The sequence below is a fragment of the uncultured Algoriphagus sp. genome (genome assembly GCF_963974365.1).
In the GTDB taxonomy this organism is placed as follows: Bacteria; Bacteroidota; Bacteroidia; order Cytophagales; family Cyclobacteriaceae; genus Algoriphagus.
Map to the genome: position 1 here is coordinate 57,672 of NZ_CAXBBX010000014.1, position 57,671 is coordinate 115,342.

The window sequence follows — 57,671 nt, forward strand, 5'->3', positions numbered from 1 at the left end:
GCACCGGGAAACTCTTCGGGGCCTAATTCACGGTGTGTTGAAAAGTTGCAGTTCTCTGGAAGAATTTACTTCCAGACTCAGGACTAAAGGAATCAAGCCGCTCCTTAGGATCAATGAAGAAGGAAGGATATACGGGGTGACCTATATAGATAACGTAAACCGATGCGTATTTAACGGTTCAGCCTTGGGCAAGGAATTATCTGCCAATGCGCTTTCTGTTAGATTTTCGAAGGACCATCTGCTTGCCAATTCATTGGAAATAGAGCAGGAGGTAAGAATAAGTGGGCAGGAAACTAACCCGGATAAAAGAATTCCCAGCCTGGAGATTTCCTTAAATTCTTACCAACCGGAAGATCCAACTCCTTATGAGCTAAGGCAAAAGAAAAAGAAAAAGCGCAAGAAGCGTATTCAATAAACTGAACCTATGCAAACTGGAGAAAACACCGAGGGGTTAAGAAAGATCATAGATCTGACCAGAAAGGCCAGTATTGGAATGCTGTGTCTGCATTGCTATTACAACTGTTATCAATCGTTCCATCAATGGGGACTTACGCATACTATTTCAGAAAGGCTTCTGGTCAATATTCAGGATACGGGCCTGTTCAATGAATTCTATATTTCCAAAGTATTTGCCCTGGTGCTTTTGCTGATTTCGTTGATCGGAGCAAAAGGCAAGAAGGATGATAAACTCAGAATGGCTCAGATAGGCTGGCCCTTGATCAGTGGATTCTTAATCTATGCGGGCAGCTTTTTTGCCTTTTACCTTCCATTTAATGAGGATACGGTAAGCATTATCTACATAACAGTCACCAGTCTTGGATTCATTCTTATTCTAAGGGGAGGTGCCCTTCTGAGCCGGTTGCTGAAGAACCGGTTTGATCAGGGGGTGTTTAATCATTTGAACGAGACATTTCCCCAGGAAGAGCGCTACCTGGAAAATGGATATTCGGTTAATCTTCCGGCACAATACCGGCTTAAGGACAAAGTCAGAAAATCATGGATCAACATCATCAATCCTTTCCGAGCATTATTGGTGGCCGGTACTCCAGGTTCCGGGAAGAGTTACTTTGTGATCCGACATGTGATTACCCAGCATATCAGTAAAGGCTTTTCCATGTTTGTCTATGACTTTAAGTACGATGACCTCTCCCGCATCGCATACAATACGCTGCTAAAGAATTATTCTGCCTATCCTGTAAAGCCTGAATTCTATACCATCAATTTTGACAGACTTTCCCATACCCATCGGTGCAATCCTCTAGAGCCGGAGACCATGTTGGACATTACCGATGCTTTTGAAGCTGCCCGTACCATTATGCTTGGTCTCAACAGGGAGTGGATCAAAAAGCAGGGAGACTTCTTTGTGGAAAGTCCGATTAATTTCCTGACGGCTATTGTATGGTTTCTCAAGAAGCACAGACATGGTAAATACTGTACTCTGCCCCATGTGATAGAACTGATGCAGGTCGATTACGAGAAACTGTTTACTGTGCTCCGCACAGAGCCGGAAATAGAAGTTTTGGTTAATCCTTTTGTCTCTGCTTTGGTCAAAAAGGCATTTGATCAGTTGGAAGGTCAGGTGGCCAGTGCCAAGATCACCATGGCACGGCTTTCTTCCCCCCAACTGTATTATGTGCTTTCCGAGAGTGAATTCAAGCTGGATCTGAACAATCCCGATGCACCTAAAATCATCTGCATGGGAAACAATCCCCAAAAGCAGCAGGTCTATGGGGCAGTCTTATCGCTCTATATTTCCAGGGTAGTCAAGCTGGTCAACCAGAAGGGCAAGCTCAAATCCAGTCTGGTATTTGATGAATTTCCTACGATCTATTTCAATGGCATTGATAACCTGATTGCCACAGCACGGTCCAACAAGGTAGCCACCTGCTTGGGAGTACAGGATTACAGCCAGCTTCGAAAGGATTATGGGAGGGAGCAGGCCGATGTGATTATGAATACGGTGGGGAACTTTATCAGCGGACAGGTATTGGGGGATACGGCTAAGCAACTTTCAGAACGCTTTGGAAGGATTATCCAGAACCGGGAAAGTGTATCGATCAACAGTTCAGAGACATCAGTTAGCAAATCCACCCAACTGGATCAGGCTGTGCCTCCTTCCACTATAGCTTCACTTTCCTCTGGTGAATTTGTGGGGATGGTAGCGGATACACCTGATCAGAAGATCGAATTGAAAGCGTTTCATTCTGAGATCATCAATGATCATAAATCCTTGAAGCAGGAGGAAGAAAGCTTTCGACCTATCCCCAAAGTACGGGAAATCACCCAGGAGGAGGTGGAGGAAAACTACAGGAGAATCAAGCGTGAAGTGGAGGAGATTATCAGAGTTGAGATGGAACGGGTATTTGATACACCGGAGTTAGGGCATTTGATTATTAGGAGCTAAACTATCCAAGTCAACTCGTTTGAAAATACGTGTTTTATGAGGTGATTTGAGCATAATAACAGGTTTGTTTTGATTCTGTAAAAGAAGTTTAAAATTTACCAAAAGCAAAATGTCACTTGCGTGAAGTGGTATTTTGCTTTATTCCTATGAGTCTAAAATTGCTTTTACTGATTCTGACATTGGTGTTGTTGGACGCCCAATCAGTTTTGATAAAGTTTTATCTTCTGCATATAAATCCCCTTTTGAAGCACTGACATCCCATAAGGCTATACCGTCTGCGATCCTATCAGGTAAGCCGAAAACTTGGAGTGCTTTGCTGTATTCCTGCTCAGAGAGGTTTTGGTAAGGTATGTCTTTGCCAGTTTGCTTAGAGATTTCCGATGCTAAATCCTTTAAAGTAAAAGAATGATCACCTGCCAGTTCATATACTTTACCTTCGTGACCTTCCCCGGTTAATACGATAGCTGCCGCTTCGGCAAAATCAGCCCGGCTGGCCGATGATATTTTACCATCACCTGCACTGCCTATAAATGCACCTGCTGCTAAAGCTCCCTGAATAGATCCTGTGTAGTTTTCTGTATACCATCCGTTTCTTAACAGGGTGAATGGGATATCTGATTCATTCAAGTGTTTTTCTGTAGCTAAGTGCTCCTCAGCAAGACTGAGTGTAGAGGTGTCTGCTCTTAGTAGGCTGGTATAGACTATCCATTTGATCCCAGCTTCTTTTGCTGCATTGATTACATTCTTATGCTGCATGGCTCTTTGACCGATTTCATTCCCGGAAATCAAGAGCAAGGTATGGATGCCTTGTAAAGATTCTTCCATTGACTCAGGGTCGTTGTAATCGAAAGCCCTGGCCTCTATATCCTGTACTTTTTGCGGTGAGCGAACCAGTGCTATGAGGTTTGACGCATTTGTTCTGATTTTCAGTTGCTCTACCACCAATTTTCCGAGTTGACCGGTTGCCCCGGTAATTCCGATTTTCATACCTGTTGTATTTTAAAGTTAAGTGTAATAATTTATGTTACATTAAAAGAAAAAAAATATCAGTGAAAGTTTTCTGCAAAATTTTTCAATGTTTTGCACTGTAATTCTTTGATCACCGATTGATCAATTACTGAATTTAGTCCCTCAAGTTTTTTGTTGATATCCTTGCCGACTGGACATTTTGGATTGGGTAATAAATTCTTTTTCCCTAAAACATCCGTGGTCTTCACTGTAAGATATATGTCTGCAAGGGTAATAGCTACGCTGTTTTTATCCAGTGAATACCCGCCCTCTTTACCTTTTCTGCTCTTTACCAGCCCTGCATGCATCAATACGCCAAGCTCTTTGCGGACAATCACAGGGTTGACGTTGATGCTTCCGGCTATCCAGTCTGAACTTAGCCACTCATGCTCCTTGTACGCAAGAAGGGTTAAAATGTGAAGGGCTGTTGCAAATCTGGTGTTGTTCATAACTGATGCAAATATAAGAGTTACTTTATATGTAACAATAAATATTACAATTATGTTTCATTGGTTTATTCACATTCGAACCTACTTTAGTGGAAAGGGTTATTTACAACCTGATAGGTTCTGTGAGCTTGTTTAAAACAACTTATTTTTTCCATTCCTTCTTCCGCCAATTTAGCCTGATCCCATCACACGAGGCAAGAGACTACGGCATAAAGCCATCACACTTGCCTTAGCTGATTTATTCCGTTTCCTCTTGCACTTAGTGCCGTTATCAGGCTGGTGCAGCTTCATAAGTATTTGTCAAACCAAAACACAAAAGACTATGAAGACACTAGCAAAAACATCAGAAAAAACATCCACTAAGAGAAAAGGGGGTAAAGACTTTGGAAGAAGCAATGGACGCAGTACACAAAGCCCAAAAGGATCATCGGATATCTATCAGAAGGTTACAGATCTGATTATTGGAAAACTGGAATTGGGGGTAATACCCTGGAAGCAACCCTGGCATGAGATGGGAATGCCTTCCAATTACCTGACAATGAAACCCTACGAGGGGATCAATCTTTGGCTCTTGCAATCCTGTGGCCATCAGTATCCCTACTACCTGACCTTTAAACAGGCTAATTCACTGGGAGGTAAGATCAAGAAAGGGGCAAAGGCATTACCGATCTGCTATTGGAACTTTGCCTTTCGGGACAAGAAGACTGGGAAGGTGATTCCGGAAGATAGAATAGGGGAATATGACTTGAAACTGGTGAGTAAATCCGGTTTTCTCAAGGAGTTCAAGGTGTTTCCCATAGAACAGATTGAGGGGATTAACTGGGAGTTTCCGGAAGTCAGCAAAGAAGTGCCACTGCATGATAATAAACGATGCAAAAAGATCTATGAGGAAATGCTCCGGGCTCCTGAGTTGGTCCATACCGGTTCCTCAGCTTACTACCGCGCAGACCTGGATCAGATTACCATGCCGGAGAAAAGGCTCTTTGCATCTGCTGAGCACTATTTTGGGGTATTGTACCATGAGCTAGTCCACAGCACAGGGCACCCATCCAGATTAAACAGAATAGGTGTTTCAGAACCTCAGAAATTTGCGTCAGAATTTTACGGAAAAGAGGAGTTGATCGCCGAGATGGGAGCAGGGTACCTGAACAACCTCACCGGGATATTGGATCAGAGCCTGCTGGAGAACTCGGCAGCATACATCCAAAACTGGCTAAACGAACTCCGAAACGACAAGCACTTACTGATAGAGGCTGCCAGCAAAGCCCAGAAGGCGGTGGATTACATCCTGATGGAACCGCCGTTTTAGAACTAGGGGAGAGATCCCCTTTTTTTGGTCATGCACTGTAGCGTTAACAAAACGTTATTCGTAACCGGTATATAAGTTCATGCATTAATTTCTATCCACTCCACCATGAAAAAGCAAATTTTATTATTGACTATACTGGTATTAGCACTTTACTCCTGTGAAAAGGAGGATAACGTTCCATCGGTTTTTTTGGAAGGAACCTATCAGACTCAGCTAGAATCCTCTGAAGGTAATCCGGTTTATTCCAGTGAAATAACTTTTTCCAGATCAGGCAATGTACTGATTGAACACTTCATTACCCCGGCTAATTCTGAATTGCGATGTTTGAGAGGCTATAGCGAGGGAACATATTCTCTGAAAGGAGAGGACTTTACGTTTTCATTTACTTCTTCTTTGGGGCCAGATCCAGCAACTTTTGATATCTCTGATGGATGCGTACCCAAAGACCAATTGGTAAGTAATCTTAACCCAACAAATCCTACGCAAACAGGAACCTTGGTTTTAAGTGATTCCCATGATTCATTTTTATTGGAATACACCTGTAATGATATGTTGGGGGGCATGAATAATTGTATCGGAGCTCAGGTTTTCACAATGGTGGAGTAAGCATCAGTTGCATCACTTGTATATTAGATTGTAAGCTTATGGTAGAGGGAATATTTGTGCTATTTTAGGGTATGATCAATTCTAAAGCAAGATGTGCTACCATGTAAACCAGTTTTCTCTGGATTTTGATGAGGATTTCAAAGTGATCGTACCTGAGCATTTTGTTAAGGAGGATACAGATCGCTACCATTTGAATGGATTTGCTCACCCCAAACTCTGGGTGATCGCTTCCGATAAGCCGGGGGAACTTCAGCAGATGGAATGGGGACTGGTTCCCTTCTGGGTGAAAAATGCCGAGCAGGCTACTGATATTGCCAATAAAACCCTCAATGCAAAATCTGAGACGGTATTTGAACTGCCTTCTTTCCGGGCAGCCATCAAGCAGCGCAGATGTTTTATCCCTGTTACCGGATTTTACGAATGGAGACATTTTAAGAGTAAGACTTTTCCTTATTTTATCTATTCGGAGAATAACAAGGTATACCTGTTGGCTGGACTCTGGGAAGAGTGGACCGACAAGGAAACTGGAGAAATCAGAAAAACATGCTCTATCATTACGTCTGCAGCCAATGGACTGATGGAACAGATCCACAATACCAAGAAAAGAATGCCATTGATTTTGGATGCTAAAAATGCCAGAATATGGGTGAGCTCAGGACTAGAAAAGGAAGAAATTGAATCTTTAATGAAGCCGATTGAAGCATCAAAGATGAAAGCCCACACGATCAGCAGACTGGTGACTTCACGTACTGAAAACTCCAATGTAAAGGAAGTGGTAGAACAGATGAGGTATGAAGAGCTTCCCGAGTTGGTCAGTTAAGCCAACTCCTCGAAGCTGATTTCAGGCAGGTCTTCCAAAAGATTATGGAGGTAACCGTCTCCTTGGGCGATCAATACTGCGGGTTTGTTTTCTTCCTGCCTGATCCGCACCGGGATTTCATTTTTGCTTGCTAATACAAACAGCTCCCACTGCCCGGATTCGATTCCCTGAATTGCCTCTTTGGTGCTGATTGCCCATCGCTGACCGGTATTGTTTACTCCCCCGATCTTCAGGATCTGGATAGAATCCTTGCTTTTTTTGTCCTTTTCGATAAAATGGACGGTTAATTTTCTCATGCGGCTCTACTTCTCTAATACTGCAAATATGTGAAATAATGGGCACACATTTGAATAAGAATCTTTAGTCAGTTGCTATTTACGGGCTTAGAATTTCCAGGGTTTTTATACCCAAATTAAGCCCTATTAAATTGATGTGTTTATCGGAGGTTGCTGTCCCTAGAATTTAAAGTTTCAAATCCTCCAGTTTCCGGTTGATCTCGGCGATACCCAATCCGATCTGTTGCAGGGTTAGGGTTTCGGTTGGCAATTCCCGTATCATGGAGTATTCAAACTTCCAGATCTCCCTAACTTCTTCTGCCCGTATCCGGAAGGGTTCATAAAGTGGATTGATAGATCGTAAAACAAAACTCCTTTCCTCCTCCAGAAAACTGACCATCTTGAAACTGATCCCCTCATTTTCTGTCACTACCACGCAGGGAGTTTCCTTGCTGAATTTCCAGTCCATCAGATAGGAGCCGATGATGTAGGATCCCCCCGGTACCGGAAGCATACTGTCACCCTCTGTCTGAAACATTCTGTACTTTTTATCCTTGGGTAAATTGGGTAACTGGAACACCGGAAGGGTACTGATAAACTCCGGGTCCCCATATCCTCCCAGGTATCCTGCCTTTGCCTTGATCGGTACCAGCTCTATGTTTTCCTCGTTGTTTCCGGTTACGGTGGTTGCCAATATCCTTACTTTGGATCCACTCAGAAAAACGTCGTTTCCAGCCTCCAGGTCACGGATTTTCAGTTCACTGAGCTTGGAGAGATCTATCCTCAGTAGGGTATCTACACTCATCCGGAAGAAATCAGCGCAGAGCAGCAGGTCATCGATAGGAGGTGATTTACTTCGCCCGTTTTCATGTGCATTCAGTTTTGCACGGGTTACACCCAGCTTTTCAGCGAGCTCATCCTGACTGAATTTCTTCCTCTTTCTAAGGAATCTAAGATTGTTTGCCCAAAAATATTTTTGACTTCTCATTTTTATTCGATACAATTAATGGCGATACAATGTTACTAATTGTATCAAAAATACTATAATTTCTGAGAAATGGAAAGGCATATTGTGCATATGGATCTGGATACCTTCTTTGTATCCGTGGAGCGGTTGAAAAACAGTGCCCTGAAGAATAAACCCGTCATCATCGGAGGAAGCTCAGACAGGGGAGTGGTCTCCTCCTGCAGCTATGAGGCTCGTACTTTCGGGGTGCATTCGGCCATGCCTATGCGCTTGGCAAAAAGACTCTGCCCCAATGCGTTTTACATCAAAGGGGATTACGACGGCTACACCCACTACTCCCGGTTGGTCACTGAGGTAATCCAGGATCAGGTGCCTCTGATGGAGAAAGCCTCCATCGATGAGTTTTACCTGGACCTGACCGGGATGGACCGCTTTTTCGGCTGTGGCAAGTTTACTGCCGAGCTTAAAAACAAAATATACAATGAATCCGGGCTGCCCATTTCCTATGCATTGGCGGTAAACAAACTGGTGTCCAAAGTGGCAACCCATGATGCCAAGCCCAACGGGCAGATGACCGTTCCTTTTGGGAAGGAAAAACCTTATTTGGCTCCGCTCCCTATCCGCAGGATGCCTGGAGTGGGGGAGAAAACCTCGGTGCTGCTGGAGCGCATGGGGGTGGAGAATATCAAACTGCTTTCGGAGATACCGCTTCGTATGATGCAGAATCTATTGGGGAAATCAGGCATTGATCTGTCCAGAAAGGCCAACGGGATTGATGAATCCCCGGTCATCCCCTACACCGAGCAAAAAAGCATCGGGACGGAGACGACCTTTGAATCTGATACGATTGATATGCAGTTTCTGCATGCACAGCTGGTGCGCATGACAGAAAAAGTCGCTTTTGAAATGAGACAGAAGCAGAAACTTTGTGGGTGTATTACTGTGAAACTTCGTTATTCCAACTTTGATACGGTAAGCAGGCAGTGTATGATTGCTTACAACAGTTCCGATGAAGTACTGCTTCAGCGGGCAAAGGAACTATTTACCAGGCTTTACGACCGGAGGATGCTGGTAAGGCTGGTAGGGGTCAAACTGAGCCATCTGGTGCAGGGAAGCCAGCAGATCGACCTGTTTGAGCATACCGAGGAGGAAGTAAGCCTGTACCAGGCCATAGACTGGATCAAGAACCGCTATGGGGCACAGAGCATAACCCGGGCAATCACATTAAGCAGTATCTGATATGTTCCTGAATTGTAAAACCTGGTTCAGTTACCGTTACGGTACTTTCACGACCAAAGAACTGGTGGATACCGCTTCGGAAATTGGATTGTCCTCACTGGGATTGACCAATATCAACAGTACAGCGGATCTCTGGGATTTCGTGGATTTCTGCAGGAATAAGAACATCAAGCCCATTGCGGGTGCGGAGATCAGAAACGGGGATGAACTCTGTTACCTGCTCCTCGCAAAAAGTGATGCTGGTTTGCTTGAAATCAACCGCTTCCTTTCCATGCATCTGCAGGAGGAACTTCCATTTCCCGAAAGACCGGACTGCTTTTCAGAGGTATTTGTAATTTATCCTGTGGGAAAATACGCAGCAGGAGAGCTGAAGAACCATGAGTTCATCGGCGTATTGGCAGGAGAGCTGAACCGTCTTAAAAAGCAGGAACTCCAGGCATTTCCCAAAAAGTGGCTGATCCGCCACCCGGTGACGGTCCAGAATAAAACCTACTTCAATGTACACCGGCTGCTACGTGCAATCGGCAAAAACACCCTGATCACCAAACTGGGAGCAACTGACTTTGCATCCCCGGATGAAATGTTTATGCCAGAGGCAGAGCTGATGGCTGCATTCCGGAATCATCCGGTCATGATTACCAATACGCTCCAGTTGATTGATCGGTGCAACATCCAAACGGAATTGCATACTGACAAGAACAAACGGTGTTTTTCAGCCTCTCCGGAGGACGACAGGATTTTGCTGGAAAAGCTGGCCATGGAAGGGTTGGACTACCGCTATGGAAACAATCCTGTCGCCAAACAGCGGGTGGTCAAGGAGCTCAAAATCATCAACGAGCTGAACTTTAATGCCTATTTTCTGATCGTATGGGATGTGATCCGCTATGCCCAGAACAGGGGGTTTTACCATGTGGGCAGGGGGAGTGGAGCCAATTCCATTGTTGCCTATTGCCTGAAAATCACGGATGTGGATCCCATCAAACTGGATCTGTACTTTGAACGCTTTTTGAATCCCCACCGGACTTCCCCACCGGACTTTGACATTGATTTTTCATGGAAAGACCGGGACGAGGTGATTGATTACATCTTCAAGCGCTACGGCAAAGACCATGTTTCGCTGCTGGGCATGTACAGCACCTTCCAGCGCAGGGCTGTGATCCGGGAACTGGGGAAAGTGTTTGGTCTGCCCAAGGAGGAAATCGACCAGTTGGTCAGGGGTAAGGACCAGCCTATGAATGAGGATAAAATCCAGCGTACTATTCTCAAGTACGGGAAGTTGCTGGAGAATTTCCCAAACCACCACAGCATCCATCCCGGGGGCATGCTGATTTCAGAAAAACCGATCTATCAATACACCGTCAATGAAATGCCTCCCAAGGGATTTTGCACCGCACAGGTGGATATGTTTTTGGCTGAAAAGATCGGTCTTTTTAAACTGGATATCCTCAGCCAGCGCGGCTTGGGTCATATCAAGGAAGCAATCCGGCTGGTGAAGAAGAATAGGGGAATTGATATCGATATCCACCGGGTGGAGCAGTTTATGGCGGATCCCAAGGTGGCAAACCAGATCAAACAGGCAGATACCATTGGATGCTTTTACATAGAAAGCCCGGCCATGCGCCAGCTTCTTACCAAGCTCAAGTGTGAGGATTACCTTACGCTAGTGGCGGCCAGTTCTATTATCCGTCCGGGTGTGTCTCAATCTGGTATGATGAAGCAGTACATCGAGCGCTTCCATGATCCCAAGAAGATTGTTTACCTGCATCCCAAGATGAAGGAGCTGCTGGAAGAAACCTATGGGGTGATGGTGTATCAGGAGGATGTGATCAAGGTCGCCCACCATTTTGGGGGAATGGATATGGGAGAGGCGGATATACTCCGTCGCGCCATGTCCGGTAAATATAGGGGACATGATAAATTTATACAGATCCGGGAAAAGTTCTTTGCCAACTGCAGGGAACTGGGTTATGAGGAAGTGGTAACCGCTGAGGTGTGGAGGCAGATCGAATCCTTTGGCGGCTATTCCTTTTCCAAGGCGCATTCTGCTTCCTTTGCTGTGGAAAGCTACCAAAGCCTGTACTTGAAGACCTATTACCCTAAGGAGTTTATGGTGGCGGTCATCAACAATTTCGGGGGCTTTTACAGCACGGAGTTTTATTTCCATGAGCTGAAACGGACGGGGGCAACCGTGCATCCGCCCTGTGTGAACAGCAGTGATTACCTGACCAATATTTCAGGGGATGAGGTATATGTGGGAATGATCCACATAGAGCAGCTGGAGAAATCACTCTGCGAGCGGATCCTGATGGAGCGGGAACGGTCAGGTCCATACCTGGGGCTGCATGATTTTATCGAGCGTACCCATGCAGGGCCTGAGATGTTGAATATCCTGATCAGTGTTGGGGCATTTGGGTTTACAGGACTGGGGAAAAAGAAACTGCTTTGGCAGGCCAATTTTCTGCAGAAAAGACAGACGGAGCCAATGGATGCTCCCGCCCTGTTTAGGGAAGCGCCAATGGAGTTTGTGCTTCCTGATTTCCCGGACTATCCTTTAGAGGATGCCATAGATGAGATTAACGTGCTGGGTTTTGCGCTGACCGATATGTTCAGGCTGTGTGCAGATGATGGCAGGGGTACGGTAATGGCGGGTGAGATCGGTGGTCTTCTCGGCAAGACAGTAGAGATCCTGGGGCAATTGGTAACTACCAAGGATGTCAGGACAGTAAACAGGGAACACATGGCCTTTGGGACATTTCTGGATCCCAAGGGGGATTGGCTGGACACGGTGCATTTTCCAAATACGATGAAGCGTTTTCCTTTTCAAGGGAAGGGATTTTATAGGCTAAAAGGAAGGGTGGTGCAGGAGTTTGGGGTGTATGCCTTGGAAGTGAATTTCATGAAAAAGATAGGGCTGAAGGATAAGAAGGCGCCGCTTTGAAAGAAGGTAGAAGTATAAGATTAGTTAGTGCTGACTTTCTCGATCTGTGGCATTAAATTCCCTCTAGGAAACAGTTTCCAGAAAATCCTATCACAACTTTCATCCAGGAGATTGACTCTAGGTGTCTAGAAGACTCTTGTCGGTATTTGCACGGGTATTGTATCCTGATAGGCAGAAACTAATCCATCCAAATTATGACCTATGCTAATTCAATTCCTGGAATCCAGTCTCTTGGAAAATTTGTGCAATTAATTTCCGGTCCTTCAGGCTTTCTGACCGTCAGATACAAAAGCGTGGTGGGTTCTGCTTACGCCGAGGAGGATGGGGCAGGATTTCCTTCCAAAGATTTTCCCTTGCCGGATAAGGAGGAAGTAAACCCTAACCCGGAGATTCCAGAGGAGGAAGAGTATCTACCCGATGAAGAAGAAGTGCCAGTTGAAGAACCTCAAAAAGAAATTGAAGATCCTTCTTTTCCTGGCAAAGGGGATGACCTTCCTCCCATTGAAGAGGAAGAATTTCCGAAAACAGATCCTGTTTGATTAGTTTCGCGGGAGATACTTGTAAATTAGCTTATCAACAGATTGCCAGATATTCCATAGTATATAAAACCATTTTGTATTAAAACCCTCCTTAATATCAACATTATGAATAATGGCTCAGATAAAACAAATTCTAGGGAAGACGATGTAGTGGCAAAAGTAATTATCCATATGCCTACCGATCCTGAAGTAAACTTTGAATGTCCTTTGATGTTCAAACTGCCAGAAGTAGGGCAGGTACTTGACCTGGTATACGAGGAGTTTATAACAGACCAGGATGAATGGGAGAGAGCTTTTAGCGCCCTAAATAATGATGTGATGGTAATCGACAGAATAGAAGGCGATCATGTCTATCTTAGGGAGGGTAATCCTGATGAAATAGAATCCGAATAACCGGAATTCTCTCCACTGCTTCTCCGGATTTCCAGCAAAATACAAGATTGTAATTTATAGGATTACTACAACTACATTTTAGAATTAGGTCTATTTTATCTGCTTATAATTGTTTATTACTAGTTAGATAAACTATCTATTCCACCAAGGATCACGAGAATATAGCATTGCGTGAAACATGCCAATGTTTTAAGCCTGATCCATACTTACCTGTGCGGAGTGTTTTAATTACTTTAAGTTAACTCCATGCTAATTTTCACGTACATTATTTGAAATTTATATAACCTATACAGACAACATGAGAGAATTGATTAAAGAAGCTATTGCTGACCTCAGAAAAGGTGATGGCTTTATCTATGTAACAGCAGAAGGGAATAACATTGATTTACAAGAAGCTGCCTCCAAAGGAATAGCAGTTACCCCTGTGAATCCTAAGAAAGAAGTAATTAAGAAATTGGATGCCGCTGGACTTCATCTGAATGATACTAAATTTCTAAATGAATTGAATGAATTGATCTCTCTGATTTCCGGTGGGGCAGTTCCCGCTAAAGCAAGTAAGAGAAGATCATTCAGCGATTCGGAGAAAAGTAAAATCGTAGAAGAGTGGGCTAAAGTTGAAGCCACCGGCAATAAAACCAAAGCAGCATTTGCAAAAGAAATCGGTGTAGGTTACCAGACGTTTATTAATTGGTTGAGAGATTAATGTCTTGACTTATTTTCGGAAAATATTTGTATTTAACTACGCAGCTCCCAGTTAGGAAGAAACTAGCTGGGGGTTTTCTTTTAAGGCTAACTATTCGTTTTATAGGTATAGAGGTACTTCAACAACTTTAATAGAACTGATGTGATAGCGTATCTATCTCCAAGGGACAACGTATCAGTGACTCGCCTTTTCCCGCTATCTATTACTTAACTAATCCGTCTTTAACAAAGTTGTACTTCAAGCTTGCTTTATTTTGTCTTCCTTGATTTGCCTGCACCATACTGGGATTTGAATACATTACTTAGACTTCCTTACATGAATTTTGTCTCAACATTTAAAAATGGATTTATATTTTAAGAAATGTGGGACAGTTAACTGTTGAGCTGTCCCACCAATTTTTCAAGAATATCTTCATTAATCTTAATTCCTGCAGTTTGTAGTTGAGTCCTAACTCTTTCTATGGTATAGTCTTGCTCTTTCAACTCAAGATTGGACTGTAGGCCTCGTTGGATTTTTAAATACCATACAGAATTGTTGTCAATTTCTGCTCCCACACTCCGAAGTCTGTATCCATTATGGTTGTCATGCGAGGTTACAGAATCATCAAGCCTTATATAGGAATTGTTAAAACCTTTAAAAGTACCCAGATTCAAATCCTGAACATTCATCGTGATAAGTTCATCTCGGCCGATGGCAGTAATCCAATCCGCGGAGAATGGAGCCTGTACCTGTAGAAAGTTTTGATTGTCATCCCGGACACTGGCATATATTTTATGCTCGATACAACTACTTGTCGGCGAAATTGAGATTAAATTTTCAGCTTCTCTACTGAATTCCCAAAGAAACGGAGAGCCATCTTGTGGGTCAACGTTTAATGCAGAATATAGCCAGTTACAGGTCACCCGGAGCTTTCCCAATCCGGTAAGAGAGTATAATTCTGCCTGCATAAAGGGCCCGTTCAAGGTGTTGTACATTAAGGATTGTTCGGAGGCAAAAGGATTTTTCATGAGTTTCGTTAGAGGTTCCATAAGTTTTATTAAGGTGCTACCTTGGAGGCGAATGCCGTTGATTCGGTTTTGACATTGTTCCAGCAGATTATAGCCGTTTCTATATCCAAAGCTTCAATGAAAGGAATCGTTACATTGATTTCTTTTGAAACTGTATTGGCCAAATCATTTGAAATAGCTGACCAACTACCTGTAACATTACCAGCTGCAGTTTCCAGTGCGTCAATGATATCACCGAGGGGAGCCCAAAAATCTCCGAGTTTCTCCTTGTTTAGCGCTATTTCTGCATCAACAACTTGATTTTTATTAAGGAAACTCCTCAGATTGGCAGCGGTTACTTCCGTACTGGCAAGGATCGGAGAGGTATTTTCCTGCAAATCCCGAAGGCTATCTTCCACCAGTTTTTTCACATCATCAGGTACAGTCGGTCCGGATATCTTACTGACGGCTGCATTCAAGATCAGGAAATTATTGAGGGCAGTTTCGCAATAGACCGAAATAGTTTTGGATAAGCTTATAAGCCCTGGAAATGTATCTGAATTCCAAAGTTTGCTGGCTTCCAGCAGTGCTGGATAGCCAGGCAAATCCTGGGAAATGATTGCGGAAATTCTTTCTGCACCTAGTACCGAACCTACCCTATTATTAATAGTTGCCCATTGGGAGGAGGGAATGGTAAATATACTTTTAACACCTTCGTTCGCTAATATAGACATGAGATCAGACAGCTGGGTGAAGTTTCGCAAAGCCTAGCGTGGTAGCCCCGATCGCAGTCCCCTCCATGTACATGGTGATCTTACTCACCTTGGAAAGATCCAAATCGGAATTGTTTGATCTAAGCGATATTTTCCATTCACTGAATGGTGTTGGCCTGAAATAGGCGTATGAAACCTCATGGTCCACGGCCCCGTCAATCTGTACCAATCCAAAGGTCCCGTTTTCAAATGCCCAATCCGAATTTTTACTGTCATTGGATACTTTATACTCAAATGTTCTGGTGAGGGGTTTTGAATTAAATTGATAATCCAGAGCCTCATATCTGTCCAGATAATTTCCGCTGTTAGTTACTGTCACGTACACAGAGGTCTTTTTGCCCAGAAACTGAATTCCTTCTATCCAGATTCGCAAGTCGTCTAACCGGATTCTATCCAGTCCCATAAACTCATCTTCGCCTAAGGGGATTACCCAATTGGTTTCTAAATTTTCCTTAAGCTCATCTAAATTGGCCTCATCCTCGATCACAAATGTCATGTTTTTCATGAGTTGAGGGGGAGGATTAAATCTTTTCAATGCTGTGGCTTCATCCATCGCCAATGCAGTAATGTCCTCAATCCCGGAGTTTAGATCTGAAACCGGATCAATAATTTTGGGATTGATGGAAGATGAGTTCAAAGCCCAGTAAAAAAAAGATGCCTGGTATGATTTCAAGGCAGAAAAAAGTGAGCTTTTACTGTCTACATATTTTTGGTATAGCAGCTGCATCATATTCAGATTTGTTTTTCCACCTACTTCAAGCTGCTCTACTAGATTCTTAAGGTTCTTCTCTTTTTCCTGGGCATAATGAAGCTGAAAAATCAGGGAAGCCACTTCCTGACCAGTTCTGATCAAAGCAAGCTGTACAGCTGAAAGAGATTGTCCATACACCACAAGAATATCCATTGCTTCTTTGTAATCCTGAGAATATTCAATTTCCAATTCAATCGGATTGGCCATGATTATATCGGTTTGGATTTTATAAACAGCCCAACCGTCTGCCGCGCTTAAATCAGCACCGTCGGTAGTGTCTTTCATCTCCTGGATGATTTTAGTTTTGCTTTGGGCACTACCAATATTGTCTGCTACATCTTTGACAGACTTGGCCAATTCAAATACCTTTTTCAATACCTCAACCAGTTTTTTTAGCTTTTCCATTGTTTTGGATAGGTCTGTTGCCATTTTTGCAACTTCCGCGCCCGTTTTGGCTGCATTTGCCACGGCTTCCGCCCCTTTTATAGCACCTGCCGCAGCCGCCGGAGCAGCTGCTTCATTTCCTACAGCCATGGATGCGATGGCAGTACCAAATGTGACTACGGCCTTAACCAAGTCCAAAATTCCTTCTAATATTACCTTACGCTGGTATGCTGGAATGCCAACTTCCCGGAAATCAATGGCCACCATTGCTACTGCAGTTTGCTGGGCGTAAAAGTTTTGAAGAGCCTTTTGGGAAGCTTTTTCAGCATTGTTATAGTTTTCATTAGCCTGCTCCAATAAAGCTTTGATATAAGTGATTTCACTCTCTGTATTAGAGACCATCGTTTTGGCCATTGCTATATTCTGCTCGGTAAGTACCTCCTGTGTGCTTAACAGCCTGTAATCATTTTCATATTTTTCAGCACTTTCAGCAAATGCCCCTGCCAACTTGGTATAGACAGCCGAGGTGAGATAGGGTACGAATTGCGCCCCGTTTTTTTGGGAGTTAAGTTGCGAATTTAATAACGTGGCCAAACTCGTGCTTCTATAAAAAAGAGCGTTTAGTTCTGGGCTTTGCGCAGCCCAGCCTTTAACCCAAAGGAATAATGCAACTGCCAGCTCGGGGTTTTGATCATAGAGTAAAGAGCCAAATATGAAGGAGTTGTTGAGGTATAGCTCCATATCATAAGGTGGATTGAAGGCAATCCCATTTTCTAAGCTAAGTGTATCTAGAGAAGCCACTTTGTTTTTGGCCTTTATCAAAATACCCGGAGAAATAGTGTCTTGTCCGATTAAAAAAAGCTGAGGAGGAGAAGTAGGGGAGAAAGCCGCTTTGGCAGTAAGTATTCCCTGGATTTCATTGCCGAAAAGTATAAGTTTGGCGGTACTGTCCTTCTGATAGTCCAGAATGATGGTTGCTCCTTCACCCATAATGATTAGTCGGGCATAAATAAGTAACCCTTGTGATTGAAGTGCCCAATTTATGCCTGAAGGAATCATCAACACATCCGCATACACTGTTATCAGAATGGGAGAAATTCCTTTCTCTGAAATTTCATTTTTGATATCAGAAAGATTTAAGGCCATTCCACGGAAAATACTGGCATTTGCTTCTATTACGCTACAGCTTGCGTCGGGTATATTTCCTTTTTTTTCCAGATTGTCATAGTAGGATGCCCAGTCCACACCTGGTGCGGACTGAGCATTTTTCATTAATGAAGGGCTCATGTTTAAGCTGCTTTCTGAGATACAGTTACATAGGCATTCACCCGGTACGCCTGAGCTTCCTCTCCAACTGCTGTCCATGCTTTGATGGCTGATTCTACTCCAAGATCCATTATAATAGGAAGGGCTTCTGCGATGTTGGTTTCAATCAATTTGGAGATATTTCCCAAGTCGTCAGAAATTGCTGCCCAAACACCCTGAATTTTTTGGATCACAGGCAATGCAGCAGAAATAGAATTGATATTACCTGAAAGTCCCATTTGTGTAGTGTGCAAAGAGGCCATTAAGTTGGCATCGGCTTGCTTCTCTTCATTGAGCTCTTTGATTTTTGCTCTGGCAGCATGAGCTCTGTCTAGTGCATCAGTTGCTCTCTTTCCATAAACCCCTGCTACTACTGCAGCCGCAATAGTTCCAAAGGGCCAAACCCAAGCATAAGTAGGTGAGGTAGCAGCCACCACCACATCATGCTCGTATTCTTTATTGGCCGCATCCAAGATAGTCTGCTGGTCAGCTAGCTCTTTGGTTAATCGCTGGACTTCTACACTTTTTTCGCCATATTCAGTATCATATTTTTTAAATAACCCTGATTTGCCATCTGGACCTACCAAGATATCCTTATCTGCCTGTGTTTGATCAGCAAAAGTTTTTATTTTAGTAGCCACAGCTTCTGCCTTTGATTGATAGCCAGAGGCACTTTTAGCCAAGGTGTCAAGTATAGCTTTTAGCTTGTCCTTTGCACTCTGGTCATTAGGATTATCAACTAGTTTTTGGGCAAGTGGAAGAATTGGTGCGTAGTAGGTTGGTGCCTGCTGTGCATAGGATACCACATCTGAGGCCAATGAAACACTGGCCGGGAACGTGTCATCATTCCATGTGGTGACATGATCAAAAATCCCCTTATATGCATTAATCAGGGGTGTGAACGGCGACATGTCCCCAGGTGCGCCGCTTCCAAGGAAAGCTTTAAAGTCGGCTTCTGTATGAGGCATGATTTCTTTGCTCTGGGCAGCAATCACGTAGGTTTGGATTGCATACCATTCTGCTGCCGAGAGTGCGAATCCAGGACCTCCGGATTCGGATGGAGTGGCAATAGCGCCTGGTCCGATGTTGATTTTTTTGAGTACTGCTGTCATAGTGATATTGTTTAAAAATGAATAAAAGAGAATTACTGGTTACTTGACAAAGAAATAGGCGTGCTCAGCCTTAGTCTAAAGAATTTCATTTAGCGGAAGTCTTTCGTTTAAAAAAGAGATTTTGAATTTCAACCGCTTTCTGTTGACAATACAAAGTTTCGGGATTTAAAGGAAAAATCAATACCCTATACAGGGTATTTTTTGCCTAATAATCAGATAGTTATGTCACTATTTTTGAAAAATTATTACTTTTCCAATCCGACAATCGAATGTTTCAAAATCAAAAACAGCAAAAATAAGGTCTTTCAAACAGGTATTTAAAAGTAGTTAATTGGGGATTGCCCATTTTCTGATTATTTTACACAAGGAAGCTTTTGCTATGGCTTGCATTCGATATTTTGGAAAATCTTTATAAGTGCGCTCACCGTGGAGAGTCACCGCAGAAATCTGCTTCAGAAGTTCAAAGTAACCAACTCCGCTTCTCAGATCCACCGAGCGACAGATGAATTAATCCTTGATCAAATCTTATCGCACGGAAAAGCAGGCGCTGCAAATGGGGTCATGAAATTGCAGATCGGAAAGCAGTATGCCTTTTCAGACTTTTATGTGTTTCAGGGAGCAAAAGGAATCAAAGTGAAATCTGTAACTTCCTATTGCATAGAAATATAAACTATGAAATCAATTTTCGACCAAAATACCAGAGCTGAGCTGATCCGAAGAATTGCTCAAATCAGCGAGGCGAATAAAGCCGAATGGGGAAAAATGGATGTTTATCAAATGCTGAAGCATAACACCTTCTGGAATGGCTGGATACTTGGCACAGCTGATCACACCTTTAATCAAGTGATTCTGGGCGAGCTATTTGGCAAAATAGCTTTGAAAAGAATGATAAAGGACGATAAACCTTTTGACAGAAATATCCCTACATCATCCCAGTTCAAAGTAACAAAGTCTGAAATTGATTTGGAAGCCGAAAAGTCTAACTGGATTCGTTTGATCAACGCGTATGAAACCTATAACAATCCCGGATTCATTCATGATTTTTTTGGGAAAATGACCAAGGAACAAATTGGGGTTTTAGTTTACAAACACACAGATCATCATTTGAGGCAATTTGGATTGTAAAGGTTAGTGTAATTTGGCCATGCTGATCGTAGAATAAATAAACAGGAATGATGAAAGATTTAAAACCTATAAAAGTCGAAGAGTTTATTGAAAAGTCACCATTAGAATCTCAGGAGGTAATGTTAAAGCTTAAAAACCTGATTGAAACTACAGAGCCCGGAGCTGAAGGTGGTATCAGTTGGAATGTGCCTATTTACAAATACCACGGAATTCTCGCAGGCTTTTCTCTGGCCAAGAAGCACGTCAGTTTTGGGATCGATTCGTTAACCGAGGATGTTCGTAGAGTACTTGAAGAGAAAGGCTACAAAACGGGTAAGAAAACAATTCAGATAAAGTTTGGCCAGAAGGTTCCGACAGCAGAAATAGTACTACTTATTAAAGAGCAAGCTAAACTGAATGAGGTTTAACCAGGCAATAAAAAAAATGGAAATAAAATTGCATCTCCAGAATGATACTAAACTGGCCGGAGATATGATTTTAGGTAGTTTTCCATTCATCAGAGTCTTTAAAATCACGCATCCCGAGATTGAATTTCCAAAACAGGAGCTGTTGTTTTTCAAACCGTGCAAATAGTTGTTTGTCTTCAGGATTGAGGTAAAATCCGCTTCCTTCATGGTCCGCCTGGGTGACTTTTGCACCGAATAACTCTTGTCGAATTTCTGGGTGGGAAGTTAAAGAATGATGATGGAGACAGGGCTAGGTAAAAGGCAGGCTTGGATTTTTAATAAACAGAATAAAACAGCATCAACTCATTTATTTCCAACTTCGGTATTGTTGTTGGATTACTACTGACCTAAGGAATTTGATGGTTCCGGCATATTTGCGTAAGGTTCCTTTCTGCAGAAGCGGAGCGCTTTTCTAAATGTTTAACACAGCAAAGTCCATTTAGCTGACCTACAAAAGGTGTACGATGTTGTTAACGGATTGTACGCTGACGAACTGTAAGTGAATAGGCTGGCTAGCTAATGACAACAAAAAAATATAAAATGATGAAAAGAATTGCAGTGATTATTTTAATGCTCGCCATTGGAACAGAAGCTTCATTTGCCCAGCATAATAAAGAACTTCAGGAAATGGCCGATCAGGATCAACAAGCCCGTTTCTCGCAAAATATCGACTGGATTAAACTGAACAGAGAGGACAGTCTGAGAAGGGAGAGGGTTCTCAACCTTATGAAATCGGATTCGCTCATTACAGGCAAGGATTACTTTAACGCAGGCATTATTTTTCAGCACGGGACAGATACCATTGAGTCTTCCCTGGCAGTAAAAAGTTTTGAGAAGGCCATAAAAATGGATTCCACACTGAACAAATGGTGGTATGCAGCCGCAGTAGACAGGGACTTGATGCGAAAGGGGGAACCACAGATTTACGGAACTCAGTATATCCAAAATGAGTCAACAGGAGGAAAATTGAAGCAGTACTTAATTGACACCACACAGGTGACAGATGAAGATAGAATAAACTATGGGGTGGAAACTTTGGCTCAACAGCGGGAAAAAGAAAAGCTGATGAACCTCAAATCCCCAGGATTCTATTATGCATCTTCCGGCTCAATTGATGAAACCATCCAACTAATAAAGGATGAGTTTGAAGAGGGGGCAGATTCCGAATATAATGTGAGCGAAGGAAGTATTAATTCCTTCGGTTATCAACTGTTAAGCAGACAATTGCTTAATGAAGCTTTGGAAGTGCTTGAATTGAATACCGTACTTTATTCTAGCAGTGCGAACACATATGACAGTTTGGGTGAAGCGCTTCGCAGGGATGGCCAAATAATGGAAAGTATCAAAGCATACAAGAAGTCACTGGAGCTTGACCCAAAAAATGAGAATGCGAAAATTGCCGTACAGGAAATGTCAGAATCCAAGAGTCAAGAAAATTAACTGAGGAGAGTGTCTTAAAATACAATCACTTGTGTTTTGCTGTTGACATAGGGCTGTCACAAGCCCCATTTAAGTTTGCCGTATATTAAATTTTAAAGCGGCAATAACATGACAAGCACAACAAGAAAAGGTGTAAATCCTATTCAGTTTCCAAAACCAAAAATGATTGCAGTGAATGGGGTAGAACTGGAAGTATTTGAAGCAGGTACACGAAATGCGGGGAAACCTATCGTTCTCTGCCATGGCTTTCCTGAACATGCCTTTTCCTGGCGTTATCAGATACCAGTACTAGCCGAAGAGGGATACCATGTTATTGTACCCAATCAGCGGGGTTACGGAAATTCATCCTGTCCAAGCGAAGTCATTGAGTATGATATTAAGCATTTAACCGCTGACCTTATCGGGGTGCTCGACCATTATGGATATCAGGATGCCACCTTTGTAGGTCACGACTGGGGTGCAAATGTCATTTGGAACCTTGCGCTATTGTATCCTGAGCGGGTAAATAAAGTGATCAATCTTGCTTTGCCTTATCAGGAGAGAGGTGAAAAACCCTAGATTGAGTTTATGGAAGAGCTAGTTGGAGAAGACTTTTATTTTGTCCACTTCAATAGGAAGCCTGGCGTAGCAGATGCTATTATGGAGGAAAACTCCTCCCGGTTTCTTCGTAATCTATTTCGTAAAAATATGCTTCAATTAACATCAGAACCAGGAATGCTTATGATCAATTTGGCAGAAGCAGCCAAACCATATGGTGAGCCTCTTATGAGCAATAAAGAACTGTCGGTTTTTATCTCCTCCTTTGAATCTTCAGGGTTTACAGGATGTATCAACTGGTATAGAAATCTGGATCGCAACTGGCATCTAATGGCAGATCTGGAACCTAGGATTAATCAACCCACCTTGATGATTTACGGGAAAAGGGATCAGATTCCGAAATCTCCCAACCTAAAGGATTTTGCTCCAAATTTAGAAGTGATTAGCTTGGATTGTGGCCATTGCATCCAGCAGGAGCTCCCTCAAGAGACTAATCAGGCGATTTTGAATTGGTTAAGGAAACAAAAAACTTAACTGGTTCAACTGATTGGAGGAAGCAGGAATATTAGTTATGCCGATAAAGCAGTTTGAGCAGGGTGCCAGTTCTTTATCAATTGGTTGATCCATTTCTTGTAATTCCTTATTCTGGAGTCATGTTTTATAACTTAAAATTCTGATTAGATTAATATCTTATTGGGGAACTTTCTGTTTTGGTGTCTTTTACTATTGGTCTATAGAAAATCCGATTGGAAAGCTTTTCCCGTTGGCTGTATCCAATGAAATTGTACCGTTTTCGGATGTGAAATAAACAATACTATTTATTGTTCGGGTGTATGGCTAATAGATACCTGTTTTTACCTAGGTGGGATTGCGCTATTTTCCTCAATTATGTTACATCAACCCCTGTTTCGGTTACATCCATCATTTTCCTGATCCACACCTTTGTACGGCACATTAAACATAAAAGCGATGACAGTACAACAAAAAAGGAAACCTAAAGTCTGGTTTATTACCGGTACTTCCAGGGGATTTGGGCGGGTGTGGACAGAAGCTGCACTAAAACGAGGCGATCAGGTGGCAGCCACCGCAAGGAACTTGGAAAGCATTGCCGACTTTAAGGAGAACTATGGGGATAAGGTATTGCTTCTGGAGTTGGATGTAACAAATCCCGATCAGGTAAGATTAGCACTGGACCAGGCAGTTGAATATTTTGGAAGGTTGGATATTGTTTTTAACAATGCCGGTTATTCCTTGGTAGGTACTATTGAAGAATCTGATCCTGAAGAGGTTCGTGCACTGTATGAAACCAATATATTTGGTCCACTTGCTGTGATCAAGGCCGCATTGCCGATTTTGAGAAAACAGGGCTATGGGCATATTCTGGGCACATCGAGTAACTTGGGACATATCACCTTACCGGTCATTGGTTACTACTGCTCCTCTAAATGGGCTTTTGAATCCCTACATGAAAGTTTGGCTGCTGAAGTTGCCCAATTCAATATCCAAGTGACCATCGTGGAACCTGGGGCCTATGCTACTGAATTTGGAAGCAAACAATCCTTGAAATTTGCTGATGGGATGGATATCTATCACGGCTTCAAAGAAAAGTTTTTTGGAAACCTAAGTAGTATGGAACGTGGAAACCCAGAAGCTACCGCTCAAGCGCTTTTCACCATGGTAGATTCAGAGAATCCACCTCTTAGGTTTAACTTGGGTAGCCACAATTTAGTCGGAATTAAGGCCGCCTATAATGAGCGGCTGAAAACCTGGGAAGAGTGGGACGAAGTATCCCAGTCAGCGCAGGGATAAATGGAAAAAGCTTAATTTAAAAGAGGATGATCGGATAATGAGCTCTGAACCGGTCATCCCTATTATAGCATGTGATTATGAAAAAAGAAAGGACCTTGCCTAAGTTTGATTCTATTGCTGATGCCCATAAGGCCTTTGGCCTTCCTCAACCTAAACATCCGCTGATCAGCCTGATAACAGGGGATATGGGAGGAAATATTAACACACACGGAGGAACACATGTGTTGAGTTTCTATAAAATCTCATTTAACCCCAGGCTAAGTTCCAAGGTGAAATATGGTCAAGGGTATTATGATTTTAACGAAGGGGGAATGCTTTTTGCCTCCCCAAACCAGGTAATTGGAAGTGATGAGGATATTCCTGAATTACCGGAATGTTCATTGTTGTCTCTGATAATCCATCCAGATTTTCTGATGGGCTTTCCACTTGCTCAGGATATTAAACAATACGGTTTTTTTTCCTACGCCACCCGGGAGGCATTGCACCTTTCTCAGGAGGAAAAGGAGACCATTATTTCTCTGTTCAATATGATTAAGAAGGAGCTGGAGAGTCGTATAGACGACTTCAGTCAGGATGTGGTGATTTCTCAAATAGCACTTCTACTTAATTTTTGTAACCGTTTTTACAAACGTCAGTTCATTACCCGCAAAGCAGTCAATCATGATATCCTATTACAGGTGGAAACGTATTTGGATGAGTACTTAAATGAGGAAAAAGCCCTAACCGATGGTATACCCTCAGTTCAGTCTCTGGCAGAACATGTTAATCTTTCCCCAAATTACTTAAGTGACTTACTTCGCTCACTTTCCGGGAGGAATACCCAGCAGCTTATTCAGGATAAGCTCATAGAAAAAGCCAAGGATTTGCTGTCCACTACAAATTTATCTGTAAGCGAGATTGCCTATCAGCTGGGGTTTGATTACTCCCAATCATTCAGTAGGTTTTTCAAGACTAAGACTGAGATGTCCCCGGTATTATTTAGGAGATCTTTTAATTGATTTTTTTGGGTGGAGTTAGCATACTCTTTAATTACTGCTTAAGAGCGAATTTAATTTCAGAATCATCCCTCTGAGCACAACTTAAGGTTGACAGAAGAAGTAGCTGAAATGATCCCATTATTCACATGACTTTTAATTTACCAGCCAATCTATTTTAATGAACAGATTTTTATGAAATGCTGTTTGTCCACTTAATTATTGAACCGTTTTAAAAAGTGGCCGCTAACCAGGCAGGGTCATATTTAAATAAAATAGGAAATGAAAAAAATTGGGTTTTTATCGTTTGGACATTGGGCAAATCATCCTTCTTATCAGGCGAATACAGCCAGCGACACCTTGCTTCAGTCCATTGATTTGGCTGTTGCCGCTGAGGAAATAGGGATGGATGGGGCGTATTTTCGGGTGCATCATTTTGCACAGCAATTGGCTTCCCCATTTCCCTTGCTGGCAGCAATCGGAGCTAAAACTGAAAAAATTGAAATAGGAACTGGCGTCATTGATATGCGCTATGAAAACCCTTTGTATATGGTGGAAAATGCCGGAGCAGCTGATTTGATTTCAGAAGGCCGCCTGCAGTTGGGAGTAAGCAGAGGTTCACCCGAGCAGGTAATTGACGGATGGAAATACTTTGGCCATGGTTTGGAAGATGCAGAAACAGATGTGGAGATGGGAAGAAGAAATGCATTGGAGTTTTACAACAAACTCGATGGAGTGGGTTTTGCCCAGCCAAATCCCAATCCCATGTTTCCAAATCCTCCGGGATTACTGAGATTGGAGCCATATTCCGAAGGATTGCGTGAACGTATCTGGTGGGGCTCTGCCTCGGATGCTACCGCTGTTTGGGCAGCAGAGGTAGGTATGAACCTTCAAAGTTCTACCTTGAAATTCGACGAGAGTGGAAAACCCTTTCATATTCAGCAGGCAGAACAAATCAGGGGGTATAGGGAAGCCTGGAAAAAAGCAGGCCATCAGCGGGAACCGCGGGTTTCAGTCAGCAGATCCATCTTTGCCTTGGTAAACGATCAGGATAAGTATTATTTCGGAGGGGAAGCCAACAGGAAAGACAAGGTTGGAATGATAGAAGCAGACAAGAGAGCCATTTTCGGAAGAAGTTATGCTGCCGAACCGGAACAACTGATTAAGGAGCTGGCGCAGGATGAAGCTATTAAGGAAGCTGATACGCTCTTATTGACCATCCCCAATACCTTGGGTGTGGATTATAATGTGCATGTATTGGAATCTATTTTGAAGTATGTAGCGCCTGAATTGGGTTGGCGTTAAGCGAAGGGTTTTCATGGCGGTAAAAATCCGATATAAATCAAAAATTGCTATTATAGGTGCAGGTCAGGCCGGACTTTCAGCAGCATACCATCTGAAAAATATGGGGTTGAAAGTTGGGCCTGATTTCATCATCTTGGATAGCGCGCCCCATGCAGGCGGTGCCTGGCAATCCCGGTGGGATTCCCTGACCTTGAGTACAGTGAACCGGATTCACGATTTGCCGGGAATGTCCTTTGAAGAAACCTTGGCTACTCATAATACCGAAGTACAGGCGAATTCAGCTGTTCCTCATTACTTTGATTTGTATGAAAAGGAATTCGGGCTTCAGGTGTACCGTCCGGTAAAAGTTGAGAAAGTTTACCTGCAGGGAGACCGCTTTTTTATTGATACAACATCCACTGCTTTCTCGGTATTGGGTATAATCAATGCAACAGGTACCTGGGAAAGCCCCTTCATCCCCGAATATCCCGGTGCCTCTCTTTTTGAAGGTGAGCAGTTACATACCCGGGACTATACGGATGCAGCTTATTTCAAAGGAAAACATGTCATCGTCGTGGGCGGTGGGATATCTGCCATTCAATTGATGGATCAGATCTCAAAAGTTACTTCTACTACCTGGGTGACGCGCAGACCACCGGAATTCAGAAAAGTACCTTTTGATGATATGGCGGGAAGTAGGGCTGTGGCTAGGGTAGAAGAGCGAGTAAGACAGGGCTTGTTACCTCAGTCTGTGGTTTCTGTGACAGGATTACCCTATACTCCGGAAATCGAAGCGATGGAGAAAAGAGGGGTGCTTCAGCGCTTTCCTATGTTTAGTGAAATCACCAAGACTGGTGTGAAATGGGCGGATGGAACAGAAAGAAAGGCTGATGTAATCTTTTGGAATACGGGGTTTAGATGGCCAATGGCTCATTTGGATCTGGTGGTGCCTCGGGAAGAAGGTGGTGGAATAAAGATGTCAGGTAGACTGGCCACTCAGGTAGCTAAAGAACCTAGAATTCACTTGGTAGGATACGGTCCTTCAGCATCCACCATCGGTGCGAATAGGGCTGGCGCCGCCGCCGCTAGGGAATTGGTTAAGAAGTTGGGAATTCAGGAGTTATTAGCGAATAACTGAGTATCTGGTTATCTACGAAATAAACTATGTGTTTTTAAATTTTTAGTGACTTCGGTAATATATTAATCAATAGGCCATGAATTATTCTGGTTAACCGATTAAAGCAATGGGGGGCTGCAATGGGTTTGTTTTAATAGTTCGTGAAGGAGGTAAGTGGATTGTTTTTTTAGAATGTGATGATTTTACTTGCTTTGAATTGAGTTTGTTTACTAGCAGGTAGTTTACATTTTCTTGTCAAATTGTTGAATTTCAGTTAATAATAGGAATTATCAATTCGATTTAGTTTGACTAATGATTATTTTTTCTGATATTAAAACGCTCGTTACTTCTTTTTATGACGATGGATAAACAGGTAATCACTTTTCAGGATATTATCAGACTCAATGAACATGACTGGGATCGGGCATATGAAGTGCTGAACTACCATTTGGTTAGAGGCCATATCGTCAAAGAAGTAATCATAGGAGGGGAGGTGATTTACCACAACACTTCAGGTTTACAGCAAGATGAATTATTTCTCGAGCAAATAATCCCGGCTGATACTATTGCAGCTGAACCAGTAATTCGTCCTAAGCGAAAGCGAATAAATCAGCGTTGAAACCTAAGAGGAAACTGAAGTTATACGCAAATAAAAGATAGCATTAATAGAAGTAGTAGTGTTTACCTATTTAACCAGTATGGACATGAAGAAATCAATCGCAAATTTAGTAGTAGCAGGCTTCCTAATTTCCTGTTCCTCAGGGCCTGAAGTAGCCGTTAAAAATTTTACTGAAAACTTAACCAAGGGCAAAGTTGAAGAAGCTAAGAAGTATGCAACTGAGTCCACAGGCACTATGCTGGATATGGCCAGTAGTATGGGGATTGTTCCGGTAGATCCTGATTTTAAGTTTGAGATGCTAAATGATTCTATAGTAGGAAATAAAGCCTGGATTACGATTGCCAACCCAAATGGCAGATCGGAGGTGATGGAAGTTGTTAAAATAGACGGGGACTGGTTGGTGAATATGAAAGCTAAATTTTAGTCGCTCTTTAGAACATTTCCGAAGACTTGTTTACAATGAAATATTCATGACCAACCTTCTTTTGTAGTACTACTAGGTTTTTTGTGTTATCCTGTGGTATGTTTTTAAAACTGGTATTTTAGTAATTTACTACTTCTTATATGATCTATGAAAACTTTTCCTGAGACTCCTGAAAAATTTGAAAGATTAATGCGTTTTATACGCTACTTTTTACTTGGGACACCTTTCGTTTGGTTATTTTTTCTTTACATCTTTTTTGTATCTGAGTATTCGGAAGCAATTTCACCTGCATTTTTGATCCTATTCCCAATATTGTATGTTTTACTTCTGAGAAGGTATTTAAAATTCAAGAACTTAGAGTAAGTTATTTTTTAAGACCATTTTTTTTTAAAAAATTACTCATTTCTTTTTTTTCAGGTTTATGAAGTTCAGGTCCTCTTTCTCGCTCCCGATGGCTGCTGGTCTTATTTGGTAGAGCCTTCCAAGCAGGAGTCAAGTCACATACATTCGATTTATGTCTGTAAAAGGGTACATAGAGATACATATAATTCTGCACATCGACTGAAAACCGCATCACTTCCTTCACATTTCCTATCATTTACACAAAAAATACCCTGTACAGGGTATTTTTTTTGGGTTAAAAAAACACTTTCTTGTACGTAAGATTTTGAAAATTAATGCTTTTTAGAATTGAGGCAAATACAGATATAAACCAGGATGGTTACAGGTTATCAAAATTTGGAGCAAGAAATAATTAGTATTAAAATCAGATAAATCACATAAATGGAAATGCTTTTCCAATTTTTAATTAGCTCAGGGTAGTCAATTGGAGTGCAGTGTGAACTCAGAAGTAAGCTTAATATAACTTAAATCAAATGGGGAAATTCTTCATACATAGTTCAAAACATAACGTCGGAAACTTTTTAAAAAGAAAATTATGGCAACTTCAGTCAAATATGTGAGCAAGGATAAAACGCCACTTTACTTAAATAGTGATGGGGAAAAGGTAGCTACCCATCTACTTTGGGGAGACAAGGTTACCATCAAATCCTATGATCCAACTAACCCTAACCCATTGATTAAGGTCAGAGCAAGGGGGAGGAATGGTTTTGTTAATTGGGATCATTTATGCGATGAGTCGTTATTGGAACTTTATTTTATTGATGTAGGACAAGGAGATGGAATATTGATAAAGACTCCCGAAGGAAAGCATATTATGATAGATGGGGGGTACAAACGAGCGGCACAACAAAGTGGGAAAAATGCAGCAGATTTCGTCGATTGGAAGTTCTTTAAGGACTATGGAATGAATTCAATTGAATTAGACGCCATGATTTCATCTCATAATGATGCCGATCATTACGGAGGGTTATGGGATTTGATTAATCCCTCCGAACAGGATGAGCTTAACATAGAAACTTCAAATGTAAATATTACCAAATTTTATCATGCAGGAGTTGGATGGTTTAAGAAAGATGGTTCAAGGAGCTTAGGTCCAATAGAGGATGATAAAATCACGTTGCTCTCTGAAGACCTGGCTGAGATTTCCCAACTTTATCATAGTGGAAGGGATGGGTATAAATTACAAGGTGAATGGGCATCCTTTATCAAGTGTCTTATAGACAAACAAATTCCAACTGAAAGAATATCAAGTAGAACAGGATTTTTGGAACAGTTTGAATCTGAAAACTTTAGAATTAAAGTATTGTCGCCAATAGAATCTGAATATAATGATAAACCGGCCTATGAATCTTTAGGTAGTAATTCTCAGAACACAAATGGACATAGCATTACTTTGAGGTTAGAATATAATTCAGTACGGATTTTACTTACTGGAGATTTGAATTCAGAAAGTCAACACAGATTAATGTCTTTTTATGAAGATAATATGTCAGAATTTGCCTGTGATATTACAAAATCCTGCCATCATGGAAGTGATGATTGTTCCTTTGAATTTTTATCTCATTTATCAGCAGGTGCAACAATTATCTCCTCAGGTGATGCAGAAGGGCATTCTCATCCTAGACCCTCAATTGTTGCGGCTTCTGGCATAACCGGGCATAAAGTGATATCCAAAGATAAAATCATTACCCCTTTAGTTTATTCAACAGAAATTTCACGAAGTTATAAAATCGGGAAAATTCAAAGCTTGAAAATAAAAGAAACGGGAGATGTATTAGATGAGAATACCCAGATCGATGTCACATATAAAGAAACAAATGCAGGAGATTTGAGACCATCTACAAAAACGAAGTCCTTCTGGGATAAAAAAATTGTAGGTGGGATAATTTATGGCTTAGTGAATGTTCGAACAGATGGAAATAAAATACTCTGTGCAACCCTGAGCGAGAAAAATAATGATTGGGATATAAAAATCTTTAATTCAAGATTTGTTTAAATTTTAAAGAATAAAACTTAGTTAGTTTTCGAAGTGTTTTTCAAATAGGGGGCTTTAAAGTTTTTTTCTTATGCAGACTTCGATATATGTGCAATTTTATTAATATAACTTCTATGAAAAAAATATTTATTTTATTTCTGCTATTTACATTGTTTTATAATTTCTCATATGCTCAGGATTCTTATAAAAAAAGATATTATGTGAAGGATAAAGTAGAATATGGAGAGAAGTTTTATAAAAATGATAAATTGGATTCAAAATCAAATGGATCTACTTTGACTTTGAATAAAGTCAAAGGGACAATTGACCCAGCGGTGTTGAAAATTGCTAAAAATGGAAAGGGATTATTGTCAAATGTAGCGTTTGGTGAAAAAGATAGTGTTAATTACCTTTTTATTAATCCTTGGTTAGTAAATACAGGCAGCGGTTATATTGATCGCAATAGTATTTACTATTATAAATTAGAAAACAGGCAGTCAGTTAAGATTAAGTTTAAGCAATGGTCTTTTAATGCGCTGACAATTCCCCTGAAAGTAAGGTTTGGAAAAGGTAAAACAGAGTTTTCAACTGGGGCTAACCTAGGAGCACTTTTGGGCTATACATTGGGGAAAACAAAATTCGTCCATCGTACTAAAATCGGGAATAAACAATACGACACAAAATCGACCTTTGGAATGTTTTTAGGCACAGATAAACTTGAATTTTCCTATGAGGATGATAATGAAAATGAGGTGAAAATTAAGACAGCAGTATTCTCCTCAGGTTTTGGATACATGTTTGCTTATCAAAACTTTAGTTTTGGTGTTCTAGGAGGATTGGATTTTGGATTGGGAGAAAATAGTTCAAAGTGGGACTTCCAAGGAAGACCTTGGTTGGGGGCCTCAATAGGGTACTCCTTATTTACATTTTAATTTTGTCTGAATTGGCATTTGGAAAATCGGTTGTTTCCGATTGTGTCAGACTCTTTAAACTGGCCTATGTTAGTTGATTTTTCGCTTTTAAAGAATGGCTAAGAAGAATTTTAAAAACTTAGCCCGAATACAAGATCAGAAGAGGTGTTTTATGGTTGTGAAGCCAAAATGATCTGTCATCAAACTTTTGGGTATATGGAAACTTAGAATTACTCACTCTATGAATCAAACTGAACTACACTACGTGACTACTAGATTTTTCAGATTAAATTTCTAATTTGAATCACCAAACAGCAAGGATTTTTTTTAAATGACAGTAATTCCCAACCAAAACCCCGAGCAGCTTGCCAGAGATCTGATTGATGCACAGTTGCAGCATGCCGGATGGCTGGTTCAGTCTAAAAACGAGGTCAATCTTTCTGCGGGTAAGGGAATTGCTATCCGAGAATACCAGACGTCATCCGGGCCTGCCGATTATGTGTTGTTTGTGGACCGTAAACCGGTTGGAGTCATTGAGGCAAAGCGTGACGAGGAAGGAGAGCGATTGACAGTGGTGGAGGATCAGTCTAAGGAGTATGCCAACAGCAAACTGAAGTACCTGAAACATGATAATTTGCCTTTTGTGTACGAAAGCACAGGGGCAATTACACGTTTTATAGATTATAACGACCCAAAGCCCCGATCACGTCCCGTCTTTCATTTCCATAAGCCGGAATCTTTGGCTGAATGGAGAAGCCAGTCTCGAACCTTACGGGCAAAATTGGCGGATTTTCCTCCTTTGGATGAATCTGGCTTGAGACCAGCCCAGAAAGCTGCCATTAGAAATCTGGAAAAGTCTTTTAAAGACAACAGACCGAAAGCACTGATCCAAATGGCTACAGGTGCGGGCAAAACATTTACTGCCTGTACTTTCGTCTATCGGTTACTGAAATTTGCCAAAGCAAAAAGGATTCTGTTTTTGGTGGATACCAAGAATCTGGGTGAGCAGGCTGAACAGGAATTTCTCAAGTATCAGCCTACGGATGATAATAGGAAATTCACTGAATTGTATAATGTGCAGCGCTTGACTTCAAGCTATATCGCATCCGACAGTCAGGTTTGTATTTCCACTATTCAGCGTTTGTATTCAATCTTGCAAGGCAAGGAACTGGAAGAATCAGCTGAAGAAGTTAATCCAAATGAATCAGGGTGGAACTGGCAGAAGAAGGATCCTTTGCCAGTAGCCTACACCCAGAAAAATCCGATCGAGCAGTTTGACTTTATCATCATCGATGAATGTCATCGATCCATATACAATCTATGGAAACAGGTGTTGGATTATTACGACGCCTTTTTGGTAGGGCTTACTGCCACACCCGACAAGCGAACCTTTGCGTTTTTTAATCAAAATGTAGTCTCTGAGTACACCTATGAGGAATCTGTCGCAGACGGAGTGAATGTGCCTTACGATGTGTTTACTATAGAAACAGAGATCACCAAAGCCGGCTCGATTATCAAGGCGAAAGAGTTTGTAGATAAGCGGGAGAAGCTGACCCGGCGCAAGCGCTGGGAGCAGCTGGACGATGATTTGGCCTATACACCAAACAAGCTGGATAAAGAGGTGGTGAACCCCAGCCAGATCAGAACCATCATCCGTGCATTTAAAGAAGCTTTGCCAAATATCTTCCCGGATAGATTCGATGAAGATGGGGAATTTGAAGTGCCAAAGACCTTGATCTTTGCCAAGACAGACAGCCATGCGGATGACATTATTCAGATCGTACGGGAGGAATTCAATGAAGGCAATGATTTCTGTAAAAAGATCACCTATAAGATCGAAGAAGATCCCAAGTCTGTTCTTACCCGCTTCCGCAATTCCTGGGCTCCACGGATTGCAGTCACCGTGGATATGATCGCCACAGGGACAGATGTCAAGCCTTTGGAAGTTTTGCTCTTTATGCGTGATGTGAAAAGCAGCAATTACTTTGAGCAAATGAAAGGTAGGGGAACACGTACAATCAACTTTGATGATTTGCAGAAAGTAACCCGAACCGCCAAACATACCAAAACACATTTTGTCATAGTCGATGCCATCGGGGCGATCAAGTCGAAGAAAACAGATAGCCGTCCTCTGGAGCGTAAGCCTACCATTCTACTAAAGGACTTATTGGGAGCTGTAAAAATGGGAGCACAGGATGAGGATTTGTTCCTTTCCCTTGCCAACCGATTGTTACGTCTGGAAAAAGAACTGAATCCTACGGAAAAAGACAGATTCGCTGAACTGGCTCAGGGAAAAAGCATGCAGACTGTCATCAAAGATTTGCTCAATGCCTACAACCCGGATGTGATCGAAGGCATTGAATCCAAGGTAGCACAAGAGAAGTTAGGCGAGGCTCCTGATGAAATTTCGAAGACCATCGAGCTTGAAGTAGATCGGTTGAGAACAACTGCAGCCCAAGTCTTCACAGGGGAACTAACAGAGTATGTTGAGAAAGTCCGTAAAGCGCATGATCAGGTGATTGATGGGGTCAACTTGGACAAGGTGACCAAAGCCGAATGGGATACCTTCACCACAGAGAAAGCAGAGCAGGTTATTCAGGATTTTACAGAATACATCCAAACGCATAAAGAGGAAATCATCGCTTTGGAGATTTTCTATGATCAGCCTTATAGGAGAAGGGAACTGACCTTGAAAATGGTCAAAGACCTGCTGGAACTAATCAAGCTGGATAGGCCTCAACTTGCACCCAATTACATCTGGGAAGCTTATAAGCAACTAGATCAGGTAAAGGAAAACTCTCCCAAGAGCGAATTGGTTGCTTTGGTATCGCTGATTAGGAAAGTTGCTGGTATAGACGGGCAACTGACTCCCTATGATGCTACAGTTCAGGAGAATTTCCGGAAGTGGATTTTTCAGCAGAATGCCGGACAGCATAACAAGTTCACCGAAGAGCAGCTGGCATGGCTTCGGATGATCAAAGGCCATATCGCTTCTAGTTTCCATATAGACGTGGAGGATCTGGATTACACACCTTTTGATGGTCAGGGCGGAAGAGGAACTATGTGGAAAATGTTTGGGACAGATACAGTCGCCTTACTAGAGGAATTAAATAAGGAGCTTTCAGCATAAGAAGAAGTAAGGGCTACCTTTGCAAAAATTATGATGTATTACAGAAGGAAAATAGTATTGGCGATTTTGGAGGCCTTTGGGGGCGAGCTGGAAAAACTTCAGTTGCAAAAGTTGCTGATGCTTTTTACTACCTACCAGCAGGAAAAAAGCTTTCATTTTGTGCCTTACAAGTTCGGGTGCTTTTCTTTTCAGGCAAATGCTGATCTCTCCACGATGAAGAAGTATGAGCAAGTAGCCGAAAGTGAGAAGACCTGGAAGAAGCTGGATCAGACTGCCTATTGGGGAAATCTGAAGCCAGAGGATAGAATGGCAGTGACCAAACTGAAAACGAAATTTGAGGGAAAGACTTCCGGAGAATTGATACGCTATACGTATGTCAATTTCCCCTATTATGCCATTAACAGTACGGTGGCAGAGCGACATCTGAATACAGAGGAAAAGGCAATAGTAAAAGCCAAAAAACCAAAATCTTCCAAAAAAGCCCTCTTTACCATCGGATATGAAGGTCTTAGTCTGGAAGAATACATAAACAAGCTCTTGGATGCTGATGTGAAGGTGCTCTGTGATGTGCGAAAGAATTCCTTCAGTATGAAGTACGGGTTTAACAAATCCCAATTGCAGATGGCTTGTGATGGGGTGGGGATACGGTTTATCCATATTCCTGAAGTGGGAATAGTGGCTGATAAAAGAAAAGAACTGAATACCCAGAAAGATTACGATGTGCTTTTTGAGGACTACAAAAAGACAGTCTTACCCCAGACGATATCCCAACAAGAAGAAATACTGGAGCTGATCCGAACCCATGAACGAGTGGCAATTACCTGCTTTGAAGCTAATATATGTCAGTGTCACCGCAAGCATTTGGCTGAGGCTATCTGTGAACTTCCTGCCTTTGATTATGAACTAATACACCTGTAAGCTATGCCCAGAGAGAAAATTCTTTTGACCGTCACTACCTATCCTTTGCCTTCAAGAAGTTATGACGAATTGGTCTGTACCGCAGGAATGAGGGAAGACGGCACTTGGATAAGGATTTACCCTATGCCTTTAAGTTATCTCAATGGGCTGAAATCTACAGGGAAAGTTAAAACTAGAAAATACACCTGGATAGAATTGGATCTGGTAAAGCGAACAGATGATTTCCGTCCTGAGAGTTACTCTCCTCAGGATTATGAATTTAAAGACATTGCCATAGGTGATACGATAGACACCAAAAACAACTGGCAAGCTAGGAAATCCATCTGTCTTCAAAATGTATATACCAATTTGAACAAGCTTATCGAAGACTCCAAAGATCCTCAGAACGTCTCTTTGGCTACTTTTAAACCTACAAAGATCAATCGCTTGATCATTCAGAAGGATGATGCCGATTGGAAACCTGTCTGGAAAGCTCTGCAAGATCAGATGGACATGTTTAATGAGCCCAAAGAAGAGGCTAAAGAAGTATTCCCGAAGGTTCCCTGGAAATTCAAGTATGAATTTGAAGATGATGAAAGTAGGGTTTCCAGGCTTATGATTGAGGATTGGGAGATTGGGCAGCTGTACTGGAAATGTCTTAAAGGTGCGCAAGGAGATCAGGATATCGCTTTGGAAAAAGTACGGGAACAGTACGAAAAGAACTTTTTGGAAAACAAGGATCTTTTCTTTTTCCTGGGTACTACCAAAGAATGGCATATGCGGAGAGCCAATAATCCATTTGTAATTATTGGGGTATTTTATCCTATGCTTCCCCCTAAGCCAGAAGCTACACCTTTGTTTGGGTAATTATGTCAGATTCCCCAATTGAAAAAATACATATTGATGAATTTCTTACGCTGGTTGAAGGATTGGAAGTTTATAAATCAGATCGACAAAGTCCTCCTGAACCCGATTTCTGTGCCCAAACCAATCTGGGGATGATTGGAATTGAACATACCCGTCTATTTAAGAAGTTAGATACTAATAGTATTGATCCTGTAGCGGAAGACCGTCTGGCAGATGATGTGCTGAATAAGGCTAATGAAATATTTCAGAAAATGTCAGATTATAAAGTCCATGTTACTGTTTCTTTTCGCTCTGATTATGGTGTTGGAAGAATAATACCAAACCCTCAATCTCTTCAAAAAGTCAATAAAACAGAACTGGCAAATCAAATAGCCCAATTTGTACTTGAAAATATTCCAGATGAAGAGACCTATGTGGATATTCAGAATCCCGATTCCTGGTCTAGAGAATACGTACTCCCAGAAATTGTTAAGTCAGTAAACATAGGATTATACTCAAAAATGTCTCATTCAGCTTTCGGGGCAATGGCTTTTCATTGGGCTCCTACATTGGAGAATGGCTCTACTTTTTTTGATACGCTTAAAAGGAAAAATGGGAAACCTAGAAATTATCAGATTGACTATTTTCAAATTTGGCTAGTCATGGTAACCAGTCCGTTTAATTTGACCATGGATTTTGATTTTAATCGAAGTGAATTGCCAATAGTAGAATCTCCTTTCGATAAAGTCTTTATTTACCGACATGGGGATAAGAAGTATCACGAATTACCTAAAATGGCGAAATGAAAAAGGACTGGATTGAAGTTGAACTCGGAAATGTCTTAGTTCAATCTAAAGAAAGATATAAGCCAGATGGAGAACAGGAGCATTTTTATGTAGGGTTAGAACATATTGCTAAAGAGATAGGGACCCTCACTGATTCAAACAGGATAGAAAAGATAACTACTTTAAAAAACAAGTTTGAGTCGGGTCAAATCCTTTACGGAAAACTTCGTCCCTATTTAAACAAGGTGTATTTAGCAAAAGAATCTGGTGTTTGTTCAACAGATATACTTGTATTTCATCCAACTGATCTGGTCTTTTCAAAGTTTGCTCACCTCTACATGCTTTCTAGGAAATTTGTAAACCACATGTCAGAGAATACGAGTGGGGTCAATTTGCCAAGAGTTTCGACTTCATATATTAATTCTTATCCTTTTCCCCTTCCATCCCTCCCTGAGCAGCGAGCCATTGTCGCCCGGATTGAGGAACTGTTTAGTGACTTGGATCATGCCATAGCCAATCTCAAATCCGCCCAATCCAAACTCGAAATCTACCGCCAAGCTGTGCTGAAAAAGGCTTTTGAGGGGGGATACTCAAATGGAAAAGATTGGGAATGGAAAAAATTCAAGGATTGCGGATCTTGGAAAGGAGGAGGTACACCATCAAAGGCAAATCATTCTTTCTGGCAAAATGGATCAGTATTGTGGGTGTCTCCAAAAGACATGAAGGAGAAAATAATTTCTGACACCATTGATAAGATCACCAAAGAGGCAATTGATAATTCTTCTGCAAAATGGATTAAAAGTGGTTCCATCTTATTTGTTGTTAGAAGTGGGATACTCAGAAGAACTTTGCCAATTGCAATTTCCAAGTTCAATCTTACAGTAAACCAAGATTTGCAAGCATTCACACCTAATTTAGATTTAGATCCTGTTTTTGTTTATTGGTTTTGCAAATCCAGAGAAAGAGATATCAGGGAAACTTGTGCTAAAGATGGAACTACTGTAGAGAGCGTAGACTCAATGTCTCTAAAAAATTATCTTATTCCGATTAGTCCCCAATTGGAACAACTTGAAATCGTCCAAGAAATAGAATCCCGGCTTTCCGTAGCAGATAAATTAGCAGAAACCATACAGACTAATCTGCAGAAATCAGAATCCCTTCGCCAAAGTATCTTGAAAAAAGCCTTTGAGGGGAAGCTGCTTACTGAAGCGGAACTGGATACCTGTCGCAAAGAATCGGGCTGGGAGCCAGCGGAGAAGATGTTGGAGAGGATAAAGAAGAATAGAAAAATAAACAAGTAAAATATGGCTAAGAAAGAAATCACTGCTCGTTTGATGCGTTTAACGTGGAATAGATTCAACTGGGAAAGACCTCAGGGCCATGTTTGGTCAAAGACCAAGCAAAGAGATACTGCATATGCTTATGAACATCAATATGGCTTTGGCCATGAGGAGTGGCTTTTTAATCAGGATTTTAATTTCGATGGCTATCAGTATGGATATATAAGGGGAGTAGAAGATATGCCTGTTGCTGATAAAATAATTGAGAAAGTGATACTATTCACTATTAATGAGGAGACTAAATCACGATACCTTGTGGGGGAACTTAAACAGGTTGAGATTCTAGACGAGAATGAGGATTTTCAGGATCATTTTGAAAAAGAGCTAAGTGTTATAATCGATCAGTTAAGGGAAGTAAATGCTGATTATAAAAGTGCTAAAAAAGATGGTCTTTGGGTTAATGTTAGATTTAAAATGGAAAACGCGTTCCTATACTCTGACTTAATTCACAGTCCGTATTTGGATATAAATGAGAAGAAATTCAGGAGATTTAAACCGTTTAAATTAACCTTCGAAGAAGAATCTAAATTGGGGTTGGAAGAGATTAAAAACCCCTTTTTCAAGTTCAATTCTGGAGAGGTGATTTTTAAAGGCGGTCATTCACGAAATATAAAAAAGTCGACAAAGAGCATAACTCGTTCTCATTCAGCTTTAACCCAAGATTTGTATAAATACCATTTGAATGTTTTAAAAATCAGCTCCGATTTTTTGTCGGCTGAAAAATCAACTGTTGGGGACTGTCTAGTTGATTTTGCAATTAATGAAGGGGGATTGTTTAGTATTTATGAAGCAAAAACCTGTAGTACTGGATTGTTGAATTTTCGGCAAGCATTAGGTCAGTTATTTGAATATGCATTTCTTGATTCTACAATATGTATCAAAAAACTAGTAATTGTCGGCCCAGTTAAATTGAAAGAATTTGAAGTATCGTACCTCAATCAAATTAGGTCAGCTATAAATGTGAAAATTGAATATTGGGCTTACCAAAAAAGTGAGAAAGATCTCAAAAATAGGTTTTTAATCTATTAATAATTAAGAAATGACAGAATCAGCATTAATATCAAAAGTCTGGAATTTTGCCAATGTGCTCCGTGATGATGGAGTAGGCTATGGGGATTACCTTGAGCAGATTACCTACCTGCTTTTCCTCAAGATGGCGGACGAAATGTCCAAGCCTCCCTATTCCAAAAGCATTGACTTTCCGCGGATCAAGGATACGGAAGGAAAGGAAATCGAAGATGGGGAGTATTGCGATTGGGAAACCCTTTCCAAGAAAAGAGGGGCAGAACTCGAAGCCTATTATTCCCAAATGCTTCGCTCGCTGGCAACGGAGAAAGGAATTCTTGGTCAAATCTTTACCAAGTCTCAAAACAAAATCCAGGATCCTGCAAAGCTGCTCCGTGTGATCGATATGATCGGCAAGGAGCAATGGACCATGGTGGGGGCAGATATAAAAGGGGATATTTACGAAGGACTGTTGGAGAAAAACGCTTCTGATACCAAATCCGGTGCAGGTCAGTATTTCACGCCAAGGGCGTTAATCCAAGCCATGGTGGAGTGTCTGGCTCCACAGCCTGGTAAGAAAATCCATGACCCAAGTTGCGGGACAGGAGGATTTTTCCTTGCTGCCTATGATTACATCATCAAGCACAATTCCCTAGACCGGGATCAAAAGCATTTTCTTAAAAACAGCACCTTTTCGGGAAATGAGATTGTAGCCGGTACACGAAGGCTCTGCCTGATGAATATGTTCTTGCATAACATCGGCGAGATCGACGGAGACACCTTTATCTCTCCTAACGATGCATTGATCGCTGACGAAGGAATCAGGGTGGACTACGTGCTTGCAAATCCTCCCTTTGGGAAGAAGAGCAGTATGACCATCACCAACGAGGAAGGTGAACAGGAGAAACAGGATCTTAGCTACAACAGGCAGGATTTCTGGGCTTCCACTTCCAACAAGCAACTGAACTTCCTCCAGCACATCCGTTCATTGCTGAAGATCAATGGAGAGGCGGCGGTGGTACTGCCTGACAATGTATTATTTGAAGGAGGAGCGGGAGAAACGGTCCGTAAGGAACTGCTGAAAACAACCGAGCTGCATACCATTCTTCGACTTCCTACGGGCATCTTCTATGCCAACGGAGTGAAAGCAAATGTGCTGTTCTTTGATAATAAACCTGCGTCCAAAGAGGCTTGGACCAAGGAAGTGTGGATATACGATTACAGAACCAATATCCACCACACCCTGAAGAAGGGAACCATGCAGTTGGAGGACTTGCGGGAATTTATCACACTATACAATCCATCCAACCGTCACAAGCGGAAAGAAACCTACACAGATGCTACTCCTGATGGACGCTGGAGGAAATTCATCTATCAAGAGATCATCGCCAGAGACAAAACCAACCTGGATATCTTCTGGCTTAAGGACAAGAGCCTGGCAGACCTAGAAAACCTTCCCGATCCTGATGTATTGGCATTGGAGATCCTAGAGGATGTAGAGGCTGCTTTGGAAGGGTTTAGAGGTATTGTGGGGGTGTTGGAAAAGTAATTTATATGAAAGCATTTCATTATACATCAGGACAAGCCTTGTTTAAAATTTTAGAAACTCAGAAACTGCAGTGTTCTAATTTGAGGTTTATGAATGATCCTTCGGAGGAATTCTATTTCGATAAACTACTTCAGGAATTATTTGACTCAGAGGGGCAAGAATTTGAATTTATCTATAAAACTCTTTATAACAAATCATATGACACAGCAGTATTAAATCCTACTGATAAATTCATTGCTTCGTTCAGTAAGAACAGCGATTCATTATCTATGTGGAATTATTACTCTAAAGGTAATGGGTATAACTTCGAAGTAGATCTACAAAAAATTATAGATAAGAATAATACTAAGGACTTGTCTGTTTGTCTAATTGAACTTGATTATGATAAAGCGAATCATTTTAAGCTTTTAATGGATTTGATGTCACAGCATAAGGGTAATGCTGAGATTTATTCACAATTAATGGAAGAGTATGACAGTGGAAATACTAAGAACAGGGAGGGTTATATTTTAAATCAAACTCTAGGTATTGAGGCGCGATTTAATGAGGAATTAGATCAACTTAAAATCAAATTTAAACATCCAGCTTATGCTAGAGAGGAAGAGGTTAGGTTGGTAATCTCGGAATATCAAGGGCCAAAAGAAGGACAAAGAGTTGAATTTAAACCCTCTGCTTCAGGGGTTTTTGTTAGCTATATTACGCTTGAAATTTCAGGTTGTATAACTAGTGTAACTACACATCCTCTAAATAGAGACTTACATAAATTAGGAGTCAAAGAATTCTTAAAAAGTGATTTGAGATTTAAAAATATTGAGGTTAAAGCTTCGGAAATCCCATTTAGAGAAGTATGAAAAGTAAATTGATATAAAATGACTGAGGACTTTGATCTTTTTGATAAAGATTTTGAAAATGAAAGTAAAGAACAAAAGGAACGTGAAAAACATCAGGAAAAACAGTATGAAAAATTTAAAGGACTTGGAGTAGAAGGGATTCAGAATATTAATCCAGTTTGGGCTACTGGTAAATTTATGGATCAAAACATGATGAATAGACTTGAACCAAATGGTAGCTATGCACATATCCAAGTCAGTACCATAGGTCTTATAGAAGAGGTTGATTTTGGAGAGTTAAACCCAAAAATACTATTTAGTGGTGATATGGCAAGTGATATGAGATTTGTGACGACTTTGGATAGATGGGAAGGAGGTCTTCCAGTTGATCCCCCTGAATTGGGAATAGATATAAATAATGGAAAAATAAACTTCAAGGTTTCGGATGGAAGACATAGAGCTATTTTAGCTTTCCATCTGGGCGAAGATTGCATTCCGGTTTATGTCCATAAAAGTAATATTGAACATATTAAAATTCTTGTAAAAACCTGTTAAGAATAATTAAACTTCGCTATCTGAACCGTTTTTCTTAGGTTATGTAGCCTCAAATGAATGCACTCAAACCTGTAAATACAATTATTACTTATGACAGTTCTCTTTTTGATCGATGCCTCAATTCCTGATTGGATTCAGGCGATTGGTGCAGTAGTTGCTGCAATTGGATTGGTTTGGACCCTAATTCTGCAACGCAAGACACTTAAAGAACAACAAGTCATAACTCAGTTGGACCGTCAGCGATATCTCGATAGCTTTCGTCCAGCTTTTGATTTCGAAAATTTGCAATATTCGAAGGATGGACAAAATCGAAAAGTGACCTTCATTGTACGGATTATTGAAAATTCGATTCAGAATCTGAAAATCACACATAACTTCCCTGATGTTGACAAAATCGTGATACCGAACTACATTGAGGATGTTATTCTGCCGAAGGGATATTCGTTTCCTTTCGAGATGCACTTCACTTTCTCGGAAGTGTTTCTTGAAATTGAGGTGTATTCTGGAAACTCAATAATTTTTGAATTTGAAGACATATTTGGGAATAAGTATCTGCAAGCATTAGTTTATAAGGGTAGTGAGAACCTTTTCATGCATCCGGCTCACCGCATTTAGACACCCCCCCAACAACTAAGCGTTCGTTGCATGAGTAGCACAGCTTATCACTACTTCACAAATAGGAAATAGAGCCAATCCAATAACCCGCACCAAAAATCTGAAATAGGATCCTGTGACCCACTTTCTATTTTAATTTGTAAAATGGCACAGATGGATGCAAATAATTCTGTGGGCCAACCAAAAAACACCGCATTTACCTCACATTTCCTCCCATTTCCCCAAAAAAAATACCCTGTACAGGGTATGTGCTGGTATCATTTTATTGCTTTTCTTGCATACAGCATTTTAGTTTTTGAAATCTAAGATCCCGAGAAGCGAAGCGATTCGGGAACAACCAACCTACTTCTTATTCTTAGCACCATTTGGAGCAGAGCCGATCACCCTCTCTCTTCAGGAGAGGGCGGGGGGTGAGGTAGAGCAGCCAACTTTTATCACACTCATCCGGGCTTAAATCCGGGAACCAACTTTAAGTTAAGTTCTCGACCAAAATCGAGATATCATCGATAGGGAACTGTTACATTTTCATCCTTGAATGTAAATAATATACAGGTAATGGCTAAGCAGAAAGAAGATTTCAATTCTAGAAAATATATGGAAATGGCTATAGAAGTCATGAATAAATCCATACAAGAACCTAGGAATGATAAGGTTAGTCCAAAAGTAGGTGCGTTACTGATTAAAACCAACGGAGAGATTGAATCCGCCTTTCGAGGTGAATTGCGACATGGAGACCATGCTGAATTTACATTGTTGGAGCGAAAAAACCGTGCTGTTTCCTTAGATGATTCTCTTCTATTCGCTACACTTGAACCCTGTGCTCCTGGTGCTCGAAAGCATCCTAAATTAGGCTGTGCAGAAAGAATCGTGAATGCAAGAATCAAAAAAGTTTGGATAGGCATTGAAGACCCTGACCCTTCAGTAGATCGAAAAGGTATAAAGTATTTAATTGACAATGGTGTTGAGGTAGAAATGTTTGATGCTGACTTGCAGGAAGAAATAAGAAAAGCAAATAAACAATTTATTCAGGAAGCAGAGGAAAGAGCAAAGCAGGCAAAGTCAGAAAAGGAACCTGTTGTTCTATCTGAAAAGGAAAAAGTGGAGACCAAATCTCATTTAGATGATTTGTCTGAAAAACAATTAATCTCTTTTATCAATAAAGCAAAACTTGATGTAGAAATAGATTCCACCAACTTTCACCGGGTATTTACCCAGTTGGGTTTACTCGAGTTGGTAGAAGGAAAATATCTTCCTACTGGTCTAGGTTTATTGCTATTTGGTGAGCGTCCTCAGTTAGTGTATCCTAATGCATTGATTAGGGCTACTTATAAAACAGAGGGTAGAAGAGAGGAAATAGAAACAGTAGAAGGTTCGCTTATATCGCAAGCCGATAGAATACAGAACTGGTACGAAACTCATATCGGCAGCCAAATAGATAGATCAAGAGCTGAGCGTCAAACAATCTATGATTATCCGTTGGTTGTTTTTCGCGAAGCGATTATTAATGCAATTGTTCACCGGGATTATGATCTGCATGGAGCACCTATCTATTTTGAGATTAATGACGAGGCTATCATTATTAAAAGCCCGGGAGAGCCAGTTCGTCCTTTGAAAATTGAGCAAATTAAAGCCTTTAATGCCCCCTCCCTAAGTAGAAATCCTAAAATCATGTATGTCTTCGATCAAATGAAATTGGTCGAGCAGAGAGGGTTAGGCTTTCAGACGATTAAAGATTTACCTGTTAAGTTTGGTTTACCACTTCCCTTGGTTTCATATGAAGAACCCTATATGGTTTTCACCTTCCCTAGAAGTGGTGAAGCCTTAAAGTCCATTTCCGGGAGTGCACAATTGAATCAATTGAACTCAGATGAATTAAAAGGATATGATTTCATAAGAGTCAAGGAGAGGATTACTAGAAAAGAATATGAGGATTATTTTGCCTTCGATAAAAAGAAAGCAGAAAGACATCTGACCCATATGACAGATCTAGAGTTGATAGTGCGCAAAGGATCAGGCAGAGGCACCTATTATGAAATGATCGCGACATAATTAAGTTTTGTCTGTCGCAAATTGTTAAATAAGAATGATTTCAAAAGCTTATCGCGACAATATAGATGTCGCGATGTCGCGGAAAAAGTATTGGTAAAAATTGCTTTCAATTATTAGATACAACTTTTAGGAAACTAAATATACTAACATGTTAAACTGGTTATTTGGGAAAAAACCTGCAGGACAAGGTAAAACAGGCATTTATAAGGTGGATAATGGGGTTATAGTCGACCTGGAGGAAAGTCCTGGGAATGGATCTATTAATGCTATAATAGAATATTTAGGATTTGATACAAGTCAGGTTCATACGATTTTCACTTTTGATTCACCAGTGATTGAGATCATTGGGTTTAAGATTTTTACTCAAGAACCGGTTTTTACTTTGGCAAAGAATAAAGCAACGAGAGTGGATTTCAGAAGCTTGATTAAGGAGATAAAAGGTATTGATTGGGAATACGAGTATTCCAGTCACACAGTTGAGGATGCTTTATCTGAAGGTATTGAGAGGGAATCATTCACATTTGACTTTTTAAACTCAGTGCTTTTACTTAAGCGGGAAGGGGATGATCTTTATCAAGCTCCGAAATTTGGGCTGTACCTTAAGTTTGAAAATGGATTATTAAAAAGCTTTACTTCGTCTGATTGGTCAAACTCTGCATCCAAATGGTTGAAAGGTATCAATAACACCATGTTTGAAGGCATGCTATCCGAGGCAATGCAATACCATAGAAATGAAATAGAAGCCATGGAAGAAGTCAATTTACAGTGTGAAGCATTAAGAGGGATTCCTCAGGCTATACAAAATGAGTTTATATACCTTCATGAAAAGCTCAACGGTAATATCAATTTTTTCAATCTGTTGGCAGCGCACTATAATCTACTTGCTGGTGAAAGGATAAAAATAGATGATTTCAAAACTGTCAATAAAGGCAGATATGTCGCCATTGATGAAACCACGCTCAAAGCAGGTCAATTTGTTTTTCAATTTGATTCAAATGGATTTCTTTCCCAATCTCAGGATTCCTAACTCAGAAAGGAATTTGAACCAAAAGTTATTAAAAGTAAATGTAGTTTTGGAATCAAATCCTACCCTTTTTAAAGTCGATCACTCTTAAGTGAAAAAAATACTGATATGGATATTATTAATTTTGATGAATTTTCAAGGATTATAAATGCAGGAGGTGATATATCAAATAAGAAATTATTTGAACCAGCTTCTTTTTCATCCCGAGGTATTGGAAAAGATTTAACTTTTAAAAATTGTGTTTTTGAAAAAGGCTTGAGATTTAACACATTTAGTGTTAGTAGGAAAATTCGTTTCGAAAAATGCATTTTTAAGGACTATGTTTATTTTATTGATACTACCTTTCGTCGAACTCCTGAGATCATTGATTGCGATTTTGAAAATGAAGTTATATTAAACAATTGTATATTACCTGGTTTACATTTTTCTGGAGGAAGTATTAAGAAGCTGACTTTTAGCAATTCATTAAGAAATGTTGGAGTTCATTATGGAGAGGTTAAATTTCTAAATAGTATACAAATTGAAAAATTAGAGTTTCGGAAGTTAATAACTGACAAGGCTATAAAGTTGATTCAGGTTAATATAGAGACTTTAAGTATAGGAAAATCAACCTTTGAGGAGAGCTTTTGTTTTGCAGATGTTGATGACAAAGGTTTTTACAAAGGCAGGGAAATATTTATAACATCTTCTAAATTTTTTGGAAGAGTTGATTTTCACAAAGGTGAAATTGAAGAGAATATTTATATCCAAAAAGTAGAGTTCAATGAACAATTTGTTTTTAGAAAAAAATTTCGATCAAGAGAAATTAGTATGGATCAAGTTAGATCTGGATACAGTGTTTCTATTGATTATAGAAATAATCTGGAAACTTTGAATTTGTCAAATTTAGTTTTTGATTTAGGGATGTCTGTTTTCAGTGGGTCAAGCTTGTGTGCTCATAAATTAGATGATTTGGCTACTGAGGGGAAATTAGATATTAATTTTTCAGGGTTGTTTTATGGGAATTTTCTTGTAGAGAATATAGATATTAATACTATTAATATGCATGGTAGTAATTTTGGTAATATTGTTTTTAATAACATCTCTACTAATTGGATTTGGATAACAGATTTTATCAATAATCAAAAAGTTCATTTCAAAGGTTTAAAGCTAAATGAAAGTTTTAACGTTTTGGTTATTCATGATGCTACCATGGGAAATATCGAGTTTGAAAACACGAATTTCATGAAGTTTAATGAGTTGGTAATTTCAAAAAGTGAAATTTCTAATTTAGCTCTCACTAACTGTATTCCTCCACGAAGAATTCAAATAAGAACAAAGAATCCCAAAATTGGAGTAGGCGCCGAGATCTCACTTGATAGCAAAATTAGTAGCAACGTTTATTTCAGAGATAGTTATAGACAATTAAAACAATCCATGGAGAAGGCTGGAAATCGCTATTACTCACTCCATTATAAGTCGTTGGAGATGCACTACCACTGGAAAGAACTTAGATTCGGATGGGATAAGGTATTATTAACTTTTAATTGGCTATCCAACAACCATGGTGTTAGTTGGGTAAGAGGGATTGTATTTACTTTGACTTGTACATTTATTACCTTTTCATTGCTTGTAGCACAAGTGGAAACGCCATTTTTTGTATGGAATTTTAATGCCACAACAGGCGAAATCATTAAAGGATTCAAGGCTGGGTTACCAGAATTTGTAAAATATCTCTCGTCTTTCCCCTCGTTAATAATTTCGGGACTCAATGAGAACGACTATAAAGTAAGTGGTATAGTTCTCTTCTCTAGAATACTTATAGGTATTGGCATTTTTCAAACTATCTCAGCATTTAGAAAATATGGTGGGAAATCTTAGATTTCAAAATGTGGGAGTATTAGCTGTTTATTATTTGTTATTCACTATCAATTTATGTCTTTAAAAAGGCACAATAGGATGCCGATAATTCCGCAGACGCACCGAAAAACACCTCAATTCCCTCACGTTTCCTCTCATTTTCCTGAAAAATACCCTATACATGGTATGTTTTCCTATCATTTTATTCCTTTTCTTGCGTAAAGCCTTTTAGTTATTGAAATCGAAGATCCCGAGATGCGAAGCGATTCGGGAACGATCAACCTACTTCTTATCCTTAATCTCCATCTGGAGCAGAGCCGATCGCCTTCTCCTAACGGAGAAGGAAGGGATGAGGTAGAACAGCCAACTTTTATAGCACCCATCCGCGCTTAAATCCGGAACCCATCAAACACCTATTGACTCTGGTATCTTGGATGATAATTTTAAACAATCGCCTTCTCCTAAAGGAGAAGGATGGGGTGAGATAGAACAGCCAATTACAAATTGGTAAGGATATTAGGGTAGGACAGGGCTCATGAAATCTTCCTGTTGAAGATTTTGGCCTTTAGCTGGGAAGCAGAGAAGGTAAATTCCACTGGTTACATCATTGCGATAGTTTAATAGTTACTAATTTTAATTCAAACTTTTGTTTATCACAATTTACATTCATGTTTATAAATAGCATACATATCGAGGGGTTTCGCAATTTTAAGGATAGTCAAATCGACTTTAATGAGGGAGTTAACGTCATTATTGGTCACAACAATGCAGGCAAAACCAACCTGCTTAGAGCGCTCTCGCTTGTACTAGATAATAAAACACCTCGAAAACTTGAGATTGATGATTTTTACAAAAATATTCCCTTGGCCGATCTTCTTGCTCAACCCCCAAAAGTCACAGTCTCCCTTTCGATCACTGAAAGTAAGAACGAAGACTTAATGGGTGATGATTTGGTAACAGTATCCCCATGGCTAACCAAATTAGAATCACCCTATGAAGCACAATTAACTTATGTATTCTTCCTGCCAGAATCAGAACATAAGGCGTACACAGATGCTTTGGCTGGTGAAACAGAACAAAAAAAAGCATGGCTTAAAATCAAACATGATTTTCTAAGAAAATACGTTCATAAAATTTATGGGGGAAACCCTGTCCTTCAGAGCCAAGCTGATTCAGAGAATCTACACAAATTCGACTACCAGTTTTTACATGCGATTCGTGATGTAGAACGGGATATGTTGACTGGTCGGACTTCTTTACTGCGAGAGGTTATAGACTTCTTTATGGACTTTCAAATTAAAAGTGATACCACCAAAGACAAGGCGGCTAAAAATACTGAAATTTCTACGCACAAACAGACATTCTCGACTGATGCCCTTGCGCTTATTTCGCAATTGCAAACAAGGATGAAAGAGGGTCGCGACCATATCATGAAATATGCCGACGAAACAGGGGCAGCGTTCGACGGAGCAAAGCCAGGGTTCGACGGCCAGATATCAGAAATTGAATTGTATTCAGCCTTAAAGCTAATTATCACTCATACAACTGGGATAGAAATTCCAGCTACACATAACGGACTCGGTTACAATAACTTAATTTATATGTCTTTATTACTTGCCAAAATGCAAGTTGATACTGATGGAGAATACCTCGGAAGTAATGCTAAAGTATTTCCAGTTTTGGTTATTGAAGAACCTGAAGCTCATCTGCACCCTTCATTACAATACAAACTTTTAAAATTCCTGCATTCGAAGGACACACAAAATGCACGACAAATTTTCATTACAAGCCATTCAACTAATATTACGGCGGCTGTATCGCTCGACCAGATTATTTGCTTGAGCGGTGATAATAGTGGGAAAGTAAACATCGGATATCCAGGAAAAGTGTTCTCCGATGACGTAGCTGGCCGCAAATCCAAAGCTTATGTTCAAAGGTTTCTAGATGCTACGCGCTCCGATATGCTTTTTGCGAGAAACATCATTTTGGTAGAAGGCATTTCAGAACAAATCCTCGTTCCAACCCTCGGCCGCTACACGGGAAAGAATATAGAAGATACCCATACCGTAGTTGTAAATGTCGGTGGCCGATATTTTGACCATTTTCTAAAACTGTTTGATTCCAACAATCCTCATACAATTCACAAAAAGGTTGCGTGTATAACGGATCGTGACCCGTCAAGAAAAAAAACCGGAACTGGTAATAAGCACAAAAAATGTTACCCGTTTGAATTGCACCAAGACGCTACGTATGAGTTTAATATTTCTGGTAGTTCCAATATTGCACAATACTTGAGACATCCGAATATTCGGTTTTTCTCTCAAGACCCCGCCTTTGGTAAGACTTTAGAGTATGAGTTAATGCTAAATAATCCGTTTTGCGATTTGTTAATCACGGATAGTGTTTCCAATCAGGCAGAGTTGGCCACATTGACAACGCACCTAATCAAAGGTGAAACAGTTTCAGACGTAGTCGCAGCCGAAACAATGCATGACAGTGATGAAAATGACCGCATTCAAAACTCGCTCACCAATTGTATAGGCACAGGATGGGATGATCATACGAAAATGACAGCCTTAGTCGCTTCGAGGTATTTAAATAGTCTTTCAAAAGGCGGAAATGCGTTGGAAATCGCAGCTAATCTAGAAGCAAATCTTCAAAAGCCGATTTGTGAACATTTTTCCGTACCGTCGTATTTGAGCGACGCAATTACCTTTGCATGCCAATAATTATAGATTCCGACCATATTCTGCCCAATATTGAACAACACTTTAAAGTGCTTGCTGGGCCAGGTGCGGGAAAGACGCGCTTCCTTGTGAATCATATTAAAAACATTCTATACAACAGTCAAAGACTAAAGATCTTGGGTAAGATAGCCTGTATCACCTACACGAATGTTGCTACTGAAACAATCCTAAAACGGGTTGGAGACCATGGCGGTAGATTAGAGATAAGCACTATTCATAGTTTCCTATATGCGCATATAGTCAAACCATATGTCCATATGATCGCCAAAGATTATGAACTAGATGCGACTAATTTAAGCGGGCATGATGATATTATTTTAAGTGGTTATCAAACTATTCAGGATTGGAAAGTTAAAACCGGCCAACATCGATTAAGAGATGATGCAAAAATTGTTGAAACTTGGCAAAGCTTGAAATGGAAATTTGATTCATCCAATCCAGAGCAACTCTTCATCCGTCCGCCCTATCCAGTTCAATATTTTAGTAATGACGGTTATGTTGAGTATAAAAAGATGCTTTGGGCGAAAGGTCTACTGCATCATGACGATGTTTTGTTTTTTAGTTACGAATTAGCAAGAAAGAAACCATTCGTTCTTACTGTATTAAGAGCGAAGTTTCCTTATTTCCTCGTGGATGAATTTCAGGATACAAGCCCAATTCAAATCGCTTTACTAAAACTAATTGGAGCGAAAGAAACAGTAGTAGGTGTAGTTGGTGATGAAATTCAGTCGATATATTCATTTCTTGGTGCGATTCCAGGTCAGTTGAACAGTTTTTCGCTGCAGAATATAGCAGACTATGAGATTCAAGGAAATTGGCGCAGCACTAACGAAATTGTGGATTTACTAAACCGCCTAAGGCCTGGCCTTACTCAAACGCCGCGACGAAAGGTATCTGGCACAAGACCTACCATTATTATTGGAGAAAAACTTGCAGCTATTTCGTGGGTTAAAACTCAACATATAGGCAAGGAAATATTTTCATTGTGTCGGGAAAATTCGACTGCTAACGCCCTTCAGAAAGGACTTGGGATAAATATTCATAAAGACCTTCTGCAAACCCTTAAGGAGACAGATAAAAATAGCGATAGGCGGCGGGCGGTTTCCGATTCAATTAAGTCTGTTGAATACGCGAGGTTAGGATATTTTAAGGATGCGTTAAAGACCTTGGGCAAACTTTTCAACCGTAATAAAACTATAGGCGATCAAAAAGAAACTTTAGCAAAATTAAGAAAGCTTCTCGATAATTACGATGTCTTTACGACTGGCAACCTTATTGATCTCGTAAATTTTATACGAACGAATATCAAACCAGTTCCTGCGTTACGAGGTGGTGCAGCAAACACATTTTACACATCTACACCCTACAGTCATATATCAACATCTGTAAAAAATCTTTATGAGACTGGGAGTTGTAGAACCATACACAAGTCAAAAGGAGATGAGTTCGAATGCGTACTAGTTGTTTTAGAATCTAGACGTGGAAATGCATTCAATGAAAATACTGGCCTTTCTTTCCTTCTGGCTCCAAACTTAAAGGCAAATGAGGAACATCGGGTTAATTATGTCGCGTTAAGTAGAGCACAGGACCATTTATATATTTCCACTCCCTCTCTATCATTATCAAATGAAGTAAAAATCAAGAGTATGGGTATTCAAGTAAAACGTTTACCAACCCATTCTTGAAATGTGGGGATAACCTAGGTTATAAAACCGATTGAAATTGGCAAGGATATTTGGCTGCAATTTCAAATCTGAGCCAGTCTAAACGACAGTTTGACTACTCCCAGAGGGGGAGCGTTAGTCTGAATTCTAAACAACCACATCATGAAACATCGGAAAATAATTCAAGCATTGCAAAATGCAGATTTAAAAAATACTCCAATTGAAGAAATTCGAGCTCAATTAAAGTTATTGGAAAGGTTTGGGGTAATGGTTACTACATTACATCCTGGAAAAAGAATTGTGAGAGCTAGATTATCAGAAAAAAAATCTTTTGAAAATGTATCTCAACTATCATATAAACCACAAGAATTTAATTCAACTTTTCAAAGAGCAAGTACACCTCACAAAACAATGTTCTACGGTTCAATTGTTCCTGAAGTACAAGGAACAAGCGAGCCTTCAACAGCTAGAATAACTGTTTTATTTGAAATTGCAAATTTTTTGAAAGATCCTAATTCAATTGGTGAATTGGACGTAACCTTCAGTGCGTGGGATGTAATTGAAGATATTGATTTAATTTCTATTGTTCATCATAAAGATTTTCAAAGACCAACTCAATTATCAAGCTATTTACAGGGACAATTTCAAAATCTCGTTAAAGGAAATCCTGATTTAGAAACTCAGTCTCTCGAGATTAGTGAATTTCTTGGGAATGAATTTGCAAAATCTCCTATATCACATCATACCGACTATACTATTTCTGCAATTTATTCCGAAATAATATCTGACTCATATGATGGAATACTTTATCCAAGCGTAAGATTAGCTGGAGAAGGAATTAATATTGCTCTCACACCAGAAACTGTTAATCAGAAACTTAGATTTGTTGCTGCCTCTGAATGCCGAGTTTACAAGAATAAATTAGAAACTTTTGTTGACAATTTAACTAAAACTAAAACTACAGATGGAGTTTCTTTAAAATTTACACCTTTGGAAGCTCCATATTTTTTTGGTAAAGAAAATTCTAGAAAAAAAGTAGGCCTAAGTTAAGAACTACCTATAAATCAGCTAAGCCACAGGCGGGGATAAAGAAATTTTATGTTAGAAAGAAATAAATACTAAATTATGCGAAAAGAGTTTCTACAAATTGTGGAAGAAATCACGACAAATGATAAAGAGATTTTACTAACTCCTAGGAAATTATTGGGTTATTTTCATCTTGAAAAGAGAACTAAAGGAAATATTTCTAGAGTCTCTAAATTCTTGAATGATAAACGGTTAGAAACAATTCCTGATTTTACTTCTGTCTGGATTGATTCACAAATTACGTTGAAACATAAAAAGAAAGCAAAAAGCAGCAAGAATGTTGATCCAATACAGAGAATTAAGCTTTTAGACGCTTCGAATAAAGCATTGATTACAGTTAATAGGGATTCCAAATTAAAAGAGGCAATTACATTGATGATGCTTCACAATTACTCGCAATTGCCGGTAATGAATGGTCCTAAATCAGTAGTGGGTTATATTTCTTGGGAAACCATTGGATATGGCTTGTCAAATGGATGCAAATCAGAAGATGTCAGAGATTTCATGCTCACCGATTTTGTCATCTTAGATTACGAAACCCCTCTGTTAGAAGCTATATCTATTATCATTAAGAAAGAGTTCATTATTGTTCAAAAGCAGGATAGATCAGTTTGTGGAATAATTACTATAGCAGACATTAGTGCTCAGTTCTTAACCGTGAGTGAACCATTCATATTGTTAGAACAAATTGAAAATCATTTACGACAAATCTTAGATGGAAAATTTTTGATTCAAGAGCTGAAAGATTTTTGTAGGGTACTTGAAATTGACCGCGAAATAGAAAATATTGATAACCTTAACTTTGGTGATTACATTAGGATTTTGGAGAAACCTGATCACTGGGAAAGATTTAAACTAACGATTGACCGGGTTCATTTTATTAAACAATTAGATAAGGTCCGTGAAATTCGAAATGATATTATGCATTTTGATCCAGAGGGAATCACAGACGTACAAAGAGATGACCTCTATAAAATGGCAAAATTTTTAAAAGAAATTCGAAAATTTTCTTAGGTAATATATATGTAGAAGACGGTATTATTTTTTGCAGATGGAAAGTTAGCTGAACAGTGGTTATTCCGGAGCATATTGACCCCCTAATTTTGGAGGGTTTTCAGTTTCAAAAAGTGCCTTCAGGCGCTTAAATCGACTGACATTCCGGCTGATGTTGCCCCCCACACAAGCGGGATTTTCTTCTGGATTCAGTAGCATGTTACCCCCCCCCCCTTGGGTTCTAATTCCAGTGCATATTGCCCCACTTTTTTATGGTTTTGTTTTCTTAATCGCTCACCAAGCACTAAGCGGAATACGATGGCCGGATCACCAAAAGTCCTGATTCATGTCAAACAACATCTCATTTTAATTATCATTCATCTTTGGCCCTCAATTTTTTGTAGTGATCAAGAGCCTCATTAGCTGAAATATTATCAAACTCCTCTGCAAAATTTGGGAAAGTCATATCTAATGCTATCAAACACTTTAAAATTGTCGACAGTTTTGCTGATGTTTTGCATTGAATGATATCGGAAATAGTTGCCCTTCTGACCTCTGAGTTGTAAGCTAGTTCCTTGTATTCAAAATTTAATCCTGCTGGTATATCTTTTCCTTCTTTTATTATTCGCTTTTTGGTTTCATTATCAGCTTCAATTTTTCCGGTCAGGAAAAGGGAGATTTTACCCTTAGTTATTCTATCGTCATATTTTTCCATGACTTGAAGGAAGAAAAATCAACTTTTTTACAGTTACGGATTAGCGTAACTGTAATAATTTATCTATATTTCAATTGTGTTAGAGCTTGATAAGGAGTTCTGTAGAATAAATTATCCCTAACATTCTATTATAGCGTTTCACGAGCCTCGTAACAAAATCTGACAATTTTCTGAGCGAGGGGTAAGTGAGACGAGCCTCAGCCTTATATTTGTACATAGGGTGGGCTCTCTCCTTATTTCTATTGTTCAGGCCTTTGCGGAAGCAAGGGTGGCTTTGTCAGAGCCTTGTTACATTAGAATTTGGAGTTTTGCTCACCCTTACTTTTAGTAAGTGTTGCTCTCCTTTTCTATAAGACTCGTTTTACCTTTTTTCATTATTAATGAAAACGAGCATGTGTAATTTACTTCCTTTTCTGTTGCAGACAGTAGCCTGTAGGATCCACAGGCTGGAAGGGTATGCTCTGTTGGTAAGCGGGTCAGTTATCTCTATTCCGATAACTATCGGAACCTATTGTATCCTTCCAGAGGTTCATGGCATCGCCGCGGTAGATCGCCTGTATCCCCTGAAGCCCAAGAATCCGATTTAAGGAACTAGGCACTTTTTCTCTCTGATTGCTTTTGATGGGCTTTGTTTGTTCGTCGAGACTATCCTCACAGGTCAGGGAGTGACGTTATACGATGATGGAGATCATCTGCTGCAGCAGGTCAACAGCTCCATTACTTCAATTATTTCTTCTTCATTATTGCTGGTTCTGCATGCTCACTACAAGTGGGTTGAAAGACTGGGGTGGGAGAGGTATGTCTTTATTTGAGCACAAAGTATCAAATAGTTATACATATGTATCAAGAGGTTAGCACTTCCTAGATCGAGATTGCCGCAACTCGTACCTCGCCTCCCAATGACGGACTACATACCGGTCATCGGACACCCGTCATCCAGCAACAAACAAAAACAAGGCATGAAAAAACAAATACTTACATGCTTCCTGGGACTGCTATGTCTTGTTGGAAGTACACTCACAGCACAAGTTGCTGATTCACCTCCGGGAGTTGATTTGGTTGATAAACCCGGTTTCTATGGACAGGAGGGCCCTCGCTCTCCTGCTCCTTTGGAGGAAAGTGTTGCGCTGATTTATGGTGAACTGATTAATCCGGATTCTCTAAGTCCGCTTTTAGTTGAGGTTAGGCCTTATTATCTGGACGCAAAATCGGATTTTATGGTACAGGTTATGGAGCCGGGTTTTGGAGTGGGGGAGACTTTTGACGGAGTGATGAATCCGCTGGTCAGGAAGTTTTCTTCCAGTCTTAGTTTGGGAGATCGTCCGGGCTACTTTTCCATTATTTTGGGAGGTAGGGCTTTGTTGGAGGATTTTATTGTTTTTCCCGGGGATAGCCTTAAAGTGGAACTGGATCTTCGGCAAATGGATGTCCTCTTTGCTGGGGAGGATGCGGCTTTTTATGAAGCACAGTATGCGATAGGTCGAGAGGCGAGACGTCTGGCTTTTGAAGCACCCCGCCAGTTGATCGCCAAAGCGGACAGCAGGATATTGAGTACTCCGGGAAATCTGGAGAAACTGGAGCATTTTCAGGGGCAGTTTGGAAGTCGGTTGATTGTGATGAGCCCAGGTAAAGAAAGCCTCGATCACCTTCTTTTGGGCTTGCGAGAGGATAATCCTCAGGTGATCGCCCAGATGGATGTGCTGGAATCCTTTAGTGACAAACTCGATGTGCAGGAGTTCGAATTGCTGGAGGCTCAGATTCTGGGAGGTATTCACTATTCGGTACTGACCACCTTCCGCAAGTTTCATTACCCTGATTTTCTTGCCCGGTTTAGTGAATCGGAACAGGCTCATTACAAAAGCCTGATTTTGGATTCATTTCAGGATTTTCCTGAAGGGGATTTTGGGGAGGAAACACGTTTGGTCTCCAAGGATTACCTGAATTATGCCCTGGAAAAGAGCATGGTGACTGCCTTGTT

The 57,671-nt window shown here is 40.5% G+C and carries 52 protein-coding genes (2 of these 52 cut by a window edge); 43 read left to right on the forward strand and 9 right to left on the reverse strand.

The features are described from left to right. Both AACZ87_RS18320 and mobC read left to right on the forward strand, forming a co-directional pair. Nucleotides 1-415, forward strand: the 3' portion of a protein-coding gene (locus tag AACZ87_RS18320; RefSeq protein WP_339869305.1) for a relaxase/mobilization nuclease domain-containing protein. 803 nt of this gene lie to the left of the window's left edge; the window shows 415 of its 1,218 coding nt (coding positions 804-1,218); the start codon falls outside the window, past its left edge; it ends in the stop codon at nt 413-415. A gap of 9 nt (nt 416-424) precedes the next feature. After that, nucleotides 425-2,404 carry a conjugal transfer protein MobC gene (mobC, locus tag AACZ87_RS18325; protein WP_339869307.1) on the forward strand — a complete coding sequence of 660 codons (1,980 nt, stop codon included), beginning with the start codon at nt 425-427 and terminating at the stop codon, nt 2,402-2,404. Nucleotides 2,405-2,548: 144 nt separating this feature from the next. Here the strand turns inward: mobC and AACZ87_RS18330 are convergent, their stop codons facing one another. Both AACZ87_RS18330 and AACZ87_RS18335 read right to left on the reverse strand, forming a co-directional pair. Continuing rightward, entirely contained in the window at nt 2,549-3,391 is an 843-nt protein-coding gene (locus AACZ87_RS18330; protein WP_339869309.1) for an SDR family oxidoreductase, read from the reverse strand. Between the two features lie 59 nt (nt 3,392-3,450). Beyond that, the gene (locus AACZ87_RS18335; RefSeq protein WP_339869311.1) at nt 3,451-3,861 is read right to left on the reverse strand and encodes an Rrf2 family transcriptional regulator; all 411 of its coding nucleotides are present in this window, start codon (nt 3,859-3,861) and stop codon (nt 3,451-3,453) included. A 322-nt stretch (nt 3,862-4,183) separates the two neighbouring features. Between AACZ87_RS18335 and AACZ87_RS18340 the strand changes: the two genes are divergently transcribed. From AACZ87_RS18340 to AACZ87_RS18350, 3 genes are all read left to right on the forward strand, one after another. Continuing rightward, on the forward strand, nt 4,184-5,170 hold the full coding sequence (locus tag AACZ87_RS18340; RefSeq protein WP_339869313.1) for a zincin-like metallopeptidase domain-containing protein: 987 nt from the start codon (nt 4,184-4,186) through the stop codon (nt 5,168-5,170). 105 nt (nt 5,171-5,275) lie between these two features. Then, nucleotides 5,276-5,776 (forward strand): hypothetical protein, encoded by a 501-nt coding sequence (locus AACZ87_RS18345; protein WP_339869314.1) that lies wholly within the window; start codon nt 5,276-5,278, stop codon nt 5,774-5,776. Between the two features lie 91 nt (nt 5,777-5,867). Further along, on the forward strand, nt 5,868-6,596 hold the full coding sequence (locus AACZ87_RS18350) for an SOS response-associated peptidase (RefSeq protein ID WP_339869316.1): 729 nt from the start codon (nt 5,868-5,870) through the stop codon (nt 6,594-6,596). On the opposite strand, the gene AACZ87_RS18355 is transcribed toward AACZ87_RS18350, so the two are convergent. After that, nucleotides 6,593-6,892 carry a DUF3892 domain-containing protein gene (locus AACZ87_RS18355; protein ID WP_339869318.1) on the reverse strand — a complete coding sequence of 100 codons (300 nt, stop codon included), beginning with the start codon at nt 6,890-6,892 and terminating at the stop codon, nt 6,593-6,595. The genes AACZ87_RS18350 and AACZ87_RS18355 overlap by 4 nt on opposite strands. Nucleotides 6,893-7,058: 166 nt before the next feature. Beyond that, nucleotides 7,059-7,859, reverse strand: a complete 801-nt coding sequence (locus AACZ87_RS18360) for a LexA family transcriptional regulator (RefSeq protein WP_339869320.1) — start codon at nt 7,857-7,859, stop codon at nt 7,059-7,061. A 69-nt stretch (nt 7,860-7,928) separates the two neighbouring features. Between AACZ87_RS18360 and dinB the strand changes: the two genes are divergently transcribed. From dinB to AACZ87_RS18385, 5 genes are all read left to right on the forward strand, one after another. Further along, complete coding sequence (gene dinB, locus AACZ87_RS18365; protein ID WP_339869322.1) at nt 7,929-9,077, forward strand: DNA polymerase IV; 1,149 nt, start codon at nt 7,929-7,931, stop codon at nt 9,075-9,077. 1 nt (nt 9,078) lies between these two features. Further along, the gene (gene dnaE, locus AACZ87_RS18370) at nt 9,079-12,015 is read left to right on the forward strand and encodes a DNA polymerase III subunit alpha (RefSeq protein WP_339869323.1); all 2,937 of its coding nucleotides are present in this window, start codon (nt 9,079-9,081) and stop codon (nt 12,013-12,015) included. A 194-nt stretch (nt 12,016-12,209) separates the two neighbouring features. Beyond that, nucleotides 12,210-12,554 (forward strand): hypothetical protein, encoded by a 345-nt coding sequence (locus AACZ87_RS18375; RefSeq protein ID WP_339869325.1) that lies wholly within the window; start codon nt 12,210-12,212, stop codon nt 12,552-12,554. A gap of 105 nt (nt 12,555-12,659) precedes the next feature. Next, nucleotides 12,660-12,947, forward strand: coding sequence for a hypothetical protein (locus AACZ87_RS18380; RefSeq protein ID WP_339869327.1), 288 nt, complete (start codon nt 12,660-12,662; stop codon nt 12,945-12,947). Between the two features lie 298 nt (nt 12,948-13,245). Continuing rightward, nucleotides 13,246-13,650: a hypothetical protein gene (locus AACZ87_RS18385; protein WP_339869329.1), complete on the forward strand. Its 405-nt coding sequence runs from the start codon at nt 13,246-13,248 to the stop codon at nt 13,648-13,650. Nucleotides 13,651-14,021: 371 nt separating this feature from the next. On the opposite strand, the gene AACZ87_RS18390 is transcribed toward AACZ87_RS18385, so the two are convergent. Genes AACZ87_RS18390 through AACZ87_RS18405 form a run of 4 tightly spaced genes read right to left on the reverse strand, consistent with a single transcriptional unit; the run spans nt 14,022 to nt 18,961 of the window. Next, entirely contained in the window at nt 14,022-14,657 is a 636-nt protein-coding gene (locus AACZ87_RS18390) for a hypothetical protein (protein ID WP_339869331.1), read from the reverse strand. A gap of 29 nt (nt 14,658-14,686) precedes the next feature. Beyond that, the gene (locus AACZ87_RS18395; protein WP_339869333.1) at nt 14,687-15,370 is read right to left on the reverse strand and encodes a hypothetical protein; all 684 of its coding nucleotides are present in this window, start codon (nt 15,368-15,370) and stop codon (nt 14,687-14,689) included. Between the two features lie 4 nt (nt 15,371-15,374). Continuing rightward, complete coding sequence (locus AACZ87_RS18400; protein WP_339869335.1) at nt 15,375-17,831, reverse strand: hypothetical protein; 2,457 nt, start codon at nt 17,829-17,831, stop codon at nt 15,375-15,377. 2 nt (nt 17,832-17,833) lie between these two features. After that, nucleotides 17,834-18,961 carry an alpha-xenorhabdolysin family binary toxin subunit A gene (locus tag AACZ87_RS18405; RefSeq protein ID WP_339869337.1) on the reverse strand — a complete coding sequence of 376 codons (1,128 nt, stop codon included), beginning with the start codon at nt 18,959-18,961 and terminating at the stop codon, nt 17,834-17,836. Nucleotides 18,962-19,345: 384 nt separating this feature from the next. On the opposite strand from AACZ87_RS18405, the gene AACZ87_RS18410 reads away from it, so the two are divergent. The 31 genes from AACZ87_RS18410 to AACZ87_RS18560 all read left to right on the forward strand — a co-directional run bounded on the left by AACZ87_RS18410 (nt 19,346) and on the right by AACZ87_RS18560 (nt 54,999). Beyond that, complete coding sequence (locus AACZ87_RS18410) at nt 19,346-19,630, forward strand: LuxR C-terminal-related transcriptional regulator (RefSeq protein WP_339869339.1); 285 nt, start codon at nt 19,346-19,348, stop codon at nt 19,628-19,630. Between the two features lie 3 nt (nt 19,631-19,633). Continuing rightward, on the forward strand, nt 19,634-20,086 hold the full coding sequence (locus AACZ87_RS18415; protein WP_339869340.1) for a DUF1569 domain-containing protein: 453 nt from the start codon (nt 19,634-19,636) through the stop codon (nt 20,084-20,086). Nucleotides 20,087-20,133: 47 nt separating this feature from the next. Further along, the gene (locus AACZ87_RS18420) at nt 20,134-20,493 is read left to right on the forward strand and encodes a DUF1801 domain-containing protein (protein WP_339869342.1); all 360 of its coding nucleotides are present in this window, start codon (nt 20,134-20,136) and stop codon (nt 20,491-20,493) included. A 579-nt stretch (nt 20,494-21,072) separates the two neighbouring features. Then, complete coding sequence (locus AACZ87_RS18425; protein ID WP_339869344.1) at nt 21,073-21,972, forward strand: tetratricopeptide repeat protein; 900 nt, start codon at nt 21,073-21,075, stop codon at nt 21,970-21,972. A 108-nt stretch (nt 21,973-22,080) separates the two neighbouring features. After that, nucleotides 22,081-22,530 (forward strand): alpha/beta hydrolase, encoded by a 450-nt coding sequence (locus AACZ87_RS18430; protein WP_339869346.1) that lies wholly within the window; start codon nt 22,081-22,083, stop codon nt 22,528-22,530. A gap of 9 nt (nt 22,531-22,539) precedes the next feature. Next, nucleotides 22,540-23,043 carry an alpha/beta hydrolase gene (locus AACZ87_RS18435; protein ID WP_339869347.1) on the forward strand — a complete coding sequence of 168 codons (504 nt, stop codon included), beginning with the start codon at nt 22,540-22,542 and terminating at the stop codon, nt 23,041-23,043. A 435-nt stretch (nt 23,044-23,478) separates the two neighbouring features. Further along, nucleotides 23,479-24,318: an SDR family NAD(P)-dependent oxidoreductase gene (locus AACZ87_RS18440; protein ID WP_339869349.1), complete on the forward strand. Its 840-nt coding sequence runs from the start codon at nt 23,479-23,481 to the stop codon at nt 24,316-24,318. A 77-nt stretch (nt 24,319-24,395) separates the two neighbouring features. Then, nucleotides 24,396-25,316 (forward strand): helix-turn-helix transcriptional regulator, encoded by a 921-nt coding sequence (locus AACZ87_RS18445; RefSeq protein WP_339869351.1) that lies wholly within the window; start codon nt 24,396-24,398, stop codon nt 25,314-25,316. A 258-nt stretch (nt 25,317-25,574) separates the two neighbouring features. Continuing rightward, nucleotides 25,575-26,597, forward strand: a complete 1,023-nt coding sequence (locus AACZ87_RS18450) for an LLM class flavin-dependent oxidoreductase (protein ID WP_339869352.1) — start codon at nt 25,575-25,577, stop codon at nt 26,595-26,597. A gap of 13 nt (nt 26,598-26,610) precedes the next feature. Further along, complete coding sequence (locus AACZ87_RS18455) at nt 26,611-27,714, forward strand: NAD(P)-binding domain-containing protein (RefSeq protein WP_339869353.1); 1,104 nt, start codon at nt 26,611-26,613, stop codon at nt 27,712-27,714. 334 nt (nt 27,715-28,048) lie between these two features. Continuing rightward, nucleotides 28,049-28,312: a hypothetical protein gene (locus AACZ87_RS18460; RefSeq protein ID WP_339869355.1), complete on the forward strand. Its 264-nt coding sequence runs from the start codon at nt 28,049-28,051 to the stop codon at nt 28,310-28,312. Nucleotides 28,313-28,397: 85 nt separating this feature from the next. Further along, nucleotides 28,398-28,736, forward strand: coding sequence for a hypothetical protein (locus tag AACZ87_RS18465; RefSeq protein ID WP_339869357.1), 339 nt, complete (start codon nt 28,398-28,400; stop codon nt 28,734-28,736). Between the two features lie 937 nt (nt 28,737-29,673). After that, a complete protein-coding gene (locus tag AACZ87_RS18470; RefSeq protein ID WP_339869359.1) occupies nt 29,674-31,134 on the forward strand; it encodes an MBL fold metallo-hydrolase in 1,461 nt (486 codons plus the stop codon). Nucleotides 31,135-31,247: 113 nt separating this feature from the next. Beyond that, a complete protein-coding gene (locus AACZ87_RS18475) occupies nt 31,248-32,045 on the forward strand; it encodes a hypothetical protein (protein WP_339869360.1) in 798 nt (265 codons plus the stop codon). 310 nt (nt 32,046-32,355) lie between these two features. Then, nucleotides 32,356-35,154: a DEAD/DEAH box helicase family protein gene (locus tag AACZ87_RS18480; RefSeq protein WP_339869361.1), complete on the forward strand. Its 2,799-nt coding sequence runs from the start codon at nt 32,356-32,358 to the stop codon at nt 35,152-35,154. A 30-nt stretch (nt 35,155-35,184) separates the two neighbouring features. Further along, the gene (locus AACZ87_RS18485; protein ID WP_339869362.1) at nt 35,185-36,072 is read left to right on the forward strand and encodes a DUF488 family protein; all 888 of its coding nucleotides are present in this window, start codon (nt 35,185-35,187) and stop codon (nt 36,070-36,072) included. Between the two features lie 3 nt (nt 36,073-36,075). Continuing rightward, nucleotides 36,076-36,918: a hypothetical protein gene (locus tag AACZ87_RS18490; RefSeq protein ID WP_339869363.1), complete on the forward strand. Its 843-nt coding sequence runs from the start codon at nt 36,076-36,078 to the stop codon at nt 36,916-36,918. 2 nt (nt 36,919-36,920) lie between these two features. Continuing rightward, the gene (locus AACZ87_RS18495; protein ID WP_339869364.1) at nt 36,921-37,703 is read left to right on the forward strand and encodes a hypothetical protein; all 783 of its coding nucleotides are present in this window, start codon (nt 36,921-36,923) and stop codon (nt 37,701-37,703) included. Beyond that, on the forward strand, nt 37,700-38,983 hold the full coding sequence (locus AACZ87_RS18500) for a restriction endonuclease subunit S (RefSeq protein WP_339869365.1): 1,284 nt from the start codon (nt 37,700-37,702) through the stop codon (nt 38,981-38,983). Before AACZ87_RS18495 ends, AACZ87_RS18500 begins: the two co-directional genes overlap by 4 nt. A 3-nt stretch (nt 38,984-38,986) precedes the next feature. Further along, nucleotides 38,987-40,051: a hypothetical protein gene (locus tag AACZ87_RS18505; RefSeq protein ID WP_339869366.1), complete on the forward strand. Its 1,065-nt coding sequence runs from the start codon at nt 38,987-38,989 to the stop codon at nt 40,049-40,051. A gap of 10 nt (nt 40,052-40,061) precedes the next feature. Continuing rightward, nucleotides 40,062-41,576 carry a class I SAM-dependent DNA methyltransferase gene (locus tag AACZ87_RS18510; protein WP_339869367.1) on the forward strand — a complete coding sequence of 505 codons (1,515 nt, stop codon included), beginning with the start codon at nt 40,062-40,064 and terminating at the stop codon, nt 41,574-41,576. Nucleotides 41,577-41,581: 5 nt separating this feature from the next. After that, nucleotides 41,582-42,427 (forward strand): DUF2971 domain-containing protein, encoded by an 846-nt coding sequence (locus tag AACZ87_RS18515; RefSeq protein WP_339869369.1) that lies wholly within the window; start codon nt 41,582-41,584, stop codon nt 42,425-42,427. Nucleotides 42,428-42,445: 18 nt separating this feature from the next. After that, complete coding sequence (locus AACZ87_RS18520; protein ID WP_339869371.1) at nt 42,446-42,961, forward strand: hypothetical protein; 516 nt, start codon at nt 42,446-42,448, stop codon at nt 42,959-42,961. Between the two features lie 90 nt (nt 42,962-43,051). Continuing rightward, nucleotides 43,052-43,576, forward strand: coding sequence for a hypothetical protein (locus AACZ87_RS18525; RefSeq protein ID WP_339869372.1), 525 nt, complete (start codon nt 43,052-43,054; stop codon nt 43,574-43,576). Between the two features lie 555 nt (nt 43,577-44,131). Further along, entirely contained in the window at nt 44,132-45,625 is a 1,494-nt protein-coding gene (locus AACZ87_RS18530) for an ATP-binding protein (RefSeq protein WP_339869373.1), read from the forward strand. Nucleotides 45,626-45,773: 148 nt separating this feature from the next. Then, on the forward strand, nt 45,774-46,652 hold the full coding sequence (locus AACZ87_RS18535) for a hypothetical protein (protein WP_339869375.1): 879 nt from the start codon (nt 45,774-45,776) through the stop codon (nt 46,650-46,652). Between the two features lie 105 nt (nt 46,653-46,757). Next, nucleotides 46,758-48,509 (forward strand): hypothetical protein, encoded by a 1,752-nt coding sequence (locus AACZ87_RS18540; RefSeq protein WP_339869377.1) that lies wholly within the window; start codon nt 46,758-46,760, stop codon nt 48,507-48,509. A 647-nt stretch (nt 48,510-49,156) separates the two neighbouring features. Further along, nucleotides 49,157-51,217 carry an AAA family ATPase gene (locus AACZ87_RS18545; protein ID WP_339869378.1) on the forward strand — a complete coding sequence of 687 codons (2,061 nt, stop codon included), beginning with the start codon at nt 49,157-49,159 and terminating at the stop codon, nt 51,215-51,217. Next, entirely contained in the window at nt 51,208-52,920 is a 1,713-nt protein-coding gene (locus AACZ87_RS18550; RefSeq protein ID WP_339869379.1) for an ATP-dependent helicase, read from the forward strand. Before AACZ87_RS18545 ends, AACZ87_RS18550 begins: the two co-directional genes overlap by 10 nt. A gap of 141 nt (nt 52,921-53,061) precedes the next feature. After that, nucleotides 53,062-53,949: a hypothetical protein gene (locus tag AACZ87_RS18555; protein WP_339869380.1), complete on the forward strand. Its 888-nt coding sequence runs from the start codon at nt 53,062-53,064 to the stop codon at nt 53,947-53,949. A gap of 75 nt (nt 53,950-54,024) precedes the next feature. Further along, entirely contained in the window at nt 54,025-54,999 is a 975-nt protein-coding gene (locus AACZ87_RS18560) for a CBS domain-containing protein (RefSeq protein ID WP_339869382.1), read from the forward strand. A 352-nt stretch (nt 55,000-55,351) separates the two neighbouring features. Here AACZ87_RS18560 and AACZ87_RS18565 read toward each other — a convergent pair whose 3' ends face one another. Beyond that, nucleotides 55,352-55,693, reverse strand: a complete 342-nt coding sequence (locus AACZ87_RS18565) for a hypothetical protein (protein WP_339869383.1) — start codon at nt 55,691-55,693, stop codon at nt 55,352-55,354. Nucleotides 55,694-56,085: 392 nt separating this feature from the next. Between AACZ87_RS18565 and AACZ87_RS18570 the strand changes: the two genes are divergently transcribed. Together AACZ87_RS18570 and AACZ87_RS18575 are read left to right on the forward strand one after the other, a co-directional pair. Beyond that, nucleotides 56,086-56,280, forward strand: a complete 195-nt coding sequence (locus AACZ87_RS18570; RefSeq protein WP_339869385.1) for a hypothetical protein — start codon at nt 56,086-56,088, stop codon at nt 56,278-56,280. 372 nt (nt 56,281-56,652) lie between these two features. Then, nucleotides 56,653-57,671, forward strand: partial view of a thioredoxin-like domain-containing protein gene (locus AACZ87_RS18575; protein ID WP_339869387.1) — the 5' portion only. Its footprint extends 640 nt past the window's final position; the window shows 1,019 of its 1,659 coding nt (coding positions 1-1,019); it begins with the start codon at nt 56,653-56,655; its stop codon lies beyond the right edge, outside the window.

Bases quoted from the DNA above. Each gene is read 5' to 3' on its own strand.
- AACZ87_RS18490 (WP_339869363.1), top strand. From the start codon at position 36,076: ATGCCCAGAGAGAAAATTCTTTTGACCGTCACTACCTATCCTTTGCCT.
- AACZ87_RS18415 (WP_339869340.1), top strand. From the start codon at position 19,634: ATGAAATCAATTTTCGACCAAAATACCAGAGCTGAGCTGATCCGAAGA.
- AACZ87_RS18375 (WP_339869325.1), top strand. From the start codon at position 12,210: ATGACCTATGCTAATTCAATTCCTGGAATCCAGTCTCTTGGAAAATTT.
- AACZ87_RS18395 (WP_339869333.1), bottom strand. From the start codon at position 15,370: ATGTCTATATTAGCGAACGAAGGTGTTAAAAGTATATTTACCATTCCC.
- AACZ87_RS18495 (WP_339869364.1), top strand. From the start codon at position 36,921: ATGTCAGATTCCCCAATTGAAAAAATACATATTGATGAATTTCTTACG.
- AACZ87_RS18510 (WP_339869367.1), top strand. From the start codon at position 40,062: ATGACAGAATCAGCATTAATATCAAAAGTCTGGAATTTTGCCAATGTG.
- AACZ87_RS18525 (WP_339869372.1), top strand. From the start codon at position 43,052: ATGACAGTTCTCTTTTTGATCGATGCCTCAATTCCTGATTGGATTCAG.
- AACZ87_RS18355 (WP_339869318.1), bottom strand. From the start codon at position 6,892: ATGAGAAAATTAACCGTCCATTTTATCGAAAAGGACAAAAAAAGCAAG.
- AACZ87_RS18560 (WP_339869382.1), top strand. From the start codon at position 54,025: ATGCGAAAAGAGTTTCTACAAATTGTGGAAGAAATCACGACAAATGAT.
- AACZ87_RS18385 (WP_339869329.1), top strand. From the start codon at position 13,246: ATGAGAGAATTGATTAAAGAAGCTATTGCTGACCTCAGAAAAGGTGAT.
- AACZ87_RS18425 (WP_339869344.1), top strand. From the start codon at position 21,073: ATGATGAAAAGAATTGCAGTGATTATTTTAATGCTCGCCATTGGAACA.
- AACZ87_RS18515 (WP_339869369.1), top strand. From the start codon at position 41,582: ATGAAAGCATTTCATTATACATCAGGACAAGCCTTGTTTAAAATTTTA.
- AACZ87_RS18500 (WP_339869365.1), top strand. From the start codon at position 37,700: ATGAAAAAGGACTGGATTGAAGTTGAACTCGGAAATGTCTTAGTTCAA.
- AACZ87_RS18400 (WP_339869335.1), bottom strand. From the start codon at position 17,831: ATGAGCCCTTCATTAATGAAAAATGCTCAGTCCGCACCAGGTGTGGAC.
- AACZ87_RS18350 (WP_339869316.1), top strand. From the start codon at position 5,868: ATGTGCTACCATGTAAACCAGTTTTCTCTGGATTTTGATGAGGATTTC.
- dinB (WP_339869322.1), top strand. From the start codon at position 7,929: ATGGAAAGGCATATTGTGCATATGGATCTGGATACCTTCTTTGTATCC.
- AACZ87_RS18530 (WP_339869373.1), top strand. From the start codon at position 44,132: ATGGCTAAGCAGAAAGAAGATTTCAATTCTAGAAAATATATGGAAATG.
- AACZ87_RS18540 (WP_339869377.1), top strand. From the start codon at position 46,758: ATGGATATTATTAATTTTGATGAATTTTCAAGGATTATAAATGCAGGA.
- AACZ87_RS18360 (WP_339869320.1), bottom strand. From the start codon at position 7,859: ATGAGAAGTCAAAAATATTTTTGGGCAAACAATCTTAGATTCCTTAGA.
- AACZ87_RS18340 (WP_339869313.1), top strand. From the start codon at position 4,184: ATGAAGACACTAGCAAAAACATCAGAAAAAACATCCACTAAGAGAAAA.
- AACZ87_RS18485 (WP_339869362.1), top strand. From the start codon at position 35,185: ATGATGTATTACAGAAGGAAAATAGTATTGGCGATTTTGGAGGCCTTT.
- mobC (WP_339869307.1), top strand. From the start codon at position 425: ATGCAAACTGGAGAAAACACCGAGGGGTTAAGAAAGATCATAGATCTG.
- AACZ87_RS18505 (WP_339869366.1), top strand. From the start codon at position 38,987: ATGGCTAAGAAAGAAATCACTGCTCGTTTGATGCGTTTAACGTGGAAT.
- AACZ87_RS18445 (WP_339869351.1), top strand. From the start codon at position 24,396: ATGAAAAAAGAAAGGACCTTGCCTAAGTTTGATTCTATTGCTGATGCC.
- AACZ87_RS18480 (WP_339869361.1), top strand. From the start codon at position 32,356: ATGACAGTAATTCCCAACCAAAACCCCGAGCAGCTTGCCAGAGATCTG.
- AACZ87_RS18520 (WP_339869371.1), top strand. From the start codon at position 42,446: ATGACTGAGGACTTTGATCTTTTTGATAAAGATTTTGAAAATGAAAGT.
- AACZ87_RS18405 (WP_339869337.1), bottom strand. From the start codon at position 18,961: ATGACAGCAGTACTCAAAAAAATCAACATCGGACCAGGCGCTATTGCC.
- AACZ87_RS18330 (WP_339869309.1), bottom strand. From the start codon at position 3,391: ATGAAAATCGGAATTACCGGGGCAACCGGTCAACTCGGAAAATTGGTG.
- AACZ87_RS18440 (WP_339869349.1), top strand. From the start codon at position 23,479: ATGACAGTACAACAAAAAAGGAAACCTAAAGTCTGGTTTATTACCGGT.
- AACZ87_RS18345 (WP_339869314.1), top strand. From the start codon at position 5,276: ATGAAAAAGCAAATTTTATTATTGACTATACTGGTATTAGCACTTTAC.
- AACZ87_RS18450 (WP_339869352.1), top strand. From the start codon at position 25,575: ATGAAAAAAATTGGGTTTTTATCGTTTGGACATTGGGCAAATCATCCT.
- AACZ87_RS18545 (WP_339869378.1), top strand. From the start codon at position 49,157: ATGTTTATAAATAGCATACATATCGAGGGGTTTCGCAATTTTAAGGAT.
- AACZ87_RS18465 (WP_339869357.1), top strand. From the start codon at position 28,398: ATGAAGAAATCAATCGCAAATTTAGTAGTAGCAGGCTTCCTAATTTCC.
- AACZ87_RS18570 (WP_339869385.1), top strand. From the start codon at position 56,086: ATGTGTAATTTACTTCCTTTTCTGTTGCAGACAGTAGCCTGTAGGATC.
- AACZ87_RS18475 (WP_339869360.1), top strand. From the start codon at position 31,248: ATGAAAAAAATATTTATTTTATTTCTGCTATTTACATTGTTTTATAAT.
- AACZ87_RS18430 (WP_339869346.1), top strand. From the start codon at position 22,081: ATGACAAGCACAACAAGAAAAGGTGTAAATCCTATTCAGTTTCCAAAA.
- AACZ87_RS18380 (WP_339869327.1), top strand. From the start codon at position 12,660: ATGAATAATGGCTCAGATAAAACAAATTCTAGGGAAGACGATGTAGTG.
- AACZ87_RS18420 (WP_339869342.1), top strand. From the start codon at position 20,134: ATGATGAAAGATTTAAAACCTATAAAAGTCGAAGAGTTTATTGAAAAG.
- AACZ87_RS18455 (WP_339869353.1), top strand. From the start codon at position 26,611: ATGGCGGTAAAAATCCGATATAAATCAAAAATTGCTATTATAGGTGCA.
- AACZ87_RS18470 (WP_339869359.1), top strand. From the start codon at position 29,674: ATGGCAACTTCAGTCAAATATGTGAGCAAGGATAAAACGCCACTTTAC.
- AACZ87_RS18390 (WP_339869331.1), bottom strand. From the start codon at position 14,657: ATGAAAAATCCTTTTGCCTCCGAACAATCCTTAATGTACAACACCTTG.
- AACZ87_RS18460 (WP_339869355.1), top strand. From the start codon at position 28,049: ATGACGATGGATAAACAGGTAATCACTTTTCAGGATATTATCAGACTC.
- dnaE (WP_339869323.1), top strand. From the start codon at position 9,079: ATGTTCCTGAATTGTAAAACCTGGTTCAGTTACCGTTACGGTACTTTC.
- AACZ87_RS18535 (WP_339869375.1), top strand. From the start codon at position 45,774: ATGTTAAACTGGTTATTTGGGAAAAAACCTGCAGGACAAGGTAAAACA.
- AACZ87_RS18435 (WP_339869347.1), top strand. From the start codon at position 22,540: ATGGAAGAGCTAGTTGGAGAAGACTTTTATTTTGTCCACTTCAATAGG.
- AACZ87_RS18550 (WP_339869379.1), top strand. From the start codon at position 51,208: ATGCCAATAATTATAGATTCCGACCATATTCTGCCCAATATTGAACAA.
- AACZ87_RS18565 (WP_339869383.1), bottom strand. From the start codon at position 55,693: ATGGAAAAATATGACGATAGAATAACTAAGGGTAAAATCTCCCTTTTC.
- AACZ87_RS18335 (WP_339869311.1), bottom strand. From the start codon at position 3,861: ATGAACAACACCAGATTTGCAACAGCCCTTCACATTTTAACCCTTCTT.
- AACZ87_RS18555 (WP_339869380.1), top strand. From the start codon at position 53,062: ATGAAACATCGGAAAATAATTCAAGCATTGCAAAATGCAGATTTAAAA.